Consider the following 56,856-nt stretch of genomic DNA (forward strand, 5'->3'; position numbering starts at 1 on the left):
GGATCATCACCACGGCCGCCACGAGGCCGCGAAGCGCGCCGAACACGATCTTCCCGATCGCCACCAGCGCGACCGGTGCCGGTGCCAGCAGCCGGTCGTCGATCTCCCTCGTCCAGGAGAAGTCGACGACCAGCGGGGACGCGGTGCCCTGGATCGCGGTCAGGAATCCCGAGAGCGCGACGATTCCCGGCAGCAGGACCTGGGCGAAGCCGGGCGCCACGAATCCCATGGCGGACAGCACGTGGCCGAAGATGAACAACATGAAGAACGGCTGGATGAGCACCTGCGCGGCGAAGGAGCCGAGCTGCCGTCCGGTGACGATGACGTCACGCAGAAGCATCATCGCGAAGGTGTGCAGCGCGCCCGTCACGACTTCGAGCCGTCCGATCGACACCGCCGGGAGGTCGGCCCGGGATCGCGCCGGGGCGAGTGTTCGTGTCATCGGAGATCCCGTCCGGTCATGCGGATGAAGACGTCTTCGAGGCTGACCTTGCCGATCCCGAACTCCTGGACCGCGCCGCCGGACCGGGCGATCACGTCCAGTGCGGGCGTCAAGAGTTCGCCGGACTCGCGATCGGCGAAAACCCGCAGCCGGACCAGGCCGGCCTTGCGCTCGGCGAGCTCGACCTCGCGCACCCCCGGCAGCGTGGCCAGCGCGGCCACCACCGGGTCGGTGTCGCCGCCGAACCGCACGGCCAGATCGAGGGTCCGGGTGACCGGCAGCGACCGGGTCAGTTCTTCCGGGGTGTCGATGGTGAGCATCCGGCCGTGGTCGACGATGCCGATCCGGTCGCAGAGCTTCGCGGCCTCGTCCATGTCGTGGGTGGTGAGCAGGACCGTCGTGCCCCGCGCCCGCAGTTCCCTGATCCGCTCGTGCACGAACAGCCTGGCCTGCGGATCGAGTCCGGTCGACGGCTCGTCGAGGAACAGCACCCTCGGGTGGTGCATCAGCGCACGGGCGATCATGATCCGCTGCGCCTGCCCGCCCGAGAGGTGGTCCAGCCGCTTGCCCGCCACCCCGGTCAGCCCCATCACGTCCAGCAGTTCGACGGCGCGCCGGTTGCGTTCCGCGCGTGGCACCCGGTGGTACCTGGCGTGGAACAGCAGGTTCTGCCGCACCGTCAGCGACCGGTCGAGGGTGTTGCGCTGCGACACCGCAGCGAACAGCCGGCACGCCGAACTCGGCGACCGGACGACGTCGACGCCGTGGAGCAGTACCGTCCCCGCGGTCGGGCGGATCCGGGTGGTCAGCACCCCGATCGTGGTGGTCTTGCCCGCCCCGTTGGGGCCGAGCAGACCGAAGACCTCGCCCGGCGGTACGCGGAAATCGAGTCCGTCCACCGCGGGAGCCGGATCGCTTCGGCGGTAGCGTTTGACCAGTCCGGTGACGGCCAGCGCGGCGTGTTCAGGCGCGTCCACTGACATGGCGTTCCCTTCCGTCCGTCAAGGCGGCCGCGATCAGATGGGCGACATAGGCCTCGTCCACGGTGTGCACGCCGAGGCGGTTGTTCGTCATGTGCAGGTACGACCACAGCAGGGAGACGGAACCGCCGGCGCGCTCGCGCAGCTCACGGCAGTGCTCCGACCACTCTGTCCACTGTGGACCTGATCGGACCAGGCGGCGGAGCTGCTCGGCCGAGTGAGCGTAGGTGGCGTCGTACATTTCGTGCAGGCGTTCCCGTGACGACGGTGGCTCCCACGAATCCCGGTACCGGACCAAGAATTCGGCCAGCTCCGTGGTGTCGCTCAGGAACGCGGTGCACAGGATCGCGCTCATCCGCACCGAAAGTCCGAGCCTGGCCGACTTCGCCGGGTGCCGGTCGAGCACTTCGAGCACCGCGTCACTGGATCGCTCGAAGTGCCATTCCGCCAGTTCCACGCCGTCCACACCGCCGTAGCGGTCGTACTCCGGGACGTATTCCGCCGGATAGCAGCGGTTCGTGGCGCGCTCCGGCATCCCGGCCGCACCGTAGGCGAGCTCCCAGGCGGCCTCGCCGTATTCGGCGACGAACATCGCCCGCCTGGCTTCCTGGCTCGGCAGCTCGGCGGAAAGGCCTTTCACGGACGGGTTCCGGCCGAGGTATCGGCTCAACCAGCGAGTGCTCAGCCGCCGTACCGTCTCGGTGTCCCCGGCGGCGGGCCGCAACCGGAGGCGGACGTGACTGCCCTCCACCCAATACCGGATGAAGAACCAGCCGACGATGAGCCGTCGTAGCCGTAGCCTCCGCACCAGTGGGGCCACGGCTTCCCGCAGCAGCGCGTCGGGACTGCCCGGGTGGTGCAGGTGCAGGGCGAGCCAGGGATCAGCGGTATTCGGCGTTGGCACGGTTCTCCCTCCCGAGCAGGAAACAGACCAACGCGCGCTCGCCGGTGCCGGTGAAGCCCAGCGCCTCGTCGACCACCAGGTGATCGAGGCTGAGGATGGCGCCGCAGCCCAGCCTGACCGCGGCGGCGGCCAGGTAACACGACTGCACGACCTGGCCGGCCGCGGCGTTGAGGATCCGGTGTCCACGCGGGCCGAACCGGTCGACGAGGTCGTCCAGGTCGCCGGAGACCACCAGCACCGCCGCGGCCTGCTGCAGGCTGTAGTTCGGCGTCCGCCTGGTGATCGCGGCGAGGGTTTCCCGCCACCGCTCCGCCGACGGGGCCGGCCCGGCCGCACGCAGGCCGCCGCCGGGCCCGTCGTACCGGTATCCGCCGGGCGCCAGCCCGTCGACGTGGGTGACCAGCACAGAAAGGTTCGTCCACCCGCCCGCGCCCTCGGCACGGAGGTCGTCGGCGTGCAGCCGGGTGCGGTGCACGAGGTCGAGCACCTCGTCCAGTTCGGGCCGTCGCACCGGCTGCTCGGTGGTCAGCCCGCCGAAACTGGACCGGCGACGGTCCATCAGCACGTCCGCCGAGTCGCCGGAAGACCGTCCGGGCGTGTCCGGTGCCGACTCGGGCAGGGCCGGACCGGGGCGTGGCTGTCCGGAGAGCAGCGTGGTGCGGTGTACTGCCTGAGTCCAGGAAAAGCGTTGCACGGTGCGGGAGATCTCCACCGGTTCGGCGGGTGGCAGCGAGGGGACCGGGTCCGGTGCCTTCCCGCTACCGGACCGCCATGGCAGCGGGATCACGGCCAGTACTGCCTCGTCCTCGACGTCCAGTCCCAGTACGGAACCGATCGCCTCGTCGTCGAACCACAGCAGATGCCTCAGCGGCACGTCGATCCCGTCCGCCAGCGCGCCGATCGTGCCGAGCAGGACCCCGACGTCGAGGGTGCCGACCTGGTAGGCGAAGTTGGCGTATTTGAAGGCGTTGTTCCAGAACCGCAGCGTGATCACCAGGAACTGGTCGGTGCGGTCCGCGTCCGGATGCCGGACCGCGGCACGGATCGCCTCGGTCCGGTCGCCGGTCCTGATGTGGTCGAAGGCGTGCTGCGCGGTCGAATAGTGGTGTACCCCCGGCGCCACCGCGCCGTTCGGACCCGCCACCAGGTAGAGCCGCAGGGGATAGAGGCCACCGCCGCCTGCCGCGCCGCGGTGCCAGTTCGCCAGCGGATAGCGGCTGAAGCCGGCGTTGGACTGGGCGGAGTCGAACCGCAGACGACGTCCTCGCGGACCGTAGGAGGCGCGAAGCAGCCAGGCCAGCGTGTCCAGGTCGAGCGCCCGGGTCCCGGCCCCGCGCTCACCGAACGGCCGTGCGACGGGCGGTGGCGATTCGGGCAGTGGCCGCAGCAGGCCGCCGGTGAAGGACGGGAACAGCGCCGGACGGTCGGACCACCGCACCACCCGGTCGGTCGGCGGGAGCGGGTCGGCGATCACGGCGTGGACGGCGGCCGCGTACTCCCGGACGGTCGTTCCCCGCCGGTCGGGCACGGTCTGGAAATCCGGCGGCCCCGGGGTGGCCGGGATCGAAGACGGCCGCTTCGCGTCCGGGCGGCAGGTGGGACAACCGGCGGCGACCGGGTGAGTGACGGCGCGGAGCGTGCGCAGGTGCTGCACGATGGCGACGTTTTCATCGTCCGAGATTCCGGTGAGCAGCCGGAACGCCTCGAACGCCAGTGTCGCGCCGAGGGACCGCGCCAGCACGGGCGTGTACCCGGCGGCCGCCGGGGCGTCGGTGGGCCCGACGGCCGCCCACGCGCAGCACAGGCTGAGCGCTTCTCCTGCTCGTACGGCGGGCCCGAGGACCACCCAATCGCCGCGGGCGGCGAGCGACAGCATGGCGCCCGTGCGGGGTCCGGCGGGCAGCGGTCCTCGGTCACCGCATGCCAGCACCAGGTCGTAGCCGTCGTCGGGACGGGCCCGCGGATCCCACCGCACCACGGAATCGGCCTCGGCGCGGACGAGATCGAACTCCGGGCCGTCTTCGGCCGCGATCAGCACCGAGCCCGCGCCGTTGCGCACCAGCCCGAGCGCGGCGGCGGCCAGTGCGGGACCGGAGCCGGTGAGCAGGATCCGCGCGGCCCGGAACCTCCCGAACGCGCGGGCCGGCTCTTCGGTCAGATGCGCGAGGTAACGGATCTGGTCGAGGAACCGCGCCAGGACGTCGGGCTCCAGTTCCCCCGGGTCCAGGTCGAGGAGAAAGCCGCACTCGAGAAGTTCGGCGAACAGAGCGCAGATCCGGTCGCGGGCGGCGACGGTCAGCCCGGCGCAGATCTCCGCCGTCGTCCGGGTGCCGTCCAGGTGACCGCGGAGCCGGTTGAGGAGACGGTAGGCGTCGTCGCCGTCGAGATGGGCCTTCTCGGGTTCGCTGGTCAGCAGCACACCCCTGGCATCACGGAGCAGCACCGTGTCCGCGCGCAGCAAGGGATGGACACCGAGCAAGGCGGACCGGCTGTCGACGAGGGTCATACGGGACTCCGGGTCAGTTGAAGGGATGCGGGTGCCGGGGCAGCTCCGCGAGGGTGAGGACGGCCGGTGCCCGGCCGAGCAGAGGCGGCACGGTCAGCAGGCGGGGAGTGTTCGCGGTGGCGCGGTGCAGGTGCCCGAAAGTCAGCCGGAGCGTTCCCGGCACCACGACCTTCACCGCGTGCAAGCCCAGTCCGCGGCTCCAGTCGTCCGTCTGATCCACCACCACGGTGTCCAGGCCGTGCGCGGCGAGCCGGTCCACCAGCCCGGTCAGCACCCGGGTCAGATCCGTCTCCGGTTCCGGTGGTTCCGGCAGGACTTCCCGGTAGGGCAGCGGATTCGACACCGTCGGATCCGCGAGCAGGAACTCGTGGAGCTTGCGTGCCGACGGCAGGCCGTGCAGGTCGATGTGATCGTCCAGCCGCCGGACCCGTGCCGGATCTTCGAGCATCCGCTCCAGCCGGTGCCGTTCCTCGGCGTCCGGGGCGGGCCGATCGGCGCGGCGGAACGCGCCGACCGCCGTTTCGACGATCGCCGACCTGAGCGCGACGAGCGGATCCGGATGGGCCGCGGCGGAGAAGTAGACCTGGGGCAGCGGGGAACCTACGGAGCACTGCCGGGCCAGTGACAGCACGACCGGGATCCCGAACTCGGTGGTCGCGTCGAAGAGCAGGAGTTCGTAACCGATGCGGGCGAGCGCGTCGGTGAGATGGCCGGCGAGGTCGTCCCCCTCGGGCGGCGCGATCCGGCGCAGCGGCGCGTTGGCGTACCACGCCATCAGGAAGGCGTCCCGCTCGACGACTTCGAGCAGCCCCGCCAGCGCGGCCTCTTCGAGACTGTTGCCCAGTCCGTTGCCGTTGCTGTTGCCGACGAGGATCCGTGGTGTCTCCGGCCGGGCGGGGACGCCGTAGTAGGCGAAGTGCTCAGGAACCGCGAGTGGCCGCTTCCCCGTCATGGACCAGCCGTGGACCCAGGTGATCGGGAGATCCGGCCGGTACGGCACGCAGGCGTCCGAAAGGCCGGTGAACTCCGGATCCGGCAGGCCCAGCGACACCGGGTCCACCGCCCTGTCCGGGCCGAGGTCGGCGAATGACGCCCGCAGTACGGTGCGGCGGCCGTGCGGGCGCAATGCGAGCCTGCGCTCCAGAGCCTCGAACACGGCCACCCGCTCGGCATCGGCCACGGTGGCCGACCTGCCGAAACTCCATTCCCGCACCTTGCCGACCACGGTGGCGGCGGAGACCAGCGGCATCGGCGACCGGTCCGTGCGGCCCAGCGCCGTCACCGGCCCGAAGAAGGGATCAGAGGCCGCCTCCACGAAGGAAGGGCCCGCGGTGAGCCGGTTTTCCTGTCGGAAGACCCCGCGGGGGACCGGTCTCGGCGAGGGAGTGAAGCGGGCCGATCCCGGTTCGTCGGCGGGCAGCGGGGCGCATTCGGGACAACCCGGCCGGATCGGGACGGTGCGTGGGGTGAGCGTGCCGTCCCGGTTGTCGAGCTGCCACAGCCGGGAGGTCTCGGGGTGCGCGGCCAGGTGCCGGACAAGCGCGGCCAGCGCGGGAAACGACGCGGGCGGAAGCACGCCGCCCGAGGTCGTGTCGGGAGCGGCGGGCAGATCCAGCGCGTGGGAGCGGCCGAGTTCCGCGCACCGGACACAGCCGGCCAGACCTGGTCCGGTGACCGGTCCGATGACGGTGAAGACCCCGTCGGCTCGCACGGGCAGGAACCGCGCGCCCGCCGCCGTGACGCCGGCGGCCAGCTCTTCGAGACCTGACCGGGTCCACTCGTCCAGCGTTACCACGATGAGGGCGCCGGGGACGGGCTCCGCCGCGAGTCCGATCCGGACGGCCGGATCGGACTGCGCGCCGCGCAGCCACTCCGAGCACGACCCGGCTTCCCGGAGATCAGGTGTCATGGCGTGCTCCCCGGATCGAGCGCGACGAACCCGGCCGCCCGCAGTGCGGCGGCCAATCCGGGTGCATCCGCTCCTTCGGTGGGCCGCGGCGGCCGGACGTCCGGCAGTGCCCGGCGCAGGCAGCGCTGGAACTCCGGCTCGTGGTCCCTCGACGGCGACCACAGTTCCGGCCGGGGCCCGGCCACCGGCAGCGTCGCCCCGCACGAAGGGAAGGGTTCCGCCGGGGGAGTCAGCCCGGACCGGCGGGCCTGTTCGGCGCCTGCCGCGCCCAGCCAGGCGTGCGCCGCCGCGTCCGCCCCCGTTCCCTCCACCGCCCGGGACAGCACTCCGGCCGCATCGGTGACGACGGCGACGAAGACCCCGTCCGCGGGGCGCGCGACCCGGCACCGGGCATCGAGTCCGAATCGGACGGTCACTGTGGACAGCCAGCGGGCCGCGGCGGTGTCCGGGTCCGGCCGGTACTCGTCGCCGTCGAGAGGCGTTGTCCTGCCGAGCATCGCGCGACGCCAGACGATCCCGGTGGCGTGGAGTTCGTCGCCACCGACCGCGGTGCCCCTGGCGCCGTCCGGATCGAGCCGGCGTTCGGCGGCGGCCAGCCCGGCCGCGAGCCGGGCCGCGTCTATGGTCGTTCCCCAGGCGGGTATCCCGTCGGCGACGGCCATGCCCAGCGGAACCTGCCGCAAGGTGGTGAACTCCGGCGCGGCCAGCGAGCCGAGTTCGGGGTCGCACAGCGCGTCGAGAGCGGTCATCGCAGTGGTGAGGTCCGTGGGTGACGTCGCGATCCCGGCCTGCCAAGGATGGGTTGTGGCGCGCAGCGGATCCGGCCGCACGACGAGGACCCGGGGCCAAGGGCCGGGCGGATCCGCGACCTGCCGCAGCAACCGTTGTACGACAAGGGAACCCACCAGTTCGGCGACCGAGCTTTCCGGCGCGGACGTCCCGAGCCCGAGCCGGTCGGCGATCGCGCCACCGTCGTCTGTCTCGGCCTGACCGGCGAACCCGAGCCGACGGTCCGCGCCCGCGAAAGCCTGGAATCCGTCGGCCCGTACCAAGGCGAGCCTCGGATCCTCCCCGGCGCGACGGTGGTTCGGTATTCCGCTCAAGGCCAGTGCGGAGGCGGCCGTTTCGGCGACCGGGCCGGTGCCGAAGACGGTGAATCGGCTGGTGACACACCGGTTCCAGGCCTCGGCCGGATCGACCGTCACCTGTTCGAGCCAAGCCGCGAAGTCCGGCGTGGGACTCGGGATCGCGTGCTCCACCCATCCGGCGGGCGACGTCAGCAGCATGCCGTGCTCGTCGAGACTGTCGAGCAGTCCGCGCACGATCCGGCCCGCCTTGCCGGTCGAGCAGGCGGATTCGACGGCGTCGGCGCTGAGCCCTCCGGCCAGGGCCGGGGAAATCCGGTGCCAGAGAACCGGGAGGTCCGGGCCGCCGCTCGCGGTGAAAGTGCCCAGCGGACCACGGAACAGCAGGCCCTCGGCCGTGGGCGTCGTCCTGACCCCCGGCCGCAACCGGCGCACCGACTCCCGTACGGCGGTCATCGGGGACCCGCCGCGAGTTGCTTGCGCCGCGCCCGCTCGATGCGTGCCCGCCAGTCCAGGCCGGTGATCGATTCGACCGCCCGGCAGACCAAGGCCGCCGCGAGATAGCGTTCGGCGGGCCGGACGTCACAGACGGCCAGCAGCAGATACAGGATGTTCATGACGAACCGCTCGATCTCGAATTCCCGGCGATCGTCGGTGTCCGGGCTCCAGACCTCACCCAGCAGCCGATGGAACTCGCTGACGTCCTCGCGCAGGTAGGTCCGGGCCGTGATCGGATCACCGAAGGCGGCCGCCCTGGCCTGCGTCTCCCGCCCGTCCGCGGACCGGAGCTCGCCGCGGTCGTACGCCGCCGCGGCGACGGCTCTCGCCGCGTCGCCCCAGGAACGCCAGGCGGCCACGAGCGGCTCGCCGGGGTCGGCGGCGTGCCGGACGATCAGGCGGGCCCGGTCCGCGTGTGTCTCCCACAGCGTGTCGTGCCGGGCACGGATCCGGCCGTCCTCGTCGGTGACGTGCAGATGCGCTTCGAGGTGGGACTGGTAGGAGAAGTAGCGCTTGTTTAGCCCGCCGGGACTCGCCTCGGCGTGCGCGCTCAACACGGTCATCACCGCCCGCACCCGCGCACCCGCCCGGTCCGCGTGCTCGCCCGCGTCGGCGACGGTCGCCGCCACGGCGGGAACGCCCAGTGCCAGCAGGTGGTCACGGACCGCCGCCGTGGCGGGCCCGCCGGGGAATCTGGCCAGCGTGGCGGGGTCGGGATCCTCGATGTGCACGCTGTTGTCCGGACGGAACGGTCCATAAGGCGGCGGTACGAGTTCGGCTCGCCCTGCCGCGGTCGCGAGCGCTTGAAGGTCCACTTCGGACAGTGCGGCGTGAGAAGGACGTTCTCGTAGATACCGCTCCAGCGCGGTGGCCAGCCGCTCGGCCGACCCGGCCGGACCGGACAGCCTGATCCGCAGATGGGGGCCGTGCAGCCAGCCGCGTTCCAGGTGCGCGGTCACCTCGGGCGAGGTGGCGAGCGCGGGAAGCACCGCCTCGCGCAGCAACGGGGCTTGCAGGGGATCGTGGTAGTGGCAGACCACGTCCCGGACGGTTCCGGCCATCTCGGTCACATCCCTCTCCGATGGGTTTCGACCACCAGCTCGGTCGTCCGACCGAGGCCGGGCACCGGCAGCGCCTCCTCGACCTGGACCGGCCCGTCGTGCTGGTGCAGTAGTCTGGCCAGGCACTGCAGGTGCAGCGCGTTCCCGAAGTCCACGAACTGGGGTTTCGGCGGCACCCCGTACCGGTGCGGTCTCTCCGGTGTCGCACCGGCCGGCCGTCGGACGCCCGACACGAACACGGCGTCCGGTAGGCCGAGCTCCGCACGCCGGCGCGCCATCGCCGCCGCGGTGGGGCCGGTTTTGAGGGTGCGTAACCATTCCGCGGTCGCTTCGGCGTCGAAGTCCCAGGTGCGCCTGGCGAGCACGAGATCCCGGAACCGGAGACGGGCGCGGCTCTGGACGGAGCGGCGCCCCGTTGTCGCCGTTTCGACCGGTGCGATCCTGGAGAAGACGGCCCGGTCGGCGGTGAGGTCGAGGTAGTACGGGGCGACCCTGTCCGGCAACGCGAGCTGGACCAGGAAACCGATGTACAGCACGTTGAGCGCTGCGCCGGTGGCGACGACACACAGCCGGACGGTGTCGGTCGCCGGATCGTGCACGACCTCGAGGTCCTGGTCCATGAGGGTCGACCACGCCGGGTCCTCACCCACTTCGTCGGCGAAGAGCAGCGGGTGCAGGTTGGCGTTGAACCCGTTCACCGGCCGGAACTGCGCGGTCCGTTCACCGTCGAGCGTCCGGTTCAGCCTGACGGCGACAGCGTCACGCAGGCCAGGCCCGAACACGTCGAGGAACCGGGTGGTGAACCGGCCCCAGCCGCTGTTGACCGAGTTCAGGCACCAGCCGCGCCTGCCGTTTTCGCCGAACGGCTGCACGAAGTGCGAGTACGACGCGGGCCGTCGCAAGAGCCACCTCGGGAGGCATTCGGCCACGTGTCCGATGAGATCGTCGGACAGCCACACCTCTTTCCCGCCGCCGGATCCCGCGGTCGCGGTGACTTCCCGCCGCAGCGCGGCGAGATCGGCGACCTCGTCGGGCAGGGCCTCGCCCGGCGGGAGGCGGACCATCCCGTCCGTACCCACCGCCATGGCGGTGTCCCACAGCTGGGCGGCGTCGGCCACGAGGTCGGCGACCCGGCAGCGTCCGCCGGGGCCGAACCGGGTCAGCAGCCGGTGCCGCACCAGTGCGCGCAGTACCGCGCCCTCGTTGAGCAGTTCGGTCAGCGGGGCGAGCCGGGTCAGGTCTTCGCGGATGTCCGCGCCGACCTCGGCGCCCAGCCGGAACCTGGCGGGCAGCAGCACGTCTTCCCGGAGCGGCATCGTCGCCGGGCGGGGAGCGCCGAGGTCGGCGAACACCGCCGTCCATTCGGCGTCGAGGTCGCGGATGGCCTCGGGACGGCTCGCGGCCGGAAGACACGCGACGTCGAGCCCGGCGCGGTGGATCCGGCGCAGGCGGGCGGCTTGGCCGTCCCGGCCGGCCGCCCTCAGCCAGCCGGCCAGTGCGGGCAGCGGATCGGGCAGCTGGGGATCGACGGGGGAGATCGGGATCAGCACCTGTTCGTCGGCGAGCCGGTCGAGGTAGGCGCGGACCGGTGCTCCGGAAGCGGCGGGCGGCAGCAGCTCGCCGAGCGCCGTGGCCAGCTCCGGAAGGGTGCGGCCCCGTGCACCGGCGGCTCGGACGTCGGCCAGCACCAGGTCGAGCGTGGCGTTGCGAGGAAGCCGGACACGCTGTTCGCGAGCGGCGACGTAGTTGCTCTTCACCTCGAAGTCGTCGCGCAGGCAGCTGAAGCGTTCCGCGTCCAGCTGTACCGCGGGAGCGAGGCGGTGTGGCAACGACCAGCGGAGACCCGGCTCGGCGAGCAGCGCGCGAAGCAGGGTGCTGACCAGTGTCTGATTGGGGAGGACGTGGGCGACCAGGTCGAGTTCGCCGGTGATGTCGCCACCAGGCTCGTCCCAGGTTCCCCAGCCGACGGCGGTGAACCACGACCATGGACTGGTCTTCGTGGCGGCGCGCAGCACATACCGCAGCACCTTCGCCTCGGCCTTCCTGGCTTTGGCGCCGTAGCGCGGATCGGCGACGTCGGCGAGGCCGTGCAGCAGGTCGACACTCGACAAGGCCACAGCCCGTCGTAAGTTCTCGTCTGCCGCACGCAGGCTCAGCCGGCTCCGCTCGGCGGCCAGCGCTTCGGCCTGTGCCGGTCCGAGTTCGGCGCGCAGGCGCTCGCGCGTGTCGATCAGGGTCAACCAGTCGGCGAGCGGGGGCAGACGACCGATCAGCTCACCGGCGGCCGCGCGCAGTCTTGGCCGAGGTGCCCGGCCGTTGTGCAGGTCTCGCCGTAACGGGATCGCCACCTGCCGGTGAAGTGCGCCAGGTAGCCAGGATCCGGCATCGTGCAATTGCTGTCCTAAAGGTCCCGAAGCGAAGGAGATCAGCCGTCTTTCACAGGCGGCGAACTCATGTGACAGCCGTCGGAAACGGGTGTTCTCGACGCTTTCCGGCCATAATCCGGAAAGCGTCGTGCGAACGAGGGCATAAGGAGCGATCTCTGTTCGATCGGTCACCGATTCGGTGACCGACAAGTGAGGCTGCCGCATGACTCGCTCCTTCGTGCCGTTTTTTCACCGAGGGGAGGTGTCACCCCGGCGGTCGTCGCCGGGGTGACACCTGTTCGTCAGGATCCCGGTGAGATCACGCGGGGTCGGTGCACGAACCGGTGTTGGTGCCCGAACCGTTGTTGCTGGAGGAGGCCGCGGTTTCCGGCAGCGCGACGGTGTCGCGCAGCGACGTGACGTCGAGCTCGTCCAGGTTCAGGTCGTCCAGATTGAGGTTCATTTCTTCTCCCTTTTCGCGGAAACCGAGTGAACTTTCCGGAAGTTTTCATCCGGTGAAACAAATCTATCCTCGGGTCGCCGTCGGCACATGGGTAATTTCTGCCTATATTGGTTTCGTGAATGGTTGGCCTGCCCGCTCAGCGGCCGGTGCCGCCCACCGAAAACTCCGGAAGAATGCCGAGGTCGATCGCGGCGGACACGGCGGCGCGCCGGGAACCCACGGCCAGTTTGGTCAAGATGGCGGCGACGTGGTGATCCACCGTGCGGACCGAAAGATGCATGCGTTCGGCGATGCCCGCGTTGCTCAGCCCGGACGCGACACAGGTCAGCACCTGGGCCTGGCGGCGGGTCAGTCCCGCCGGATTCGCCGCCGTCGCCGGACGGGGCCCGCGCGGGATCCGGCGGACACCGTTGCGCCGCAGGTATTGCCGCACCCGCCGCGCGGCACCGCCGGCACCGATCCCGTCGAACATCTCGAGTGCGTGCAACGCACCTTGCTCGCCGCTCATCGCCAGACTGTCGGCGCTCTCGTAGGCGCAGCCGAGTTCGGTCCAGGCGTCCGACGCTTGCCGCCACTGTCCGGCGGCCAGTAACCGGTACGGTTCGGCGAACCAGTCGAGGGCGGGCGTCACTTCCCCCGCCCGCCGCAACCACAGCGCCAGCTCCCCGGCGTACCAAGGATGTCTTGCCCGCAGAGCCAGCCGGAACACCTGCCGCAGCTCGTCCGCTTCGAGACCTCGATCACCGCTGAGCCACGCGGACTCGGCCCGCGCGACGGCGAGCAGCACGCGATCGCGCAGAAGTTCGGGATCCGTGCTCGCCGCGAGCGACATCGGGGTGCCCCGGCGGGCATTCAACCGCGCGAGCACACAACGAGCGGGCAGGAGTTCCCCGGCGGCGACCGCGTCCTCCTCCGCGCGCGCCCAGTCACCCGAAGCGAAGCGCGACCAGGACCGAACCGAGAGCAGCTGACACGTGGCGAGCCGATGTCCGGTCGCGAGGGCGAACGCGCGCACCAGGTCGCGGTCACACAGATCGAGTTCGCGCCGTCCGGCTTCGTCCGAGCACAGCTGGGTCAGGATGCGGACGGCGTCGGCGACCCGGCCGTGGTCTTGAAGCCGGCGAACCGCGTTCAGCAGATCTGGTCTGGCCGAAGGGTTCTTGCCGTACTCGACCAGGGAACGCATCGATTCGGCTTGGGCGATACCGAGCGGATGCGCCAGTTTCGCCGCCAGGTCGACCGTGTGCCGGACGGCGATCTCCGCCTCGGCGTACCTGCCTGCCAGGACGTCCGACTCGGCGCGCGCACAGCGGGCCGCGACCAGCTGGGCACTCGCCCCTCGGGCGGCGGCGGCCGATTCGGCGTCGGAGGCGGCCGCTCTGGCCTCGGTCACCCGGCCCAGATCCCGGTAGAATCCGGCCAGCGCGACGAGATCTCCGCAGGCACGTGCGTGCCGAATCAGCCGGCCGGTATCAGGAGAGTCCGTTGTGGACAGTTCTGCCAGCAGCCGCCGATGGAGCGCGCGCCTGCGATGGTCCGGCAGAGAGCGCTCGACCACCAGTCGCAGCAGCTCGTGCCGGAAGAAGAGCCGATCTTCCCGCTGCTCCAGCAAACCGGTGTCCAGCAGGTCCTCGCGGCCCGCGAGAAGACCTGCCTCGACCCCGTCGGGACTCACGGAGACCTGGTTGACCAGGTCGATCGCCGCCGGATCCGCGACGGCGAGCCGGGAAGCGACCAGTGCCCGCAGCCTGATCGACTCGGCGGCCGCTTCCCCGTGCCGGGCGATTTCACCGATCAGCAACGGGTTCCCGCCGGTCTGCCGTCGCAGTTCGCCGACGGTCGTCGACAGTTCGGCCGCCAAGGCTTCGATGGTCGTCTCCGCCAAGGCGGGCAAGGGAAAGTGGCGGATACGGTCCGACGGTATCCCGGCGAGGACCGCGTGCAGCCCGTGCGTCCCGCTGATCTCCTCATCGCGGTAGGTCACCACGACGGAGGCGTCGACCTCGTCCAGTCTGCGCGCGACGAACGACAGCAGGTCGAGCGTCGCGTCGTCCGCCCAGTGCACGTCCTCCAGCGCGAGGATCGCCGGCCTGGTACGACCGCGCAGGGCGGTCAGGAATCCGTCGAACAGTTCGGCGCGGCCCCCGGCGGGCGCGGTCAGCGCCACGCCACCGGAGCGGGCCAGGTCGAACAGCGGTGCCAGCGGCCGTGCGGCGCTGAACGGGTCGCAGCGGCCGTACAGCACGTCGGCACCGTCCGCGGCCTTGTCCAGGAAAGCGCGCAGCAGGGTCGATTTCCCGCTGCCCGCCTCCCCGGTCACCACGGCGATCCGCACCGGAGCGGCCCCGTGTGCCATGGCGATCAACTCGGCCAGGACACCGTGGCGCTCGCTGAACACACCGCCATCGTGCGCTGTCATCGTTCCCCCCTCAGGACGACGAACCCTCGCGAGAGAAACCGCGGTGGGATCAGCTGTTGTTCGATGGGGGAGGACAAGGCGTGGCGGAGCGGACACCCCCGCAGTCCCACATGAAACCCGTGCCCGGCGGGTCCGTCGGATTCGGGACGTCGTCGGCGAGCGCGGGTGCCGCCGCGCCCACCGAGAGCACCAACGCGAGCAGGGCACCGGTAGCGATTCTTCGGAGCTGTGCGATCCTCATTTTTCCACCCCTCGTTCTCGACTGCGTTGAGCAGACTTTGTCAGGTGAGGGGGATGCCCGGAAGTCTTCCGCTGGTCAGCAAGAGGACACCTGCTGGCAGCAAGGTGACTGTAATGAGGTCAGATCCAGCCGCGGCGCGCCGCTTCGACACCCGCCTCGAACCGGCTGCCGGCGCCCAGTTCCATCATCAGCCGCGCCACCCGGCGGCGGAGATGGCGGACGGATACGCCGATCACGCGCGCGGCGACCTCGTCGGTGCTGCCCTCCGCCAGTAACGCCAGTACCTTGCGGTCCTCGCCGCTGGGGCCGCCCGCGTCGGTCTTCGGCGGTGGGTACACGGAGGCCTCGTTCCACAACCGGTGGAACAGCCTCAGGAAACCCACGATGAGGCCGGGCTGGCGGACGATCAGCGCTCCTTGACCGCTGTTCTGCGGATCGATCGGCAGCACGGCCACGACGTCGTCCATGATGACCATCCGCTCGATCGGATCGTCCGTGACCCTGATCTCCGCGCCGGCCGCGGTCACCTCCTGTACGTAGTCGAGGAATACCTCGTCGTCGAGCGCGCCGGTGTTGTAGATGGTGCGGACAGCGATGCCGCGGCGCAGACCCCGCAGGTCCAGGGGCTTGCTCGCCTCGATCGCCGAGCGGCTGATGGACGCACCGGGTTGCACGGACCAGACACTGCGCCGGGTGAAGAACGCCAGTTCCGAGAGCCGCTGGCGGACCTGGTCGAGATCCTCGATCCGCTCCAGCCCGGTCGCGGGGTCGACCGACCAAGGACGGGCGGAATACCGTTCGGTCAGCTTGGCGACTTCGGCCCGGGTGTCGCCCACCTTCCGCTGCATGTTCAGCAGCTCGTCCTCGCGACGCTCGATCAACTCGCCGAGTGCGGACGCCGGATACTTCAGCGTCACCCCGGCAGGCGCCCCGTCATCCGGGGTCGCCACCTCGAGTTCGGCGAGCGCCGTCAGCGCGGCGGCGAGCTCGCCGGCTTCGCAAGCGAGAGCGGACGACAAAGCGGCGACGTCCAGCTCCGGGTTGTCCAGAAGCGCGCGGTAGACACGTTCCGCGAGCGGTGTGAAGCCGAGATCGGTCAGAGCCACCGAGTACCTCTGCGTGACCGGTTGCTGACACGCCTGGCAACTACCTGACCACTCTCGGCACACCATCGAACGGCGGAACGCGTCATGATGGGCGACGACGGAAGGAACGACGGAGGCGTGGCCGAGATATCCCTTCGCCAGGTCAGTCCTGGCGCCAGCGATCCGGCGATAGTCGCCGCGCGCCTTTGCCTCGAGCTGGGACTGGCCTGCTGTGTCACCATCAGTCCTGACCTCCACCACGTGCGGGTGCATACCGCCGTGGGTTGCCCGGAGGCGGCCGACACCATCTCGATGCTGCTTACGGAGCCACGATTCCACGGCTGGCGACTGGACACGGAGACCGTGCGCCGAGAGACCGGACGATGGGATCATACCGCCGATTCGTGATGGTCTCCCGTACTCGGCGGGCAGCGGGAGTGTCCGGTCGCTGCCCTGATTCCGGGGCATGCCGGCGGTGACGACCTTGCCGACCTGAACGTAGCGCTCGGGTACGTAACGGACGCCGAGCGAACCCCTAGGTCACCAGCTCGCAGGCCAGTGTCGGACCGTGGTCGTCCTCGATCAGCGCGGGAAAAGTCGCGGCGAGCAACTCGCCGTATCCCCAATGCGTGGTGATCCGCCGGTCGTCGAGCAATCCGGCGGCCGCCAGCACGAACGTGCCCGTGCACACCGAGGCGATCCGCCTGCTTCGTCCGGCCAGCCGCCGGGCACCGGCGAGCATGATCCCCGACGAACTCAGCGTCGTCCGCCCGTCGACCGTGGCCAGCTCGACGACATAGGGCGGGGCGGTCATGGTGGTGCCAGCGCTACCACGAGTCTTCCCTCACGCGGGATCGTTCCGGGCCCTTCACGACCGTAGGTTCTGTGGAGAGAGATCACCACCGCTTAAGGGGAAATGATGAACGCAGGGGGCACGTGCGCCTTGGAACTGGAATCCGTGAGCAAGGTCTACGGTTCTGGTGACGGCGCGGTCACGGCTTTGAACGGGGTGACCGTCGGCGTGCGCAGAGGCACGTTCACCGCGGTGATGGGCCCGTCGGGCTCGGGCAAGAGCACCTTCCTGCACTGCGCGGCCGGACTGGACCGGCCGACTTCGGGACGGGTGCTGCTGGGGGACACGGAACTGAGCAAGATGCGGGAGAAAGCGCTCACCGAGCTGCGGAGGAGCCGGATCGGGTTCATCTTCCAGGCCTACAACCTGTTGCCGTCGTTGAACGTGCTGCAGAACATCACGCTCCCGATGCGGCTGGCGGGGCGGAAGCCCGACCCGCAGTGGCTGCGACAGATCGTCGAGAGCGTCGGGATCGCGAAGCGGCTCGAACACCGTCCGTCGGAACTGTCCGGCGGCCAGCAGCAGCGGGTCGCGATCGCCCGCGCGCTGATCACCCGGCCGGAGGTCGTCCTCGCCGACGAGCCGACGGGGGCGCTGGACACCCGCACCGCGCGCCAGGTCCTCGACCTGCTCCGCTCCATTGTGGACGGTATGGGGCAGACCGTGCTGATGGTCACCCACGACCCGGTCGCGGCGTCGGCCGCCCACGGCGTGCTGTTCCTGGCCGATGGCAAGCTTGCCGGTCACCTTCAGCAGCCCACGCCGGAACGCGTCGCCGAGCGCATGACCCATCTCGGGGAGTGGTGACGTCATGTGGGACTTGGCATGGCAGACGATGAAAACCCGCTTGAGCGGGTTCGTCGGCGCGTTCGTCGCGATCCTCTGCGGGACCGCGCTGGTCGCCGGATGCGGCGTGCTGATGGAATCGGGCCTCCGGGCGGGGGTTCCGACGCAGCGCTACGCCGACGCGGCGGTCGTCGTGGGCGGTCAGCAGACGGTCGACCCGCCGGGTGCGGGTGCGCTCGAAACCCAGCAGGTCGCCGAGCAGGCCTCGGTGCCGGTCTCGCTCGCCGGGGCGATCACCGGGGTGCCTGGGGTTCGCGGCGTGGTCGCGGAGCAGAGCTTCCCGGCCAACGTGGTCACGGCCGACGGCCGGGCGCTGACCGGGCCGGACGGTGGCCAGTCGCTCGGACACAACTGGGAAGCCGCCGCACTGGCGCCGTTCTCGCTTCGTGACGGCCAGGCGCCGACCGGTACCGACGACGTCGTCCTCGACGCGGACCTGGCGTCCCGGAGCGGGGTGACCGTCGGTCAGCGGGTGAGGATCGCGGTCCGCTCGGCTCCGGTGGAATTCCGGGTCGCCGGGATCGCCGCCCCGAAATCGGGGAACGGACTCACCCGGCAGTCCGCGGTGTTCTTTTCCCAGGAGAAGGCCGCCGAACTCGCCGGTACCCCCGGGCAAGCCCACGCGATCGGCGTGCTCGCGGATCCGGGCGTCTCACCGGGCGACCTGGCGGAGAAGATCCGCGACGCGGTGGGCACCGACAAGGTGACCGTGGCGACCGGGGTCGAGCGCAGCACGGTCGAATTCCTCGACGTCAGCCAGACCCGGATGTTGTTGATGGCGCTGGCGGGCTCGTTCGGCGGCTTCGCGCTCCTCATCGCGGTGTTCGTCGTCGCCAGCACGCTGGCACTGGTCATCAACCAGCGCCGCCGGGAGTTCGCGCTGCTGCGGGCGATCGCGGCGACCCCTCAGCAGATCCGCAAGCTCATCGGCGCCGAGACGATGCTGGTCGCGGTGATCGCGGGAGTGCTGGGCAGTGGTCTTGGCGTCGCGGTGGGTTACGGACTGCGGAACGCCTTCGGTGCCATCGGGGTGATCCCGCCGGACTTCGAGCTGGCGATCAGCCCCCTCCCGCTCATCGCCGCGCTGGCGCTCGGGCTGGGCACGGCCCGGCTGGCCGCGTGGTCGGCGTCGCGGCGCCCGTCGTCGATCCGTCCCGTCGAAGCACTCGGCGAAGCCGCGGTGGAACGCCGTGAACTCGGCCGCGTACGCACCGCCATCGGCGCCGCGCTGGTGGTAGCAGGCCTCGTTGGCGCGCTGATCCCGATCTTCCTGCGTGGTGAACCGGCTCTGGCGGCCTCGTCGAGTTCGGCGTTGATCATCGTGATCGGGCTGGCCGTTCTCGGTCCGAAGGTGGTCGCGTTCATGACGCGGCTGATCGCCCCGGTGCTGGTCCGGACCTCCCGGATCAGCGGGTACCTGGCCGCCGCCAACAGCCAGGCGAACGCACGGCGGCTGGCCGCCGCGGTCACCCCGGTGATGCTGGCGGTCTCGTTCGCGCTGACGATGTTCTACAGCCAGACCACGGCCGCGGCCGCCCGGCAGGAGCAGACCGTGGAGTCGACCACCGCCGACCACGTCCTCTCCAGCGCCACCGGCGGTCTCTCCCCGGAAGTCGCCGAAGCGGCGCGGCGGATTCCCGGTGTGGCCGCGGCGACCCCGGTCGTGCGGACCGAGGTGGTGAACACCGTCCAGGAGCAGGACAGCGTGCGGGTCGAGCGGTACGCGGCACAGGGTCTGGATGGCGGCCAGGTGCGCGGCAACCTTGACCTTGGCCTGGTGTCGGGCCGGATAACCGACCTCACCGGGAACACCGTCGCGATGAGCGAGCCGGAAGCCGACTGGTACGAGAAGAAGATCGGCGACGAGGTCGAGTTCTACTTCGGTGACGGCACTCCGGCGAAACTGCGGCTGGTCGCCACCTACACCCGAGATCAGGCGTTCGGCCGCTACCTGCTGCCCGCAGACCTGGCCAGGGCACACACCGGGGACCGGATGGACGACTCGGTCCTGGTGCGGGACGAGCCCGGCGCCGACCCCGCGACCGTCGACGCCGCCCTGCGCGACCTGGCGGCCCGCTATCCGGGACTGGCCGTGGCTCCGGGATCGTCGGTCGCCGCGCCCGGCGGAGGCCAGGAGCAGGCCCAGTTCTACGTCAACCTGGTCGCGGTCGGCGTGATCCTCGGCTACGTCGTGATCTCGGTGGCCAACACGCTGGTGATGAGCACGGCGCAGCGCTCGCGGGAGTTCGCGCTGTTGCGGCTGATCGGTACCACGAAGCGCCAGGTGGTGCGGATGATGCGCTTCGAAGCGCTGGCGACCGTGGGTGTCGCGGCCGTGCTCGGCACGGTGGTGGCGGGGATCCCCCTCGTCGTGCTGAACCTCGGCCTGCGAGGGACCCCGTTGCCGTCCGGACCGATCGCCGTCTTCGGCGGGGTCATCGCCGGGGCGATCCTGCTCGGCCTGGTCTCGCTCGGCCTGGCCACGCGGGTGGCGCTGCGGTCCAAGCCGATCGAGGCGATCGGTCTCCGCGAGTAGCGCTCTCCCCGTCGTCCGGTCAGCCCTTCGCGGCGGGCCGGACGGCGGGGATTTCGCCGCCACGGAAGGCGTCCACGAACAACCGGTGGTCCTCACGGGACTGCGCGGCGTAGGCCATCCCGAAGTCGGTCAGCTCGCGGACGAACTCGTCCTCGCGGTCGCCGATCACTTCGGCGATGGCCGCTTCGCTCTGGAAATCGACCAGAGTCTGCTCGGAGTCCGAATCGGACACACAATGCATCTTCGCGGTGGCCCGGCCGAGATAATCGAGCACCGGCCGCATCTCGGCAGGTTCGGTCAGATCCGACCAGTCGAGATCGTCGACATAGGGCGACAACTCCGACACGACGAAGCCGGTCCCGCCGATTTCCGTGTGACCGAGCCACGGATCCGCGTGCGCCTGCAGGGCACGCTGCGAGACTGCGGTGCGGTGCCCCTCGTCGGTGAAGTAGTCGCGGATGCTCTGTTCGGCCACGATCCGGCTCGGCGCGGCGACGTTGCCCTGCTTCATCGACAGGACGACGTCGTTCTCCAGCGCCTGTGTCCGCCCTTCGACGAGGATGTTGTACGCGGGAAGCCCGGCCGAGCCGATGCCGAACCCGGTCCGGCCGACGATGTCCTTGACCCGATAGGTGATGCTGCCGAACCGCTTGCTCTCCGGAATGGTGTCCAAATAGGACTCGAAAGCGCTGACCGCGGTCTCGCGTTCGGCGTCTTCGAGCACCCGGACGCCCGGGCCGTGCCGGAACCGGCGGTCGTAATTCTCCACAACGGTCAGTTCGTCCAGCAGGTCGATCCGGGTCTTCAACCGGGCCCGCAGCAGCACGTCGTGCAGAACGCCCTCGGTGCTGTCCAGCTGGAGCCGGACGAGTTCGTCACCGGGACGCTCGGCGTACTGCCGTACCTGTTTCACGTAGGCGCGCAGGTAGGTACCGATCAGCGTCGCGATGTCGTCGTCGGAGATCGCCTTGCTCCAGGCCAGCAACGCGACGCTGGCGGCCAGCCGTTTGAGGTCCCACGTGAAGCAGCCGAGGTAAGCCTCGTCGAAGTCGTTGACGTCGAACACGAGCGTCCCGGACGAATCCATGTAGCTGCCGAAGTTCTCGGCGTGCAGGTCGCCCTGGATCCACACCCGGCTGGTCTGGTCGTTCGCCCAAGGGTCGTCCTCGTCCGCCATGTCCGCGTAGAACAGGCATGCCGAGCCGCGATAGAACGCGAACGGCGCGGCGGCCATCTTGCGGAATTTCCGGCGGAACGCGTCCGCGTCGGCGCGCATGAGGTCATCGAAGGCCTCCACCAGCACCTCTACGATGCGTGCCCGCCGACCGTCCTCGCCCTGCTCGCGGATCCGTTCGACCACACCTGCCATCACGACCTCCTGAGGGGTTCACCGTGCCACAGGTCGGCGGGCCGGGCAGATCAGATCTTGCGGAACCGCGCGTCCAGCAGCGCGAACGCGCCGAACGCGGCGATCCCGGCCGCGAGCGCGAGAAGCAGGGGACCACCGTAGGGCTGGGCGACGAGCGTCTTCAACGCGGCGTCGAGACCGCCGGCCTTCGCGGGGTCGAAGGTGACCGCGGAGATGACCGTCAGGACGCCGATGGTTCCGTACGCGGCGGAGAGGGCGATCCAGCCGACCTGGCCGAGCCGGATGGTCGTGGTCCGGGTCTTCGCGGGGGCGTCGCCGAAATCGAGCTCCCGGACGAACGTCTTACGGAGTCCACGCTGCGCGAGGAACACCGCCACCGCGACGACGACGACTCCGACGACGGTCACCAGCCCCGGGCCGTAGGACTCCGCCAGGATCCGCGCGACCAGCGAAGCCTGCCCGTCGTCGGCACCCGCGACGGCGACCTTCACCGCACTGTAGGAGACCAAGCCGTAGAGCACGACTTCGATCCCGCTGACGATCCGGCGCACCGTGCGCCGCCGGGCCTTCACGTGCCGGTGCCCCGTGATGGCCTCGCTCGACTGCCACAGCGCCAGTACGGCGAGACCCACCGCGATCAGCCAGAGCAGCCAAGCGCCGCCGTTCGCGACCACCACCTGCAACGCGCCCGCCTTGTCGGCCTTGGCCCGGTCGCCGAGCGCGACCTGCGCCGCGAGCCACGCGACGAGCAGATGGACGACGGAGTAACAGACGAGCCCGCCGCGGGCGATCAGGTCGAACAGCTTGCCGTCGCGCATCGGGCGATCCTCGCCGACCCGTCACCGGACCACCAGGGCCAGTGGGAGCAATTTGTCCGGTTACGGAAACTGACCACGGCGCCGGACGAGCGCGCGGATCCCGAACGCCACGAGCAGGCCGAGGGCCGCGAGCCCGAACGGCCGGAGGGTGATCGCCCACGGCCAGGCCGAACCGCTGAGCGTCAGATGTCCGGTCGGATACTCCAGTGTCCTCGCCGTCCAGCGTGTCGTCGCGGTGTCCGTGACGCGCACGAGGTCTTGGAGTACGGCGTCGAACGGGAAGCCCGGTTTTTCGTGCAGGTACACCGGTGAGAGCGCGGAGTACCGATCGGCGACGTGCCCGGCGGCGGCGCCGGCCCCGGGCACGATCAGCCGGTCGAGATCGTCCGCGACCGGAGTGCCCCGCGGAACAAAGGTGAGCCCGTGCCGTGACTGGATCGGAGCGCCGTCCAGGCCGACGGCCATCGTGCGCACGGCCAGCGATTCGCCGTAGGTGTCGAAAGCCGCGGTCAGTTCCAGCTCCCGGATGTCGGTGGTCAGCAGGACTCCCAGAACCGGCTTGTCCCAGCGGAACGCGGTGTTGAACCCGACGACGGTGTCCGCGGCCTCGAAGGTGTTCTGCGCCATCGAGGCGGCGACACCGGGGGAGTAGTGGGCCCAGCCCACCGCGTCGGCGGTCCGGCGGGCGACGTCCGGGCCGGCGATCCGCTCGGTAACGTGGAGCGCGCCGTCGATCCCGGACAGGATCCCCGCCGTGGTCACGATGCTGCCGTCGTCGACGTACCGCGTGCCGCGAATCCAGTCCACGGCGGGGAATTCGTCGTCGAAGCTGTCGATACGGATCCAGTGCGCGGTAGCGCGGCGGCCGTCGAGAAGCCCGGCCGAGGCGAGAACGCCCGAACCGTTGCAGACGCTCATGAGCAGCGCACCCTTCGAGGACTGCCGCCGCAGCCACTCGGTCACCGGGCGGGTGGTCGGCTCGCCGAGATCGGGCAGGGCGGGCACGACGACGACGTCCGGGGCGGCGTCGTCGAGCAGCCGGTCGAGATCGGCGAAACTGAGGTCCGGGACGAGATCCAGCCCACCGGTGAGGGTCACCGGCCGGACTTCGGTAGCGACCGTGTAGACGTTGAACGCGCCGCTCGCCGCCAGGACCTCGTACGGGGCGAGCGCGTCCGAGACGACGGCGCCCTTGTTCCCCACGACGACTACCGCGGTGGGCTTGGCGGGATCGTGCGCCCGGCGGACCGGTTGCGGCGAGATCCCGTCGGTTCTCGGGGTGTAGCGGTCTTCGAAACTGGCGCTCAGCGTGACACCGCCGAGGGTGAGCGGCAGGGCCAATGCGGCGAGCACGAACGCGAGCACAGTCAGCGTGCCGCGGAGGAAGCCACGCATGGTCAGGCTCCGTACTCGGCGCGACGGCGGAGCATGGCCACGAGCATCGACGGCACCATCAGCACGTGCCCGGCCGTCATCAGGGTGGATCCGGAGACCAGGCCGGTCCAGAAGAACGGCAGGAAGATCACGTACGGCACGTACATCGCGGCCGACATCTCCGCGATCGACGCCCAGCCATGCCGCCGGATCCGCATCCACAGCGCCATACCGAGCGACATGTTCGTCGCCATCACCAACGCGCTCGCGGTCACGTTCTTCGCGAGGTCGGGCCAAGCGAACGACCAGACAGGTTCGAGGAGGATCATCCCGGCGATCATCGCCACCAGCATTTCGACGGCGTGGCGGGTGAAGTGCAGGACGGCTCGGTTCCGGGTCTTCGGTTCTGTCGTGTGGTTCATCGTGGGCTCCCTCGCGGTTCGGTGCGACGGGAGCAATGTTCGGGCGCTAGGGGGCATTTCGGCAGGTGCCGGAAGTCATGTGCGGGGTCACGTGACTCGTGAGTGGCGATTCGGGTTATTGAGGGGTAAGGCAAACATGGCGTGATCGCCTCGCTGATGTGAAGGTCTCCTTCCCTGCCCTGAAGGTAGCGAAGGAGGCCTTCGCGGACTGGTCGCAATCAAGGACTCCCCCTGAGACAGTGGTGCCTCCTTGACTGTCCACAGGGGACACCATTGGACGCCTTCATGTCTGATTAATGCCCTGTATGTACGGTTTCGAAGGGGGTCGTGAGTGTTAATGAGGGTTATTGAGGGGTAAGGCAAAGGTGGCGTGGTGGGTGGTAAGTCCGTGAAGGCCTCCTTGAGGGACTCTGGGTCCCTCAAGGAGGCCTTCACGGACTTCAAGACGGGACGTTGATGTCACAGCCGTCCCACTGTCACCAGGGATCACGCCTGACGGTAGTGAAGGGCTCCTTCACTACCGTCAGCGTAGGCAAGGAAGCCTTCACCACCAGGGAAACGCGTAGGCAGCAGCGACCACAGCCCGCGACACGACACGTTTGACTTTCCCCTCAATAGAACCCTACTTCGCACTCACGACCCCCTCGCGAAACCACGCATACCGCCCAAGTTGGACACTTACCCGTGCAAATAGGGTCCTTTGTGGACAGGCCAGTCGCCGTCCCCGCTCCCGTCAGCCGGTCCGGACCCACGCCGGGGCTCGCCACGTTTGGGTGACCTCTCAATAGAACACGAATCGCCACTCACGACCAACCCGGCCCACCACGCCTCAGAACAGGCCGAGTTCCCTGGCGCGCAGGGCGGCTTGGGTCCGATCCCGCACCTGAAGCTTGGACAGCACACTCGTCACCAGGTTCTTCACCGTTCCCTCGGCGAGGAACAGCTTGTTCGCGATCTCCCGGTTGCTGTGGCCGCCCGCGAGCAGCCGGACCACTTCCAGTTCCCGCTCGGAAAGCGGTGTGACCAGCGGCTGGGGGCGTGGTTCGGCGGGCAACTGGGCCACCCTGGCCACGAGTTTGGCCGCCACCGACGGCTGAAGCACCGACTCGCCTCGTTGGGCCGCGACAAGTGCTTCGACCAGCCGCGTCGACGAGACGTCCTTGAGCAGATAGCCGACGGCACCCGCCCGCAGCGCGGCGAAGACGTCCTCGTCGTCGTCGAACGTGGTCAGCGCGAGCACCCGGACTCCCGGTTGCTCGGCGCGCAGCCGGGTGGTGGCCGCGATTCCGTCAAGAACCGGCATCCGCAGGTCCATCAGCGCGACGTCGGGGCGGAGTTCGGCGCAGAGCCGGATGGCCTGTTCCCCGTCGGCCGCCTCGCCGACGACCTCGATCTCGGGCTGGACCTCCAGCAGGGTCGCCAGAGCTTCGCGGAACAGCGCCTGGTCGTCCACGATCAGCACGCGAACACTCATCCCGGCACCTCCACGGTCAGCGTCAGGCCGTGCCCTTGGGCCGAGTCCACGGCGACCCGCCCGCCGAGCCCTGTCACCCGTTCCCGGAGACCGACGAGGCCGAATCCGTTGCCGTGCGGGGAATCCCCGTCCAGGCCGAGGCCGTCGTCGCGGACTTCGAGCCGGACCAGATCCGTGGCGGCGTAGTCGAGCACCACGGTCGCGGTTTTGGCGCGCGCGTGTTTGCGCACGTTGGTCAGTCCCTCCTGGGCCGCCCGGAACAGCGACTCCTCCACCTCGACGCGGGCGTCCCGCGCCGTGCCTTTGACCTCGAACCTGGTCGGCACTCCGGCCGCGGACGCCTCGTCGGCCAAGGCCCGCAAGGTGTCCGTGAGCGGTTCGGAGCGCGGTTCCCGCAACGCCGACACCGAACGGCGGACCTCTGCGAGCGCCTCCCTGGCTTGGTCCTGCGCTTTGGCGAGCATCGTGTCGACGCGGTCCGTGTCCGCGGTGCCGATCACCGCCCTGGCGGCCTGCAGCATCATCTGCACGACGGTCAGATGGTGACCGAGCCCGTCGTGGATGTCGCGTGCGAGCCGGTTGCGCTCCTGTGTGGTCGCCAGTTGTTCGGCCTGCGCCGCGTAGTCGCGCAGCCGTTCATGCGCCTCGGCCAGTTCCTCCCGCGCCCGCTTCTCCCGCTGGACCAACTCGGTCACCACGGCGGCGAAGACCATGACCGCCAGCGTCCCCAACCCTTCCCGCAGCCCGTCCAGCGGATCCATTCCGAGGTGGATCAGCGGGATCACCACCGCGACGCCGAACGCCGCCGGCAGAGGCAACAGCAGGACGGTCTGGGAGATCAGGACGACGAGCAGCAGGATCGCGCCGACGGCGGCGCCCGAAAGCGAGAACAGCGTGAAGCCGAGAGGTAACTGCACGCAGACGTACGCGATGGCGAACGCGCGGCCGCGTTTCTGGACCCACGGGAAGCCGGCGATCGCGATCCCGGCGTAGACGAGCCCGACAAGGAGTGTCGGCAGCACGAGCGTCTCGTACCTGGCCGAGCCGAGTGGCAACGTCACGTACGCGACGACGGTCAGCACGGCCAGGGCCCGGTTCACGGACACACAATGCTCGACCCCGCGACACCAGCGCAAGCGATCCGCCGCGCGTAACCCCCGCGTTTCGTCCTCTGGATGCGGTCCTTGCACGCGCAACTACCGCATTCAGAGGACTAAACGCGGGTCAGGCGATGGTGCTGTGCCGGATCTCCAGCGAGAAGGGCGTCTGGACGTCCTCGGGTGCGAGGTCGCTTCCGCCCGCGATGCGACGGCGCAGGAGGTCGACCGCGGCCCGCGCGATCGCCGCCTTGTCCGGGGCGATCGTCGTCAGCGAGGGCAGGCTGTAGGCGCTCTCCTCGTTGTTGTCGAAGCCCACGATCGCCATGTCCGAAGGCACCTGGACGCCGCGCTCGGCCGCGGCGCGAAGGGCGCCGATGGCGAGAAGGTCGTTGAAGCAGAACACCGCGTCGGGCGGTTCCGGCAGCGCGAGCAGATGCGCCATCGCCTCGGCGCCGTTGGCACGGTGGTAGCGCAGCGCGGGCAGGACCAGTTCCGGAATGGGCGCGAGCCCGGCCTCTTCGAGCGCGGAGTGGTAGCCCTCGAGCCGTTGTGCGGCGGTGTGTCGCTGCGGATGCGCACCGATCGCCGCGATTCGGCGACGCCCCAAGGAGATCAGGTGCCGGACCGCGATCCGGGCGGCCTGGACGTTGTCGATCCCGACGTGGTCTATCGGGACGTCGATGACGTGCTCGCCGAGCATCACCAGCGGTACGCCTGGCGCCAGGTCCTCGAAGTCGTTGGTGTGCAACGCTTCCGGACTGATGATCGCACCGTCGATCAGATGCGGCCCCAGCGTGGACAGCGCGTTGCGCTCGCGCTCCCTGGTGCCGAGGGTCTGTTCGATGAGGACGTTCCACTCGTGCTCTTGCGCCGCCTGCAGCACCAGGCCGGCCAGTTCGCCGAAGTACGGGATGCTCAGTTCGGGCAGCATCAGCCCGAGGAACCCGGTCCGGCCGCGGCGGAGGTTGCGGGCACCGAGATTGGGCCGGTAGCCGGTCGACGCCAGCGCCTCCTCGACCCGGCGGCGGTTCTCCGGTTTGACGAAGTCGTAGCCGTTGACCACGTTCGACACGGTCTTGACCGAGACGCCCGCAAGCTTGGCGACGTCCTTGAGCGTGGCCACCCTCGCTCCCCTCTCCACGGATCCCTGGCACAGATCCGGCACAGCCTAGCCGCGCGAACGGCGGATTTACAACGTTGTACCAACGATGTAAATCTGGCATCGTCCTGATGAGTGACATGGGTCACCGCCGATCCATGTGCTCGACTTCCCCGAGGAGCGATCGATGTCCCTGCCCATCCGCCGCACCCTGCTCCTGGCGACCGGCCTCGCGCTCGCGCTGACGGCCTGCACCAGCCGCGAGAACCAGCAAACCGCCCCGTCGGGGGCGGGACCGGCCGCTTCGGCGGCGCCGAGCCAGGCCGCTGGGCCGGGATGCGCCCGCGAGAAGATCGGCTATCCGCAGGTGGACGTGAAGAACGCGGTCATCGGCTTCTCCCAGTCGGAGAAGGAGGCGAACCCGTTCCGGATCGCCGAAACCCAGTCCATCAAGGACGAAGCCGCCAAACTCGGTATCCCGGGGGACAAACTCCTGGTCACCAACGCGCAGAGCGATCTCAACAAGCAGGTCAGCGACATCAAGTCGTTGCTGGACCGGGGTGCGCAGCTGCTCATCGTGGCACCGCTGAACTCCGACGGCCTGCAGCCCGCCCTCGGCGCGGCGAAGGCCAAGAAGGTCCCGGTCATCACGATCGACCGCAAGGTCACGTCGCAGCCTTGCGGCGACTACCTGACCTTCATCGGCTCGAACTTCGTCGAACAGGGCAAGCGTGCGGCGAAGGAGATGGTGAAGGCGACCGGTGGCACCGGCAAGGTCGCGATCCTGCTCGGCGCGTCCGGTAACAACGTGACCACCGACCGCACCAAGGGTTTCAAGGACGAGATCGCCTCGACGCCGGGGATCTCGATCGTCGCCGAGCAGACCGGTGAATTCGACCGCTCCAAGGGCCAGGCGGTCATGGAGCAGCTCATCCAGAGCAACCCCGAGATCACCGCCGTCTACGCCGAGAACGACGAGATGGGCATCGGCGCGGTCACCGCGCTCAAGGCCGCGGGCAAGACGCCGGGCAAGGACGTCAAGATCGTTTCGATCGACGGCACCCGCAACGCCGTCCAGCTGATCGCCGACGGCAGCTACAACGCGGTGATCGAGTCCAACCCGCGCTTCGGCCCGCTCGCCTTCTCCACGCTGCAGGATTTCGCCGCCGGCAAGGAGATCCCGCCGACCGTGGTGATCTCCGACGACCAGTACGACTCGGCGAACGCGGCGCAGAAGCTCGGGAACGCGTACTGACGATGGAACCGGTTCTCGAGGTCGAAGGCGTGACGAAGACCTTCGCCGGGGTACGCGCGCTCGACGACGTGTCGTTCGCACTGCGGCCGGGCGAGGTGCACGCGCTGGTGGGGGAGAACGGCGCCGGCAAATCGACGCTGATCAAGGTGCTCACCGGTGTGCACCGGCCGGATTCCGGCACGATCCACGCGCGGGGCGCGATCTCCACGATCTACCAGGAGGTCAATCTCATCCCGCTGATGAGCGTGGCGAGCAACGTGTACCTCGGCCGCGAGCCGAGGAAGCGGTTCGGTCTGGTGGACTGGGCGCGGATGAACGCCGACGCGGCGGCGCTGCTGAAGGACTACGGCATCGACACCGACGTCCGCCGTCCACTCGGGACACTCGGGGTGGGCGCGCAGCAGATGGTCGCGCTGGCGCGCGCGGTGTCGGTCGACGCCGACGTCGTGATCATGGACGAGCCGACGTCCTCTTTGGAACCGCGTGAGGTCGAGACGTTGTTCGAGGTCATCGGCAGGCTGCACGAACGCGGGATCGCGATCGTGTACGTCAGTCACCGCATGGACGAGCTGTACCGGATCTGCGACCGCGTGACGGTGCTGCGGGACGGCAAGCGGGTCCACACCGGACCGCTCGCGGAGCTGCCGCGGCTGGAACTGGTGTCGATGATGCTCGGCCGCAGCGTCGGCGACATCCGCACCCACGGTGCGACGGCCTTCGAGGGAGACCACGAGGCGGGACGGGAACCCGTGCTGCGCGCGGAGAACCTGACCAGCGGCAATCGGCTGGCGGACGTTTCGGTGTCGATCAGGCCCGGCGAGATCGTCGGGCTGGCCGGGCTGCTCGGCTCCGGCCGCACCGAGACCGCACGGGCCATCGTCGGCGACCTGCCGTTGTCCGGCGGCACCGTCCTCGTCGGTGGAAGGCCGGTCGCGCGAGGGAATGTGGCGGCGGCGATGCGGGCGGGAGTGAGCATGCTCGCCGAAGACCGCAAGACCGAGGGCATCATCCCGCATCTTTCGGTGCGGGAGAACATCGTCCTCGCCGCGTTGCCGAAGCTGTCCCGCTTCGGACTGGTCAGCCGTGCCCGGCAGGACCGGATCGTCGACACCTTCGTGAAACGCCTGCGCATCAAGGTGTCCAGTCCCGAACAGAAGGTCGCCGAACTCTCCGGCGGCAACCAGCAGAAAGTGCTGCTCGCCCGGTGGCTGTGCACCGAACCCAGGGTGCTGCTGCTCGACGAGCCGACGCGGGGTATCGACGTCGGAGCCAAGGCGGAGGTGCAGGCACTGATCGACGAACTGGCCCGCGAGGGGCTGGCCGTCCTGCTGATCTCCTCGGAGATGGAGGAACTCCTCGACGGCGCCGACCGCCTGGTCGTGCTGAAAGACGGCGCGGTGGTCGGGCAACTCGCGGGGGAGCAGCTGACCCAGGACCACGTGCTGGCCGCGATCGCTTCGGGCGGGGACACGGATGACTAGCACCCAGCGAAGAACAGAGGATCCGGGAATCACCATGACGGACACGGGGAAGACGGTGGACCGGACCCGGGTGGCGCGCTGGCTGCAGGAGTACGGCGTGTACGTCGCCGTCGTCGCGCTGGTGCTGTTCAACATCGCGTTCACGGCGAACTTCCTGACCGTCGGCAACTTCCGCACCCAGCTCATCCAGGCCGCGCCGGTGCTGGTGGTCGCGCTCGGGATGGCGCTGGTGATCGGCACCGAGGGCGTCGACCTGTCGGTGGGCGCGGTGATGGCGTTGTCGGCCGCGCTCGTCCCGCTCTACCTCGGGTACGGGACGTTGCCCGCGGTAGCCATCGCCCTCGCGGCGGGGCTGGCGGCGGGAGCGTTCAACGGTGTGCTCGTGGCCAAAGTCGGGATCCAGCCGATCGTGGCGACACTCGCCCTACTGGTCGGCGGGCGCGGCCTCGCGCTGGTGCTCGCCGACGGCCAGCTCATCCAGCTGCACGACGAGGTATTCCTCGCGCTCGGCACAGGCGAGGTGCTCGGGATCCCGGTGAGCGTGCTCATCGCGGCGATCCTGGCGGTGCTGGTGGCGGCACTGGTCGGAAAGACGGCGTTCGGCAGGCGGCTGGTCGCGATCGGCGGCAACCGGCGGGCCAGCGTGCTCGCCGGCCTGCCGGTCAACCGCGTCCTCATCGGCGTCTACGCGATCTGCGGGCTGCTCGCGGCGCTGGCCGGGGTCCTTTCGACGGCGCGGCTCGGCGCCGGTGACCCCGCCGACGCCGGACTGCTGATGGAACTGTCCGCGATCACCGCGGTCGTCGTCGGCGGCACCCCGTTGACCGGCGGGCGGGTCCGCATCCTCGGGACGGTGATGGGCGTGCTGCTCATGCAGCTCGTCCGCGCCACGCTCATCAAGCACAACCTGCCGGATTCGACCGCGCAGATGGTCCAGGCCGCGATCATCGTCGGCGCGGTCTACGTCGCACGGGAACGGAGCAGCCGATGACCGCGGCGCCCACGATGGCCGCTCAGGACTCCACCCGGCGCGAGCTGATGGCCGGAGTGCTGCAGAAACAAGGCGCGGCGATCGCACTGGTGCTCATGGTCGCCGTCGCGTGGCTGCTGTTCCCGCGGTTCGGCAGCTTGGACAACCTGCGTGACATCGCGTTGCAGAGCTCGTTCCTCGCGATCATCGCGCTCGGGATGACCTTCGTGATCATCACCGGCGGGATCGACCTGTCGGTGGGTTCGGTCTACGCGCTCGGCGGGGTCCTCGCCGCCTACGGGTCGCAGTGGGGTTTCCTCGTGGCGCTGCTGCTGCCGCTGGCGGTGTGCGGGCTCATCGGATTGATCAACGGGCTCCTGGTCGCGAAAACCGGGATGGCGCCGTTCATCGTCACGCTGGCGTCCCTGCTGTTCGCCCGAGGGCTGCTGCTCGCGATCACCAGCGAAGGCGCGACGACCTACAAGATCCCGGAGGGCGAGGCGTTCGTCGAACTCGGCCGTGGCACGCTCTTCGGCTTCGGCTACCCGGTGTTCATCGCGGCGGCGTTGTGCCTGCTCGGCGGGCTGGTATTGCGGCGGACCCGGTTCGGGCAGTCGGTATTCGCGACCGGCGGCTCGGAGCAGTCCGCGAAGCTGATGGGGCTGCCGGTGGCGCGCACCAAGGTCACCGTCTACGTGATGAGCGGCGTCCTCTCCGGCCTCGCGGGCGCGCTCACCGCGGCCTACCTGCAATCCGGCGTCACGGTGATCGGGGTCGGTCTCGAACTGGACGCCATCTCCGTCGTCGTCATCGGCGGCACCCTGCTGACCGGCGGGATGGGCACGATTCTCGGAACGGTCATCGGTGTGGGCATCCGAACGGTCATCCAGAACGTCATCAACCAGATAGGAACTCTCGACAGCAACTACCAATCGGTGGTCAGCGGTGCGTTCCTGCTGGTGGTCGTTGTCCTGCAGCGGTCGCTGGCGCGCACGACCGCCCGGAGATAGGGGAGATCGCATGCACCGAAGAACGGCGCGCGTCCTGAGTGTCGTGGCGGGCCTGCTGGCCGCCGCCACGACGCTCGTTCCCGTCGCCCAAGCCGCTCCCGTCCCGCTCCCCACCCCGTGGACGGACCAGGTCTCACCGTCGAACGCGCTGCCGGAGTACCCGCGTCCGCAGCTGGTGCGGTCGGAATGGCTCAACCTCAACGGGACCTGGGGCTTCACCGGAGCGCCGAACCTGAACTCGCCACCGATCGGCAGACCGCTGAGCGAGAACGTTCTCGTGCCTTACCCGATCGAGTCGATGCTGTCGGGGATCAAACGGCATGAGGACAACATGTTCTACCGCCGTACCTTCACCGTTCCGTCCACATGGGACGGACGACGGGTGAAGCTCAACTTCGGCGCGGTCACCTGGGAGACCAGGGTCTGGGTCAACGGGACGTCGATCGGGAGCCACACCGGCGGCTTCGACGCGTTCTCGTTCGACATCACCCCGGCGCTGAAGGCGGGGGAGAACGAGATCGTCGTCGGCGTCTCGTCGCCGGTCGACGGCAGCCGGTACCCGGTCGGGAAGCAGCGGAAGATCCCCGAAAGCATCTTCTACACGGCGGCGTCGGGCATCTGGCAGACCGTCTGGCTGGAACCGGTCCGGGCCGAGCACGTCACCCGGCTCGACACCACCCCCGACGTCCCCGGCGGCGCGCTCGATCTTGTCGTGCAAGGCACTCCCGGGCAGCAGGCGACCGCCGAAGTCCTCTCGGGCGGTCAAGTGGTCGGCACCGCGAGCGGAACGGTGGGCTCGCATATCCGGGTCCCCGTGCCGAACGCGCGGCTGTGGTCACCGGACGACCCGTTCCTCTACGACCTGCGCGTGCGGTTGCCCGGTGGCGACGTCGTCACGGGCTACTTCGGGATGCGCTCGCTGGGCAAGGCGATGGTGGGCGGCGTGATGCGCCCGCTGCTCAACGGAAAGTTCGTGTTCCAGCTGGGGACGCTGGACCAGGGCTACTGGCCGGACGGCATCTACACCGCGCCGACCGACGAGGCACTGCGGTTCGACCTCGAACGCCAGAAGGCGCTGGGCTTCAACATGGTCCGCAAGCACATCAAGGTCGAGCCCGCGCGGTGGTTCTACCACGCCGACCGGCTGGGGCTGATGGTCTGGCAGGACATGCCCGCACTGGACTCGATCGACGAAGTCCCGAACGGGCACGCGAACTACGAGTCCGAGCTACGGCGGATGATCGAGCAGCACAAGGGCATCACGTCGATCGTGCAGTGGGTCCCGTTCAACGAAGGCTGGGGAGAGTACGAGGCCGGGCGCATCGTGGACCTGGTCCGCTCGATCGACGGCACCCGGTTGATCAACCACAACTCCGGCTCGAATTGCTGCGTGTCCGATCCGGATCCGGGCAACGGTGACGTGATCGACGACCACGCGTATCAGGTCTCCACCGGGACGAGACCGCCGGACGCGCGGCGGGTCGCGGTGCTGGGCGAGTACGGCGGCCTCGGCAGACGCGTGACCGGGCACGAATGGGAGCCAGGCAAGGGCTTCGCGTACGGCGCGCTGTACCCGGACGAGACGTCGCTGACGAACCGGTACGTGGAGATCACCAAACAGGTCGGGCGGTTCGTGCACGGACGCGGGCTTTCCGCGTCGGTCTACACCGAGCCGTACGACGTCGAGAACGAGGTCAACGGTTTCTACACCTACGACCGCCGCGTGCTGAAAATGACCGAGGCGCGGGTACGCGAGATCAACCAGAAGGTGCTCGCCATCGCCAAGGGCACGGAGGTGGGCCGGGGCGAACTCGTGTCGCTGCGGGTCACCAGCGCCGGGTACACCGACCGGTACCTGCGGCACCAGGACGACTTCGTCAGGACCGACGTTCTGGGTGAGGGCAGCGCGGACGTCGGCAAGAAGGACGCGACGTTCTGGGCCCGCCAGGGTCTCGCGGACGCGTCGTGCCTGTCGTTCGAATCGCGGAACTATCCCGGGCACTTCCTGCGGCACGCGTCGTCACGGATCCGGAAGGACGCGAACGACGGTTCGGCCCTGTTCGCCGCGGACGCCACGTTCTGCGCGCGGGAGGGCGCGGGCGGTACGGCGCTGGAGTCGTTCAACCAGCCCGGCGCGTACATCCGCCACTACGCCGAGACCGTTTATCTCGCGCGCAGCGGCGGGGCGAACCCGTGGGACACCCCGGTGAGTTTCGCGGCGGACACGACGTGGGCGTCCTCGGTCCCGCTGTGGCGCAGCGGCGCCGACCTGCCGCTGGACCAGACGCGCTCGTTCCGGGTGACCACGCCGGGCTACACCGACCGCTACCTGCGGCACCGTGACGGCCTCGCGCGGACGGACGTGGTGAACGCGTCGAGCGCGGCGTTGCTGAAGGCGGACGCGACGTTCGTCGTGCGGCGCGGGCTCGCGGACCCGTCGTGCTACTCGCTGGAGGCGCGGAACTATCCGGGCCAGTTCCTGCGGCACGCGGACTTCCGGGTCCGCCTCGCCCGGAACGACAACACCGACCTGTTCCGGAAGGACGCGACGTTCTGCGCCCAGCCAGGAGCCGGTGGAGTACGGCTGGCGTCGGTCAACGAACTGGGCACGAACATGCGGCACTACGCCGAGGAGGTCTTCGTCGCCACCAGCGGCGGTGGCCACCCGTTCGACAACCCGGTCTCGTACGACCAGGACGTGACCTGGGCGGTCTCGGCGGCCTGGGCTCCGTAACCGCCTCATGCGTGGAGTGTGGTGCCCGCGTCCATGAAGGAATTGGGACGTTGAGTTGAGTGTCCCGATTCCTTCATGGACGAACCGGGGTCGACCCGTGTCGTCAGGGTCGTCGCCACGAATTGGCGACGTACGGGTGAAGGACTCCTTGAGGGACTCAGAGTCCCTCAAGGAGTCCTTCACGGCCTGGCCGTTACCGGGTTCACCCGCCGTGGGCAGGTCATCAGCCGCAGCTCACCACGGCGTAGGCACCGGAGCTGCTGTTCTCGGCGACGGTGGTGCCGTCGCCCCGGCTGATCCGACAGGTGATGGTGCCGCCACCTGCGTTCTGTGCGTTCATGTTGATTCCGACAGCCGAATCTTCGGACTCGATGGTCTTGGACCATTTCTTGCCTTTGATGTTCGTCTCCTGGGAAATGTTGAAGCCGGGCTTCAGGTAGGTGACGGACGAGATGCCTGATCCGGTGGTGCTCACGCTATAGGTGATCTTGCGTGCTTTGCTCGCCTCTTCGTCGTCCGCTTTCCGCTGGGCGATCGCGGCTTCGGACGACTTCCGCTCCGCCTCCGATGAGCGGCTGGACGACTCGGCGAACGATCGCGAAACGGACTGTTGGGCGGCTTCGGCCGCAGAGCTCACCGAGGCAGCGACAGCGGGATCTGTAGTGGTCACGGCGGGCGCGCTGGTCAAGGCCGATCCGCTGGCCACTGTGCGCCCAGGGTTATCGGTCTTGCCGCCGTTGGCCACCGCGGCGATCAGCAGGACCGCGACGACGGCGCCGGTGACCCAAGGCCATTTCTTCCGCTTCTTCGAAGGTTCCGGAGCAGGTGGCATCGTGGGCGGAAAGCTCATCTGAGTCGCTCGTTTCGTTTTCAGCGCCCCCCGCGGACGCCTTCCACCACGAGTCGAGCCGTTCGCGAACCCTGTTACCCGGACTGCCGAAAACAGGCCGAAAGACCTAAGGGATGCGTGGAAATGAGGGATCCCGAGCGCCGCGAAGACCGTCACCACCGGCCCCGGAGGCCGCCGCCGATACTCCCGGTAACCTTGCCCCCATGACCGGCCCGGACGTACCTCTCTCCTTCAAGCTCGCGTACGTCCCCGGCGTGACGCCCTCGAAGTGGGTCCGGATCTGGAACGAGCGGTCGCCTGACGTGCCGCTCGAACTCGTCCAGACGACCGCCGCCGAGGCCGCCGCGCTGGTCCGGGACCGCGAGGTGGACGCCGTCCTGCTGAGGCTCCCGATCGATCGCACCGGCCTGCACGCGATCCCGCTCTACACCGAGACCACGGTGGTCGTCGTTCCCAAGGATCACCTGGTCGCGGCCGCGGACGAGGTTTCCGTCGACGACATCGCCGACGACGTCGTGCTGCACCCGCTCGACGACACACTGGACTGGGAGCGGCCGCCGGGGAAACCCGCGCTGGATCGCCCGGCCACGACGGCGGACGCCATCGAACTGGTCGCCGCCGGGGTCGGGCTCCTCGTCGTCCCGCAGTCCCTCGCGCGGCTTCATCACCGTCGCGACCTGACCTATCGCCCGATCTCCGGCACGCCCGAATCCGGCGTCGCGTTGTCCTGGCCGGAGGACGAGACCACCGACCTGATGGAACAGTTCATCGGGATCGTCCGTGGCCGGACGGTCAACAGCACCCGGGGGCGGCAGCAGACCCCGGAAAAGCAGACTCAGGAAAAGCAGAAGCAGGCTCCGGCGAAGAGCAAGCGCCCCCAGACCGCCGGCCGGAAGCCGCAGCCTGGGAAGCGCGGGGCCCCCAAAGGCGGGAAGCGGCGCCGCCGCGGCTAGTTCTCGCTACGGGCGGCCTTGACGCGCGCCTCTTCCTTGCGGACCTCGGCGTGGGTCTCGCGCTCCCGCTTCAGCCAATCCGGGGCGGCGGTCTTGATCTCTTCGATCTGCTCGGTGGTGAGGGCCTCGGTGATCCCGCCTCGTGCCAGGCCACTGATGGAAATGCCCAGCTTCGCCGCGATGACCGGACGCGGATGCGGCCCGTTGCGGCGCAGCTCGCGCAGCCACTCGGGCGGCTCGGCCTGCAACGCGTTCAGTTCGTCGCGGGAGACGACACCCTCCTGGAACTCCGCCGGGGTGGCCTCCAGGTAAACACCCAGCTTCTTCGCCGCTGTCGCGGGCTTCATCGTTTGAGGGGTCTTGTGCGACGTCATTGCCTCAGGGTAACGCCCTGTGATCAGGCGCCCTTCTCGGGCAGCGTGACGATGCCGAGCCCGGTGAGCACACCGAGCACGGCGACCGCGGCGAGTACCACCCAGGCGATCGGATGCCCGAGGTTGAGCGTCCAGTACGTGCCGACCCGCCGGTGCACCAGCAGCGCCGGATCGTTCCGGTTCAGATAGACCATTCCGGCCGCGTGCCAGTAGCGGTCGTCGTCGCGCTGTTCGTACCGGGTTTCCGGTGCGTCGCCCGCCGGGGACAGCCGGTGCCCGGCGTCGCCGGTCCGGATGGCGAAGACGATCCACGCGAGAAACGCGGCGGCCAGCGGCAGATAGCCGACGATCGTGATCGCCACGGTCTCCTCGAAGACGCCCCAGCGCCGCAGAGAAACGACGAGCAGGGTCGTGGCGACGCAGCCGGCGGAGATCAGCACCAGGCTGAGGACGCCATGAAGGTATTCGCGGTACCGGACGGCCGACCGTGCCGGCCCGGCCGCGTCGATTTCGGGCCGGGCACGGGAGATCGCGACGGCCAGCAGCGCGACCAGCGCCACGATCAGGAATTGCGCGAAGACGGTGGAGTGGTCCTCCGCGCCCACGACCGGGCCGATGACCGCGGTGATCGCCGAGATTCCGGCGGCGGGCGCCAGGAGAATCCACTGTGGACGCACCGGGTCGGCGCGCAGCGACGTGTCGGCGACGACCGCTTGCCGCGTCCCGGCGTACCATCCGCCATCCCGTTTCGCGGCGACGATCGCCCGGTGTGCCCGGCTTCCGAGCAGTGAGCAGACCACGAGGAACGCGATCAGGACGACGTCGATTCGCGGTGTCCAGCCGAAAACCGGCAGGAGCATCACGGCGACGATGGCGAGAGCGACGGCGGCCATGAGGTCTCGGTTGTACCGGCGCCGGACCTGGGCCACGACGGAATCTTCGGTGCGCCCGGCCGGAATCCGGACGCCGAACGGAAGGGTCGGCCGGGCCAGTGCGGGAGCCGAGCCGAAGGCCGCCCCGACGAACGCGATCAGGGCGAGGTTCAGCCAGATCGGCGTGGTCATGGCCGGGCCCCGCCTTTGACGGCGAACGCGTCCAGCACGGTCTCGCACCGGCCGGTCACCTCACGCGGTGTCAGGCCGAGCGCGACGCCCTCGGCGAGCAACGTGCGGAGCCGCTCCTGCCACTCGTCCGCGTAACCGTCCTCGGCCGGACCGGTGGCCGCGTCCCGCCGGACGACGGCGCCGGTCTTGCGGTTGATCCGGATGAACCCCTGCGTCCGCAGCAGATCGTAGGCCTTGTTGACGGTGTGGAAGTTGATCCCGAGGTCGGCGCCGAGCTGCCGGGTGGAGGGCAGGGTGCTGCCCTCGGTCAGCACGCCGTCGGCTATCGCTTCGACGATCCGGTCGCGGATCTGCTGGTAGATCGGCACCTCGCTGTCGAGGTCAAGTGTCAGCAGCACAAGATCAGGATATCTGCTATACACTTGCTATAACAACTACAACAGCTAGAAATAGACAGAAGGTGGTCGGGATGGCGACGATGGACATCGCCGGTGGCGGGTTGCGCGTGAGGTTCACGGCATGGGAACGGTTGGCCGTGTTCCGTGATGAGGTGGTGGTTCCGCCGTCGGCGATCAAGGCCGTCGAGCGGGTCGAAGCGCCGTTGAGGCGGACGCGCGGAGGGCGCGCCGGATTCCTGGTCAGCGGCGTGGTGAAGGTGGGCCACTGGGGCCTGGGGACAGGATCGCGGCAGCTGGTTTCGGTTCGCGGGAGGGTGCCGGCGTTGCGGGTCGAGATCGACCGCTCCGCCGCTGGGCTGAACTTCGACGAGTTGCTGATCAGTGCGCCGAACGCGGCCGAGGTCGCCGACGCGCTTTCGCCGGTCGACGCCTAGAGGTAGTCGAAGAACCGGTCCCACCACGACGGCGGCCGGTCCGGGGGATAGAGGGTGTCGAAACCGCTGATGCCGGTGTACTTCGTCCACAGCGGATGTTCGGAGACGGGCAGGTAGCCGAGTGCTTCCAGTTCGTCTTCGATCCGTCTTCGTTCCGCCGCGGGGAAGAAGTGTCGTTCCTCGTCCTCGTCGTAACTGCCGGGATTTCCCAGTGTCACCGCGACGAGGCCGCCGAAGTTGCTGACCGTGACGGTCAGATGGTCCGGTGCCGAGGTCGCGCTCGCCGGGATCACGATCCTGCCGAGGTGGCTGGCGTCCTGGACGTGCCGGTCGACTTCGCAGACGCAGTCGAAGCGTCGGCCGAGCCGTTGGGCCAGTCGCTCGAATCGAGCCCGTTCGGCGGGTCCGTCGAAGTCGTGTGGCACCTCCCAATGGCCGGGTTCATCGAGCTCGCGCAGCATCGCCCAGGTCTGCTGCTCGTCGAGGGGCATCGTCGCCTCCCGGCCTCAGGTGGTCTAGTCCACTTACCGAACTGAACCTTAACCAGCCGGATCCCGCGCGGACAATGGTGGGACGAATTCTGGACCGAAAAAGTTTTCCGGAAGCAGGGGTAGCGCCAGCGCTACCCGGAATCCGGTAGACCGCACTCCTGATCTTCGTGCCTGAATCGACCATCGTCGTCTGTGTGGATCCGGCCGACGAAGGAGTGCGAATGACGAGCAAGACCACCATGACGGTGCGCAGGGGAGTCGTGGTCCTGACGGTGGCGGGGCTGATGGGTACCGCGTGGACCACCGCGGCACAGGCGGGCCCGCCCCAGGGATCCGAGCTGCGGAAGAGCCTCGACGCGCTGGTGAGCCAGGAGAAGTTCCCGGCGGCGCTGGCGTCGGTGACCAACCGGGGCCGCACGACGTCGCTGGTCGCGGGTTCTTCGCGGATCGAGCGTCAGGTCCCGGTCCCGCGCGACGGTTCGGTCCGGGCCGGCAGCAACACCAAGACGTTCACCGCTGTCGCCGTCCTCCAGCTGGTGGCGGAAGGCAAGGTGGAACTGGACGCGCCGATCGAGAAGTACCTGCCGGGACTCGTGCGCGGCGAGGGCATCGACGCCACCAAGATCACCATCCGGCAGCTGCTTCAGCACACCAGCGGGCTCCCGAACTACACCGAGCACATCGGGGTGCAGGAGTTCGAGACGCTCCGGCACAGGTTCTTCCAGCCGCACGACCTGCTCGCCGCGGCACTGGCCCATCCGGCGAAATTCGCCCCCGGCACCAAATGGGAGTACAGCAACACGGGATACCTGCTGGCGGGCATGGTGATCGAGAAGGTGACCGGGCGCCCCGTGCAAGAACAGATCACCGAGCGCGTCATCAGGAAGGCCGGCCTGGAGCACACCTATTGGCCGCAGGTCGGCGACCAGACCATCCAAGGGCGTCATCCGCAGGGTTACGCGATCGGCAGCGCCGCCACCGGCGTGGTGGTCGACGCGACCGAGCTGGACCCTTCCTGGGGCGGTGCGGCCGGTCAGCTGATCTCGACGCCGAGCGACCTCGCGAAGTTCTTCCGCGTGCTGCTCGACGGCCGGTTGCTCCCGCGCGAGCAGCTGGCCGAGATGCGGAAGACGGTGGACGCCCCGCTGTTCCCGGGGAGTCGCTACGGCCTCGGCCTGGTGAGCAACCCGCTCAGCTGCGGTGGCGTGTACTGGGGCCACGGCGGGGACATCCACGGGTTCGAGACGCGCGGCGGGGCCACCGAAGACGGCCGGACGGTCGGGCTGGCGGTGACCGCGATGCCGGGAACCTTCGGTGACGCCGAGCGGGGCGCGACGGCCGTGATGGCGACGGTGGACACCGCGTTCTGCAAGTGAGCGAGTGAGCACTGCCGACAGTGCCCGGCACGGTCGTGAGTGGCGATTCGGGTTAGAACACGAATCGCTACTCACGACCCGCGCTCAGCCTTCCAGCTTCGCGATGGCCTCTTTGAACCCCGCCAAGGCCGCGCGATAGAAGCGGGGGCCGTAGGAAACCCGCGCCACGCCGAGGTCCCGGAGCGCGGCCAGGTCCAGTTCGTCTCCGACGTTCCCGTTCACCGGGCAGCCGAGTTCGGTGACCAGTGCGGCGAGGTCGTCCCGCCGTCGCACGCCGATCGGGTACACGCAGTCGGCACCGGCCTCCCGGTAGAGCCTGCCTCGCCGGACGGCCTCGGCGAGCCTGTCCTGCTCGGGAATCCCGCGGTCACCCAGGAACGTGTCGACCCGGGCGTTGACGACGATCGGGACGCCCGCGTCGGTCGCCGCGGCGCGGATGTCCGCGAGCCGCTGGGCGTGCTCGTCCGCGTCGGCCAGCCCACCCGAGGAGTGATCGGTGTCCTCGAGGTTGCAGCCGACGGCGCCGGTCTCCAGCAGCCGGTCCACGAATTCCCGCGGTGCCAGGCCGTATCCCGCTTCCGCGTCCACGGTGACCGGCAAGGAGACCGCGCGGGCGACCCGGCCCGCCGCCGCGAACATCTCTTGCCACGGCGCGCCTTCGCCGTCGGGGTAGCCGAGCATCGCCGACACGGCGGCACTGGCGGTGGCGATCGCGGGGAAGCCCGCCTCCGCCACGACCTCGGCGCTCGCCGCGTCCCAGACATTAGGCAACACGAGCATTTCCCCGCTGTGCAGGCCGCGGAGCGTCTCGGCGCGAGCGTTCAGGTCGGTCATCGGTTTCCTCCTCGATCGGTACCGGCCAGGGCGGGTGCCCGCGGTGTTTCGGCCGGTCGCCTTCCCGGCATGCCCAAGGCGACCAGCATGCCGGTGAAGGCGAAGGCGACGACAGCGCCCATCGCCGCCGAGAACCCGCCGCCGAATTCCTCTGGTGACACGTGGCTGCCGGCACCGGTGAAGACGGCGACCGCCACCGCCACGCCGAACACCCCGCCGAAGATCCGCAACATCATGAACGCGCCGGACGCCTGCCCGATTTCGGGCGGCCGCACGGCACCGACGACCGAACGTTGCGCGGCCGGCATGGCCGAGGTGATGCCGACACCGCTGACGATCAGTCCGGGCAGCAGGGTGGCGTAGCTCGTGCCGGGCCCGGCGACCAGGACGATCCAGCCCATGCCGATGGTCTGGAGCAGCAGTCCCGCGGCCACGAACGTGCGCGCGCTGTACTTGTCGGCCAGTTTGCCCGCGAAAGGCGCACAGATCATCAGGGTCGCGGTCCACGGCATGAGCCGCAGTCCCGCTTCGAACGGCCCGAAACCCTGTGCGGTCTGGAAATACTGCGGCAGGAAGAACAATGTGCCGTACAGCGAGGCGAAGACGCAGAAGTTCGCCGCGTTGGCCGTGGAGAAGGCCCGCAGCCGGAAGAACCGCATCGGCAGCATCGGGGCTTCGCTGTGGCGTTCCCAGAACACGAAGGCGATGACCAGTACGACGCCGAGTATCAGCGCGCCAAGGACCTCGGCGCTGCCCCAGCCCGCGAGGTTCCCCCGGACCAGACCCCACACGATGCCGAGTGATCCAAGCGTCATCAGGACGACGCCGCCCTGGTCCAACCGGTTGTTCGGGCCGGCGCTCTCGTCGACGCGGCGAAGCGTCAGCAGGACGGCGGCGACGCCGATCGGCAGGTTGAGCCAGAAGATCCACTGCCAGGCCAGTCCCTCGGCGATGACGCCGCCGATGAACGGGCCGCTGAACGTCGCCAGCCCGGTGAGCCCCAGGTAGAGCCCCATCGCCTTACCGCGCTGTTCAGGCGGGAAGATCGCGCTGATCAGGGTGAGTGACAGCGGCAGCACCATCGCGGCGCCGACGCCCTGCACGGTGCGCGCGACGATCAGCGTGCCGATGTCCGTCGACATCGCGCAGCCCACCGAGGCGAGCGTGAACACCGTGAGGCCGGTGACGAACATGCGGCGGCGGCCGAACCGGTCACCGAGTGCCGCCCCGGTCAGCAGCAGGACCGCGAAACTCAGGTTGTAGGCGTTGACGGTCCATTCGAGTTGTTCGATCGAGGCCGAGAGATCCCGGCGGATGGTGGTCAGCGCCGTCGTCACGACCTGGCTGTCGAGCGCCATCATGAACGACGCCAGTGAGGCGAGTGCCAGCACCCACGCCTGTTTGGGGGTCAAGATTTCTCCTTGGTTTTCGGGCATGACGGGGCGCACGCCCGTCGGGGCGTGGCCAAGGGGGCGGGAAAGGTCAGTCGCGCAGCGAGCGGGGAAGCCCGAACACCGCGAGCAGCGAGTTGTCGAGGAACCGGGTCACCGCGGTGATCCGGTCGCCCGCGAGTTCCAGCACGAGAACGCCGTGCGCGTGGCAGATCGGCGTCCTCGGGTCGCGGACGTAGCAGCCGAAGGCGGGCTGGCCGTTCGCGCGGGTCGGGATCAGCGAGTACCGGCGGTTGTCGCGAAGCGCGACGGTCGCCAGGAAGTGCCCGACCGCGTCCGGGCCTTGGTACTCCAGGGGGAGCGGCGGCATCGTCAGCCAGGCGTCGTCGGTCAGCAGCGCCACGATGGCCTCGACGTCACCGATCTCGAAGGCGCGGGCGAACTCGTCGACGATCCGGCGTTCTCGCGGCGAATCCGGTAGGGGAGCGGTCTCCCGTCCGCCGTCCGGCATCTCCTTGGCCAGCGCCGTGCGCGCCCGGTTCAGCGCGCTGGTCACGGCGTTCTCGGTGGTGTCGAGCATCCCCGCCACCTCGGCGGCGCGGAACCCGAGGACATCCCGCAGCACGAGTACCGCCCGCTGTTTGGGCGGTAGCTGCTGGAGCGCCGCCAGGAACGCGAGCGAGATCGACTCCCTGGCCTCGTAGCGCGCCTCCGGCCCGGGCACCTGATCGGCGATCTCGTCGAGCAAGAGGTCGGGGTAGGGCTCCAGCCAGCTCGGTTCCGGGCGGCGGCGCGACGGCTCTGGCAACGGGACCTCCGGTCGGTAGGCCGCGTAGTCGTGCGGGCGGCGATCGACGGCCCGCAGCGCGTTGAGACAGCGGTTGGTCGCGATCCGGTACAGCCAGGTCCGCACCGACGCGCGTTGTTCGTACGCGTCGATCCCGCGCCACGCGGCCAGGAGTGTCTCCTGCAGCAGGTCCTCCGCGTCCTGGACGGAGCCCAGGATGCGGTAGCAGTGCACCTGCAGCTCACGGCGGTACGGCGCGACGAGGTCGCGGAACGCCGCGCCGTCACCGGTCTTCGCCAGGGTCAGCAGTTCGTCCGCCCGCATGCCCGGCTCCTTCCTCCTGATGGTGTCTCTCGAAGGGATGGACACCGCCGCCGCCGGAAACTGGTCGGTCCTCGCCCAGTTTCCTCCGAACCCGCGGAAAACCCGTAGGCGATCCACTTCTCCGGTGGCTATATTCGGCACGAATCATCCCGGCGAGGAAGGACAGGACCGTGCGTCATCACAACGCCGTCGTCGTCCCCTCGGCTCGGTACGAGGTGATCCTCGTGTCTCCGCGCGTCCGGTGCCTGCCGCGCGGCTAGCACCGGCCCCTTGGTGAACGCCTGACTTTTTCGCGCCTTCTCCCCGTTGCCCCGCAACGGCGAGGGCGCCTGTCCGCGTTCGCCGGAATCGCGCCGTCGGAGTTTCCGGAGACCACCTCGAAAGGCCTGCGCCATGCGCACCGACCCGCACCGTGTCCCCCTGTCCGCCGTCCGGAACCTGGGCATCCTCGCCCATGTCGACGCGGGCAAGACCACCCTCACCGAACGGATCCTGTACGTCACCGGCACCACCTACAAAAGGGGTGAGGTCCACGACGGTACGACCGTGACCGACTTCGATTCCCAGGAGCGAGACCGTGGCATCACCATTTTCGCCGCCGCCGTCAGCTGTTCGTGGGACGGTCATCGCGTCAACCTGATCGACACCCCCGGCCACGTCGACTTCTCCGACGAGGTCGAACGGTCGCTCCGGGTGCTCGACGGCGCGATCGCGGTGTTCGACGGCGTCGCCGGGGTCGAACCGCAGAGCGAATCGGTGTGGCGCCAGGCCGACCGGCACGGCGTACCGCGGATCGCGTTCGTCAACAAACTCGATCGCGCGGGTGCCGACCTGGACGCGGCCGTCGAGTCCATCCGGGAGCGGCTGCATCCGCGTCCGCTGGTGGTCCAGTTGCCGATCGGCGCCGAAGACGGTTTCGTCGGCGTCGTCGACCTGCTGCGGATGCGGTCGCTCGTCTGGGCCGACGGTGCCGAGACGGCCGAGGAAGGCCCGGTTCCGGAGTCCCTTGTGGACGAAGCGAATCGGCGTCGTCGTCAGCTCGACGAGAGTGTCGCGGAGCTCCATCCTGCCGCGCTGCAGGAGTTCTGCGACTCGTCGACGGTTTCGACGGAGACGCTGGTCTCGGCGCTGCGTGAGCTGACCCGCACCGGGGACGGCCTCGTGGTGCTGTGCGGTTCGGCCTACCGCAACCGCGGGGTGGAGCCGTTGCTGGAAGCCGTGGTGGCGTACCTGCCGGCGCCGACGGATGTCCCGCCGGTCCGAGGTGAGTACGAAGGCACGGCACAGGAACGGCCTGCCGATCCGTCGGCGCCGTTCGCGGCGCTGGTCTTCAAGGTGACCTCGACCGCCACCGGGCGGTTGACGTACCTGCGGGTGTATTCGGGCACGATCCGGACTTCGGAGGCGGTGATGGACGTGGGCAGCGGGCGCGGTGAACGCGTCGGCCGCATCCTGCGGGTACAGGCGGACCGGCACACTCGGGTGGACAGTGCCGTCGCGGGCGACATCGTCGCGGTGGTCGGGCTGAAGGCGGCCCGTGCCGGCGCGACGCTGTGCGCGCCGTCGGATCCACTCCTGCTCGAGCCGCCCGTCGCCGCCGATCCGGTCGTCTCGGTCGCCGTCGAGGCACGGACGGGAACCGACACGGAACGGCTGATGTCGGCGCTGGCGCGGCTGGTCGAGGAGGACCCGTCGCTGGTCATCCGGGCCGAGCGCGAGACCGGCCAGACCCTGCTGTCGGGCATGGGAGAACTGCACCTGGAGGTGGCGGTGGAGAAGATCCGGCGCGACCACGGGCTGGATGTCGCCGTCGGACGGCCTCGGGTCGCCTACCGTGAGACGGTCGCTCGCGGCGTGTCCGGTTTCGTCTACCGGCACGTCAAACAGGACGGTGGCGCCGGGCAGTTCGCCCACGTCGTCATCGACACGGAACCGCTGGCGGAAGGGGAATTCGAGTTCCGGTCCACTGTGGTCGGTGGCCGGGTGCCGCGCGAATACGTCCGCGCGGTCGAAGCGGGTTGCCGGGACGCGCTGGCGGAAGGCCCGCTCGGCGGGCATCCGGTGACGGGTGTCCGAGTCACGCTGACCGACGGGGCCACCCACTCGAAGGACTCGTCGGAGATGGCGTTCCGGACGGCCGGGCGGTTCGCGCTCCGGGCGGCTTTGGCCGCCGGCACGATGACACTGCTGGAGCCGGTCGTCGAAGTGACCGTCACCGTGCCCGAAAGCGCCGTCGGCGTGGTGCTCGGCGACCTGGCCGCCCGCCGCGGCCGGGTGCTGGGTTCGACGTCGCGCGCGGGGACGACCGTGGTCACCGCGACCGTGCCGCTGGCCGAACTGTTCGGCTACGCGACGCGGCTGCGCAGCCGGACCCAGGGCCGGGGCACGTTCACCGCCCGGCCGATCGGTCACGCTCCCGCACCCGAGGGGCAGCAGGTCCGCTGAGTCGACGATGGCCCGTCCACGACATTGTGGGCGGGCCATCGCCCGAACCGCTGTCACCCGGTGATCGGGCACCGGGTGACAGCCGTCTTCAGCCGGTCACGCCGTAGGCCACGGCGGACGGCAGTTCTGCCGCGGCAACGCGTGCGAACCGTTGGTGTACACGCCGTCCGCGATCGTGTCCTCCATGATCGAGCGGTGATCCGTGAGGCGGGCCCACTGGTAACACTGGTGCTGGGCGAAATACCCGCCCGGCGCTTCGATGGTGTCGAAGTGGCAGACACCGTCGGTCTCGATGCAGTAGCGGATGAACGGGATACCGCCGAACTCGGTGCGGCCGGGCCCGAACGACACGTAGCCGCCGAACGGCGACGGCGCCCCTGCCCCCGGCGGGAGTACCGCGCTGATCCCGCGTCCCGGCGGACCGACGGGCTGCATCGGATCCGCGAAGATCTTCGCGCTGAACCGCGACTTGTCCACGCCCAGGTTGCCGTCGGCGATGTCGTTCAGCACCAGGTTCGCGACCAGGGCGCCCTGTGAGTAGCCGACGACGGTGAACTCCGCACCCGGGTTCTCGTCGAAGGAGCTCTGGACCACGCGACGGGCTTCTTCGTGCCCGCGCGCGACGCTCTGGTCCATCGGCGTCTGGTCGCAGTTGGGCAGTCCGGCGGCCCCGGCCGGGTAATGGACGACCTTCCGGATCCCGCCCCGCAGCCAGGCGTCGTTGTACACGGTCGCGGCACCGTCGCAGGTGCCGCCGATGAGGATGTAGTAATGCGCCTGGTCTGCCTGGGCTGACGACGCGGTGACGCCGATCAGCCCGGCGGCCAGCGCGGCCGCCGCCAGGACCCCCCTGAGTTTCTTCATGCATCGTCCCTTCGTTCGATTACGGTGCGTGTTCGAACGTTAGGGACGCGTCATGAAATTCTGATGAAACGACTTCAGCGATGGGCCAGCACGTTGATCACGTGGCCGTCGGGGTCACGCATGAAGAACCGCCGCACACCCCACGGTTCGTCAGTCAGTTCGTGCACGATTTCGGCACCGGACGCCTTCGCCTCCTCGTACGCCGCGTCGACGTCGTCGACCTGGATCGAAGCGGCCGGGACGACGGGTGCCGTCTCGTCATGGGTCATCAGGCTCAGCTGGACCTCGGGCCGGTCCGGGTCGGCCAGTGTCACGATCCAGCCGTGATCCATCACCACTTCGAAGCCGAGCACTCGCTCATAGAAGGCTTTCGTCTGCTCCAGCGACTTGCTCTCCAGATTGGGAACCACCCTCTTGATCGTCATGCGCCGATACTGGCACGAGGGTCCGACGATTTCGGGGGAGCAGGAGCGGCGTCGCGAGCATGAGCAGTCCGGCGATCCCGACCGCGGCGCGCGGGCCGGTGAAAGCGGCCAGCAGTCCCCACAGCGCGGTCAGGGCCGCGGTGGTGAGCTTGCCGGCGATCGACCAGGCCGACAGCGTGCGCGCCGCGCGGTCGAGGGGCACCTGTTCGAGCCTGGTGGTGGCGAGCACCGGGTTGAACACGCCGATACAGGTGATCAGGCAGAGTTCGACGACGATGACCAGGATCAGTCCGGGAACCCCTGGTTGGATGAAGACCAGCCCGACGGGCCAGCAGACGCGCAGCCAACCGGCGACGAAGAGGACACGGTCCCGGCCGTGCCGGGCGACCACGATCCGGGAAAGTCTCGCCCCGATCAGCCCGCCGAGACAGGGCACGGCGAAGGCGACCGCGTACTCCCAGGGAGCGAACCCGAGTTGCCCGAGCATCAGGACGGCCATCAGCGGAGCGGTCGCCATGATCAAGCCGTTGACCACGATCGTGTTGACGAACAAGGGCCGCAGCAACGGATGGGTGAGGATGAACCGCCACCCTTCCCGCAGGTCGCGGCCGGTCAACCGGGGGCCTTCCCGCCTCGCGGGTGGCGGTTCCGAACCGCCGACCGCGCGGATCCCGAGCGCCGACAACAGATAGCTGACCGCGTCGGCGGCGATCGTGATCACCGGCCCGAACAACCCGACGGCGAAGCCGCCGAGCGGCGGGCCGAGCACGGTCGCGGTCCAGGTCGTCGATTCGAAGCGGGCGTTCGCGACGAGCAGGTCCTCGGACGGCAGCAGCGTTTTCAGGAAAGCGCCGCCGGCGGCCAGGAACGTGATGTCGGCCGCCGCGACGACGATCGAAACCGCGAGAAGCTGACCGAAGCCGAGCAATCCCAGCGCGTACGCCACCGGGACGGTCAGCAGCGCCGCGCAGCGGACCAGGTCCATCGCGATCATCACCGGCCGTTTGCGGCGGAACTCGACCCACGGGCCGAGCGGCAGCGCGACCATGGCGCCCGCGACGAGACCGGCGGCCGCCAGCAGCGAGACCTCGGTGGTGCCCGCGCCCAGCACCACGATGGCGATGAGGCTGAACGCGTCGAACGCGAATCTGGTGCCGAACGCGCTCGCCGCGTACGCCGCCCACAACCAGCCGAACCGTCGCCCCAGCGATCTCCCAGTCACCCGCGAGATCAAAGCAAGCCGGGACCGCGAAGTCGAACAACGGGTCGTTGCCGGGTCACAACCACGAGTTGTACGAGGCGCTCAGAGATCCCCGAGCGCGGTGACCGGCGACTCGACGCAGTCGGCGACGAACCGCAGGAAGCCACCGGCGGTGCCGCCATCGCACACCCGATGGTCGAACGCCAGTGTCAGCTCGCAGACCTTCCTCGCCACCAGCGTGCCGTCGACCACCCAGGCGCGGTCGATGACGCGGCCGATTCCGAGGATCGCCGCCTCCGGGTGATTGATGATCGCGGCCGAGCCGTCCACCCCGAACACCCCGTAGTTGTTGACCGTGAACGTGCCGCCCGCCGGGCTGGGTTTGCCTTCCCGCGCCTGGGTGGTCCGCTCGCGGATCGCCGCCGAAAGGTCCCTTGTGGACAGTGAACCGGCGGCACGGACGACCGGAACGACGAGACCGCGGTCGGTCTGCGCGGCGAAACCGAGGTTGATGTCGCGCAACTGCACGATTTCGTCGCCCTCGACGCGCGAGTTCAGCTCGGGGTACTTCCGCAGCCCCGCGACGGCGAACCGGGCGATGAGGCCGAGGAGGCTCACGGGACGGTCCGGCGCCGAGGCGTTGAGCGACTTCCGTGCCGCGACGAGTTCGGTCGCGTCGACGTCGACCCAGACCGTCGCCTCGGGGATCTGCCGCCGCGAGGTCGTCAGCTTGTCGGCGACCGCCTTGCGGACGCCGGTCAGCGGGATCCGTGTCTCGCCGTCCCTCTGCTCGGGGACGGCGGTGAGCACGGCCTCGACGTCGGCGCGCCGGATGATGCCGCCCGGACCGCTGCCGGTCAGCTTCGTCAGGTCGATCTTGTTGTCCGTGGCCATCTTGCGGACGAACGGCGAGATCACACCCGGCGCTTTCGACGGCTTCGCGGGAGCGGAGACGATGGTGCGCGTCCGGCGGCGCCTCGTCGTCGTGGTCGTGCCGTAGCCGATGAGGACGTTGCCGCTGCCTTCGCTCGCGGTCGTGACGCCGGGTTCGGTGAATCCGGGACCGATGGTGAGCAGGGCAGCACCGACCGGCAACGATTGACCTGGTTCGCCGTGGAGGCGGGTGACCACGCCGGCGAACGGCACCGGTACCTCGACCGCGGCCTTCGCGGTCTCGACCTCGACGACGGGCTGGTCGACGCCGACGGTGTCGCCCTCCGCGACCAGCCAGTTCACGATCGACGCCTCGGTCAGTCCTTCGCCGAGGTCCGGGAGCAGGAAGTCAGGCACCGGCCACCACCGGTTCGTCGTGCCACTGCAGCCGGGCCATGGTGTCCAGGATCCGGTCGACGTCCGGAAGCTGATGACGTTCCAGTTTCGGTGGGGGATAGGGGATGTCGAGCCCGGTGACGCGCAGGACGGGCGCGTGCAACTGGTGGAAGCACTGTTCGGTGACGCGGGCGACCACCTCGGCGCCGTAGCCGCCGAACCCGGCGGCCTCGTGGACCACGACCGCGCGCCCGGTGCGGCGCACCGAAGCGGTGACGGTCTCGTCGTCGAACGGGTTCAGCGACCGGAGATCGACCACCTCGACGTCCCAGCCTTCGGCCGTCGCCGCCTCCGCGGTCTCCAGTGCGGTGGCGACCATCGGGCCGTACGCGAGCAGCGTGACGTCCCTGCCCGTCCGGCGGACGACCGCGCGGTCCATCGGGGCGTTGCCGCGGGTGAACGACACGGATTCCTTCGCCCAGTAGCGGCATTTGGGTTCGAGGAAGATCACCGGGTCCGGGGAATCGATCGCGTCGCGCAGGAGGTCGTAGGCGTCCTGCGGCGTGCCGGGCGTGACGACACGCAGGCCGGGCGTGTGGGTGTAGTACGCCTCGCTCGAATCGCAGTGGTGCTCGACGCCGCCGATCCCGCCCGCGTAGGGGATCCGGATGACCATCGGCAGGGAGAGCGCGCCGCGGGTGCGGTTCCGCAACTTCGCCACATGCGACGTGATCTGTTCGAAGGCGGGGTAGGCGAAGGCGTCGAACTGCATTTCGACGACCGGGCGGAAGCCGCCCATGGCCATCCCGACCGCGAAACCGACGATGCCGGATTCGGCCAAGGGCGTGTCGAAGCAGCGTTCCTCGCCGAAGTCGGCGGTGATGCCGTCGGTCACCCGGAAGACGCCGCCGAGCGGGCCGACGTCCTCACCGAAGATCAGCACGCGGTCGTCGTCCTTGACGGCGTCACGCAGGGCGGCGTTGAGCGCCTGGGCCATCGAGATCTCGTTCATCAGGCCTCCACTGCTTCGAGTTCGGCGGCGACCTGGGCGCGCTGGGCGATCAGGTGGCGGGTCGGCTCGGCGTAAACGTGCTCGAACAACGACAACGGGTCGGGCTCGACGTCGGCGTTGAGCGTGTCGCGCACACCGGCGGCGAAGGTCTCCGCTTCGGCACGGAACCGTTCGATGTCCTTTTCGGACAGCAGGTCCTTGTTCGTCAGATAGGTCTCCAGGCGGCGGACCGGGTCGGCGGCACGCCACTTCTCGACCTCGGCCGCGTCGCGGTAGCGGGTGGCGTCGTCGGCGTTGGTGTGCGCGTCGATCCGGTAGGTGTGCGCCTCGACCAGGACCGGCCCGCGCCCGGAACGCGCGTGCGCGACGGCGTCGTCCAGCACCGAGAGCACCGCGAGGGCGTCGTTGCCGTCGACCTGCTCGGACCGGACGCCGTAGCCGACGCCCTTGTAGGCCAGCGCGGGCGCGGCGCTCTGCTTCTCGAAGGGCACCGAGATCGCGAAGCCGTTGTTCTGCACGAAGAAGACGACCGGTGCTTTGAACACGGCCGCGAAGTTGAGCGCTTCGTGGAAGTCGCCCTCGCTCGTGGCGCCGTCACCGATGAGCGCGAACGCGACGGCGTCCTCACCGCGCCGCCGCATCGCGTGCGCGAGCCCGGCCGCGTGCAGCGTCTGGGTGGCCAGCGGCGTGCACTGCGGCGCCACCCGGGTCACGGCGGGGTCGTAGCCGCAGTGCGCGTCACCGCGAAGCAGCGTCAGGACCTCGCCCGGGTCGAGCCCACGGGCGACCAACGCGACCGAGTCGCGGTAGGTGGGGAAGAGCCAGTCGGCGTCAGTGAGGGCGAGCGCGCTCGCGACCTGGCAGGCCTCTTGTCCGGCGCTCGACGGGTAGACGGCGAGGCGGCCCTGTTTGGTCAGCGCGGTCGCCTGGACGTCGAACCGGCGGCCGAGCACCATCAGCCGATAGGCCTCGACGAGCCGATCGGCGGGCGGCTCGGCGTAACCGCCGTGCTCGTCGACGCGCGTGCCGTCCTCGGCGAGGAACCGCACCGGGACTTCGGACGGCAGCAACGCGGCGGCAGGGGTCTCCCGCGACATGGCGCAACACCACCTTTCACAGACATATGATGCTGAGATGGTGGTTTCTGGCGTCCCGGTGTACAAGAGGCAGGCGAAATGAGCGACAAACTGTCCACAGAATCGGTTCAGTCGAGCCAGACGTCCACAAGTGGCGTGGCTCACGGGCCGGATCCGGGACGAACGGTCCTTGCCCTCGACGACATCGACCGCGCCATCCTCGCTGCACTGTCGGACGACGGCCGCCTCGCGGTCCGCGCGCTGGCGGAACGGCTGCACATCTCGCGCACCAACGCCTACGCGAGGCTGGACCGGCTGATCTCCGAAGGCGTGATCACCGGCTTCGGCGCGAAGATCGACCCGCGGCGCGCCGGGCTCGGAACGAGCGCGTACATCCTGATCACCGTCGAGCAGACGTCGTGGCGCACGATGTCGGCGGAGTTGCGGGAGATCCCGTACGTCGAGCACGTGTCGCTGGTCGGCGGCGACTTCGACATCCTGCTGCTGGTGCGGACGCCGGACAACGCGTCACTGCGGGACGTCGTCCTGGAACGGCTGCAGGCGCTGGACGGCGTGCGATCCACCCGGACCTGGCTGATCTTCGAAGAGCAGCCAGGCGTCGCGCCCCGCATTTAGTCCTCTGAATGCGTTTCCGGCGACGACGTCCGTGTAACGCTCCCCGCTCTGGCTCCGAATACAGGCGAGTTCGACGGTGGAGGCGGAGGAATGATGACGCGCGTGCTGCTTCTGCTGTCGGCGGTCGTGTTCTTCCTCGGAGCGACCGCCTGTGCCACGCCGGAGCCGTCGCGCCCGACCGTCACGGCCGAGACCAGCGCGGCGCCGACCAAGGCCGAGACCAGTGCGGCGCCGGCAACGACCACCTCGATCAGCGTGGTCGTCACCACCACGATCACCGCCGCGCCGACCAAGACCAAGGTGCTCGCGACGACGAAGGCCAAGGACACGCGATCATCGGCCGATCAGCGCCGGGCGGCGTGCCGCCAGAATGAGAACCAGTGTTTCGAACCCGGGACGAACATCAGGTGCCACACGGGCGGCTGCGTCAGCAGTGCGCGCGGTTTGACCCAGCGAGACGTCGAGACGGAGCGTGACACGTGGCTGCGAGAGCACCCCGGATGGTGCCCCGCGGGCGAAACCGGAGCGGTGGTCCCCTGTTGACCCACCCATCGTCACCGCGCCGCAACCGGCAGACCCATTCGGGTGATAACGGTTCGGCATTCGATGTATCCGGCGCACTGTCCATTGACACCTCCCTACGATCGCGGCGACTGGGTGGAGGAATGCGGTGACGGTGGAGAGCGCGGGTCAGGACTATCTGACGCGGCAGGTCGGGGCGTTGCTCGAAGCGATTCGCGAGGAGGGGCCGGTCGGCGAAGGCAGGCGCAGTTTCCGGCTAGCCGGGCATCTCGCCGCGGAGGGTGGGTTCCACCTCGGCGACATCCTCGCGGCGACGGCGCAGCTGCTGGCGGTCCACGCTTGGAACAACGGCTACCTCGCCGCGGCCGAGCTGCTGACGCGCCGGATGCGGGACTTCGGCACCGAGTCGGCCGAGCTGGTGCAGCACCTCGTACGGCTGGAAACGGGGTGCGAGCAGGGGTGGCTTCCGCGCGAAGATCGTGAAGCCCTCATCGCCTACGCCCGGCGGGCCAGGCGCCCCGACATCGAGCGGCGAGCGCAGGCGATCGAGCCATTGCTGCCGGGAATCACCGGGCCCGAGCGTCCTGACCGGATGGCCAGTGAGTCGTGAGATAGTGCTCGGGATCCGTGAGGATGCCGCGGATGACCGAGCCGGCCGCGCCGCGTACGGCGGCTCCCGTGCCGAGCGGCGAACGGACGACGCGCACCGGCGACCAGGCCGTACTGGGCACCCGGCGTTCCAGCTCTGCCAGGAGTGGTTCACGCAGCCAAGGCTCGAGCCGCGCGTAGGTTCCGCCTAGCACCACTGCCGGGACGTCCATCAGGTTGACCACAGTGGACAGTCCGATACCGAGGTGCCCCGCGGCGGTGGCCACGGCGGCGCAGGCCGCGTCGTCTCCGGACTCCAGCGCGGCGATCAGCTCGTCCACCGTCTTCGCGCCCGCCAGCCGCAGGATCTCCTCTTGTCCGGCCATCCGTTCCAGGCAGCCATTCGCGCCGCAGGAGCACGGCGGACCATCGGGTGCCACCGGGAGGTGGCCGATCTCGCCGCCCGCGCCGCGCACTCCCTCGAACAGAGCGCGATCGAGCACGATTCCCGCTCCGATGCCGATCTCCCCGGACACATGGACGAAATCGGGCAGCGCCGTGCCGTGCCAAAGTTCGGCGAGTGCGGCGAAGTTGGCTTCGTTGGCGACGGTGAAGGTCTCACCGAGCCGATCCGCGAGGTCGACGTCGCGCCAGCCCAGGTTGGGGGCGAGGCGCACGAGCCCGCAGGCGGATTCGACCACTCCCGGCACCGCGATGCCGACGCCTCCGACAGGTACCCCGAGCGCCTCCGCCTGCTTCCGTGCCTTGCGCAGGAACGCCGACACACGCTGGAAAACGCGCGGAGTCCGGTTGTCGGCGTACTGGACCTCCTCGGCCCGGACGGTGCCGTTCAAATCGACCAGGCAGGACGCCAGGTAGTCGACGCCGATCTCGATGCCGAGCCCGTGCGGCCCGGTGGGGGACAGGGAGACGACGGTGCCGCGCCGTCCTGGGCCGACGCGTCGTTCCGGTTCGCCTTCGGCCACGAGATCCGCGGCGATCAGGCGATCGACCACGCTGGAAACCGTTGCCTTCGTGAGTCCGGTAGTGGCGGAGAGGCCCGCCCGTGAGGTTCCCGGGCCGTCGGCGATCGCGCCGAGGACGAGGGCGGCGTTGTGCTGTCGCACAGTGTGCTGTCCCGCTGGGCGCGTGCCGATCATCACGCGATTGTATTCGTTCGATGCCTGAACGAAAGCCTTGACCCGCCGGGTGCGTGTCGATAAGTTCAGGCATCAAACTAATTCGTGGAGGCGATGATGGCTCAGGCACCGACGCGTGAGGACAAGTTCAGTTTCGGGCTGTGGACCGTGGGCTGGCAGGCGAACGACATGTTCGGTCCGGCCAGCCGTGGCCCGCTCGATCCGGTCGACGCGGTGCACCGCCTTTCCGACCTCGGTGCGTGGGGCATCACCTTCCACGATGACGACCTCGTCCCGTTCGGTTCGTCCGACGCGGAGCGCGCGCGGCATTTGAAGCGCTTCCAGGCCGCGCTCGCCGAGACCGGCCTCGTCGTCCCGATGGTGACCACGGACCTGTTCAGGCACCCCGTGTTCAAGGACGGCGGCCTGACCAGCAACGACCGCGACGTCCGCCGGTTCGCGCTGCGGAAGGTGCTGCGGAACCTCGACCTCGCCGCCGAATTCGGCGCGTCGACGTTCGTGCTCTGGGGCGGCCGCGAAGGCAGCGAGACCGATGCCGCGAAGGACGTCCGCGCGGCGATGGACCGCTACCGCGAGGGCATCGACTTCCTCGCACAGTACGTCATCGACCAGGGCTACGGGCTTCGGCTCGCGCTGGAGCCGAAGCCGAACGAGCCGCGCGGCGACATCCTGCTGCCGACCGTCGGCCACGCGCTCGCGTTCATCTCCACGCTGCAGAACCACGAGATCGTCGGCGTGAACCCGGAGGTCGGGCACGAGCAGATGGCCGGGCTCAACATCGTCCACGGCATCGGACAGGCGCTGTGGCAGGGCAAGCTGTTCCACATCGACCTCAACGGCCAGCGCGGCCCGCGGTTCGACCAGGACCTCGTGTTCGGCCACGGCGACGTCCTGTCGTCGTTCTTCCTCGTCGACCTGCTGGAGAACGGCGGCTACGACGGGCCTCGCCACTTCGACTACAAGCCGCTGCGCACGGAGAACATGGACGGCGTCTGGGCCAGCGCCGAGGCGAACATGGCCAGTTATCTGCTGTTCGCCGAACGTTCGCGCGCCTTCCGGGCCGACCCCGAGGTGCAGGCCGC

The 56,856-nt window shown here is 69.4% G+C and carries 49 protein-coding genes and 1 pseudogene (2 of these 50 cut by a window edge); 15 read left to right on the forward strand and 35 right to left on the reverse strand.

Translation table 11 applies throughout. The annotated features are described in order from the left end of the window. The 13 genes and pseudogenes from ACZ7KI_RS27970 to ACZ7KI_RS28030 all read right to left on the reverse strand — a co-directional run. A protein-coding gene (locus ACZ7KI_RS27970; protein WP_470276039.1) for an ABC transporter permease crosses the window boundary here: on the reverse strand, positions 1–442 show its 5' portion. Its footprint begins 407 nt before the window's first position; the window shows 442 of its 849 coding nt (coding positions 1–442); the start codon lies at positions 440–442; its stop codon lies off the left edge, out of view. Further along, the gene (locus tag ACZ7KI_RS27975) at positions 439–1,425 is read right to left on the reverse strand and encodes an ABC transporter ATP-binding protein (protein ID WP_470276040.1); all 987 of its coding nucleotides are present in this window, start codon (positions 1,423–1,425) and stop codon (positions 439–441) included. Before ACZ7KI_RS27975 ends, ACZ7KI_RS27970 begins: the two co-directional genes overlap by 4 nt. Further along, positions 1,406–2,326 (reverse strand): thiopeptide-type bacteriocin biosynthesis protein, encoded by a 921-nt coding sequence (locus tag ACZ7KI_RS27980; RefSeq protein WP_470276041.1) that lies wholly within the window; start codon positions 2,324–2,326, stop codon positions 1,406–1,408. Before ACZ7KI_RS27980 ends, ACZ7KI_RS27975 begins: the two co-directional genes overlap by 20 nt. After that, on the reverse strand, positions 2,304–4,832 hold the full coding sequence (locus tag ACZ7KI_RS27985; RefSeq protein WP_470276042.1) for a nitroreductase family protein: 2,529 nt from the start codon (positions 4,830–4,832) through the stop codon (positions 2,304–2,306). Before ACZ7KI_RS27985 ends, ACZ7KI_RS27980 begins: the two co-directional genes overlap by 23 nt. A gap of 13 nt (positions 4,833–4,845) precedes the next feature. Next, a complete protein-coding gene (locus tag ACZ7KI_RS27990) occupies positions 4,846–6,741 on the reverse strand; it encodes a TOMM precursor leader peptide-binding protein (RefSeq protein WP_470276043.1) in 1,896 nt (631 codons plus the stop codon). Further along, a complete protein-coding gene (locus tag ACZ7KI_RS27995) occupies positions 6,738–8,282 on the reverse strand; it encodes a hypothetical protein (protein WP_470276044.1) in 1,545 nt (514 codons plus the stop codon). Before ACZ7KI_RS27995 ends, ACZ7KI_RS27990 begins: the two co-directional genes overlap by 4 nt. Further along, positions 8,279–9,394: a lantibiotic dehydratase C-terminal domain-containing protein gene (locus ACZ7KI_RS28000; RefSeq protein WP_470276045.1), complete on the reverse strand. Its 1,116-nt coding sequence runs from the start codon at positions 9,392–9,394 to the stop codon at positions 8,279–8,281. Before ACZ7KI_RS28000 ends, ACZ7KI_RS27995 begins: the two co-directional genes overlap by 4 nt. Further along, complete coding sequence (locus ACZ7KI_RS28005; protein ID WP_470276046.1) at positions 9,391–11,733, reverse strand: lantibiotic dehydratase; 2,343 nt, start codon at positions 11,731–11,733, stop codon at positions 9,391–9,393. Before ACZ7KI_RS28005 ends, ACZ7KI_RS28000 begins: the two co-directional genes overlap by 4 nt. Before the next feature lie 337 nt (positions 11,734–12,070). After that, positions 12,071–12,214: a thiazolylpeptide-type bacteriocin gene (locus ACZ7KI_RS28010; protein ID WP_145926689.1), complete on the reverse strand. Its 144-nt coding sequence runs from the start codon at positions 12,212–12,214 to the stop codon at positions 12,071–12,073. A 136-nt stretch (positions 12,215–12,350) separates the two neighbouring features. Further along, on the reverse strand, positions 12,351–14,633 hold the full coding sequence (locus tag ACZ7KI_RS28015; RefSeq protein WP_470276047.1) for an AAA family ATPase: 2,283 nt from the start codon (positions 14,631–14,633) through the stop codon (positions 12,351–12,353). Positions 14,634–14,682: 49 nt separating this feature from the next. Continuing rightward, entirely contained in the window at positions 14,683–14,874 is a 192-nt protein-coding gene (locus tag ACZ7KI_RS28020; protein ID WP_470276048.1) for a hypothetical protein, read from the reverse strand. A 119-nt stretch (positions 14,875–14,993) separates the two neighbouring features. Next, positions 14,994–15,980: a hypothetical protein gene (locus ACZ7KI_RS28025; protein WP_470276049.1), complete on the reverse strand. Its 987-nt coding sequence runs from the start codon at positions 15,978–15,980 to the stop codon at positions 14,994–14,996. A gap of 523 nt (positions 15,981–16,503) precedes the next feature. Then, positions 16,504–16,764 (reverse strand): annotated as a pseudogene (locus ACZ7KI_RS28030) (DJ-1/PfpI family protein); the annotation flags it as partial. Positions 16,765–16,878: 114 nt separating this feature from the next. Here ACZ7KI_RS28030 and ACZ7KI_RS28035 point away from each other — a divergent pair. Beyond that, a complete protein-coding gene (locus ACZ7KI_RS28035) occupies positions 16,879–17,619 on the forward strand; it encodes an ABC transporter ATP-binding protein (protein ID WP_470276115.1) in 741 nt (246 codons plus the stop codon). A gap of 4 nt (positions 17,620–17,623) precedes the next feature. Beyond that, positions 17,624–20,194, forward strand: a complete 2,571-nt coding sequence (locus ACZ7KI_RS28040; protein ID WP_470276050.1) for an FtsX-like permease family protein — start codon at positions 17,624–17,626, stop codon at positions 20,192–20,194. Positions 20,195–20,213: 19 nt separating this feature from the next. Here ACZ7KI_RS28040 and ACZ7KI_RS28045 read toward each other — a convergent pair whose 3' ends face one another. From ACZ7KI_RS28045 to ACZ7KI_RS28075, 7 genes are all read right to left on the reverse strand, one after another. Then, a complete protein-coding gene (locus ACZ7KI_RS28045) occupies positions 20,214–21,563 on the reverse strand; it encodes a DUF2252 domain-containing protein (RefSeq protein ID WP_470276051.1) in 1,350 nt (449 codons plus the stop codon). Positions 21,564–21,613: 50 nt separating this feature from the next. Beyond that, complete coding sequence (locus ACZ7KI_RS28050) at positions 21,614–22,381, reverse strand: DUF1206 domain-containing protein (RefSeq protein ID WP_470276052.1); 768 nt, start codon at positions 22,379–22,381, stop codon at positions 21,614–21,616. Positions 22,382–22,441: 60 nt separating this feature from the next. Beyond that, on the reverse strand, positions 22,442–23,776 hold the full coding sequence (locus ACZ7KI_RS28055) for a DJ-1/PfpI family protein (RefSeq protein ID WP_470276053.1): 1,335 nt from the start codon (positions 23,774–23,776) through the stop codon (positions 22,442–22,444). Positions 23,777–23,778: 2 nt separating this feature from the next. After that, positions 23,779–24,177, reverse strand: coding sequence for a hypothetical protein (locus tag ACZ7KI_RS28060; RefSeq protein WP_470276054.1), 399 nt, complete (start codon positions 24,175–24,177; stop codon positions 23,779–23,781). Between the two features lie 829 nt (positions 24,178–25,006). Further along, a complete protein-coding gene (locus ACZ7KI_RS28065) occupies positions 25,007–25,651 on the reverse strand; it encodes a response regulator (protein ID WP_470276055.1) in 645 nt (214 codons plus the stop codon). Then, complete coding sequence (locus ACZ7KI_RS28070; RefSeq protein ID WP_470276056.1) at positions 25,648–26,751, reverse strand: sensor histidine kinase; 1,104 nt, start codon at positions 26,749–26,751, stop codon at positions 25,648–25,650. Before ACZ7KI_RS28070 ends, ACZ7KI_RS28065 begins: the two co-directional genes overlap by 4 nt. A gap of 124 nt (positions 26,752–26,875) precedes the next feature. Further along, positions 26,876–27,874 (reverse strand): LacI family DNA-binding transcriptional regulator, encoded by a 999-nt coding sequence (locus tag ACZ7KI_RS28075; RefSeq protein WP_470276057.1) that lies wholly within the window; start codon positions 27,872–27,874, stop codon positions 26,876–26,878. Positions 27,875–28,037: 163 nt separating this feature from the next. Here ACZ7KI_RS28075 and ACZ7KI_RS28080 point away from each other — a divergent pair, with 163 nt between their 5' ends. From ACZ7KI_RS28080 to ACZ7KI_RS28100, 5 genes are read left to right on the forward strand one after another with little or no spacing between them, the layout of a single operon-like run. Then, a complete protein-coding gene (locus tag ACZ7KI_RS28080; RefSeq protein WP_470276058.1) occupies positions 28,038–29,105 on the forward strand; it encodes an ABC transporter substrate-binding protein in 1,068 nt (355 codons plus the stop codon). 2 nt (positions 29,106–29,107) lie between these two features. After that, on the forward strand, positions 29,108–30,586 hold the full coding sequence (locus tag ACZ7KI_RS28085) for a sugar ABC transporter ATP-binding protein (RefSeq protein ID WP_470276059.1): 1,479 nt from the start codon (positions 29,108–29,110) through the stop codon (positions 30,584–30,586). Between the two features lie 34 nt (positions 30,587–30,620). Further along, positions 30,621–31,577, forward strand: coding sequence for an ABC transporter permease (locus tag ACZ7KI_RS28090; protein ID WP_470276060.1), 957 nt, complete (start codon positions 30,621–30,623; stop codon positions 31,575–31,577). After that, on the forward strand, positions 31,574–32,566 hold the full coding sequence (locus ACZ7KI_RS28095; RefSeq protein ID WP_470276061.1) for an ABC transporter permease: 993 nt from the start codon (positions 31,574–31,576) through the stop codon (positions 32,564–32,566). Before ACZ7KI_RS28090 ends, ACZ7KI_RS28095 begins: the two co-directional genes overlap by 4 nt. A gap of 10 nt (positions 32,567–32,576) precedes the next feature. Then, complete coding sequence (locus ACZ7KI_RS28100) at positions 32,577–35,300, forward strand: AbfB domain-containing protein (protein WP_470276062.1); 2,724 nt, start codon at positions 32,577–32,579, stop codon at positions 35,298–35,300. Between the two features lie 223 nt (positions 35,301–35,523). Here the strand turns inward: ACZ7KI_RS28100 and ACZ7KI_RS28105 are convergent, their stop codons facing one another. After that, the gene (locus ACZ7KI_RS28105) at positions 35,524–36,306 is read right to left on the reverse strand and encodes an MmpS family transport accessory protein (protein ID WP_470276063.1); all 783 of its coding nucleotides are present in this window, start codon (positions 36,304–36,306) and stop codon (positions 35,524–35,526) included. Positions 36,307–36,353: 47 nt separating this feature from the next. Between ACZ7KI_RS28105 and ACZ7KI_RS28110 the strand changes: the two genes are divergently transcribed. Further along, positions 36,354–37,103 carry a LysR family substrate-binding domain-containing protein gene (locus tag ACZ7KI_RS28110; protein ID WP_470276064.1) on the forward strand — a complete coding sequence of 250 codons (750 nt, stop codon included), beginning with the start codon at positions 36,354–36,356 and terminating at the stop codon, positions 37,101–37,103. Here ACZ7KI_RS28110 and ACZ7KI_RS28115 read toward each other — a convergent pair. Genes ACZ7KI_RS28115 through ACZ7KI_RS28125 form a run of 3 tightly spaced genes read right to left on the reverse strand, consistent with a single transcriptional unit; the run spans position 37,100 to position 38,939 of the window. Then, complete coding sequence (locus ACZ7KI_RS28115; protein WP_201769679.1) at positions 37,100–37,450, reverse strand: DUF5997 family protein; 351 nt, start codon at positions 37,448–37,450, stop codon at positions 37,100–37,102. The genes ACZ7KI_RS28110 and ACZ7KI_RS28115 overlap by 4 nt on opposite strands. A gap of 50 nt (positions 37,451–37,500) precedes the next feature. Beyond that, positions 37,501–38,541 carry a DUF1648 domain-containing protein gene (locus tag ACZ7KI_RS28120; protein WP_470276065.1) on the reverse strand — a complete coding sequence of 347 codons (1,041 nt, stop codon included), beginning with the start codon at positions 38,539–38,541 and terminating at the stop codon, positions 37,501–37,503. Further along, a complete protein-coding gene (locus ACZ7KI_RS28125) occupies positions 38,538–38,939 on the reverse strand; it encodes a GntR family transcriptional regulator (protein ID WP_470276066.1) in 402 nt (133 codons plus the stop codon). Before ACZ7KI_RS28125 ends, ACZ7KI_RS28120 begins: the two co-directional genes overlap by 4 nt. A gap of 71 nt (positions 38,940–39,010) precedes the next feature. Here ACZ7KI_RS28125 and ACZ7KI_RS28130 point away from each other — a divergent pair, with 71 nt between their 5' ends. Beyond that, a complete protein-coding gene (locus ACZ7KI_RS28130; RefSeq protein ID WP_470276067.1) occupies positions 39,011–39,373 on the forward strand; it encodes a hypothetical protein in 363 nt (120 codons plus the stop codon). Here the strand turns inward: ACZ7KI_RS28130 and ACZ7KI_RS28135 are convergent. Next, on the reverse strand, positions 39,370–39,864 hold the full coding sequence (locus ACZ7KI_RS28135) for a hypothetical protein (protein ID WP_470276068.1): 495 nt from the start codon (positions 39,862–39,864) through the stop codon (positions 39,370–39,372). The two genes, ACZ7KI_RS28130 and ACZ7KI_RS28135, sit on opposite strands and share 4 nt — an antisense overlap. Before the next feature lie 239 nt (positions 39,865–40,103). Here ACZ7KI_RS28135 and ACZ7KI_RS28140 point away from each other — a divergent pair, with 239 nt between their 5' ends. Next, positions 40,104–41,240 carry a serine hydrolase domain-containing protein gene (locus ACZ7KI_RS28140; protein ID WP_470276116.1) on the forward strand — a complete coding sequence of 379 codons (1,137 nt, stop codon included), beginning with the start codon at positions 40,104–40,106 and terminating at the stop codon, positions 41,238–41,240. Between the two features lie 84 nt (positions 41,241–41,324). Here ACZ7KI_RS28140 and ACZ7KI_RS28145 read toward each other — a convergent pair whose 3' ends face one another. The 3 genes from ACZ7KI_RS28145 to ACZ7KI_RS28155 form a co-directional block, all read right to left on the reverse strand. Then, positions 41,325–42,074: an isocitrate lyase/PEP mutase family protein gene (locus tag ACZ7KI_RS28145; protein WP_470276069.1), complete on the reverse strand. Its 750-nt coding sequence runs from the start codon at positions 42,072–42,074 to the stop codon at positions 41,325–41,327. Continuing rightward, positions 42,071–43,486, reverse strand: coding sequence for an MFS transporter (locus ACZ7KI_RS28150; protein ID WP_470276070.1), 1,416 nt, complete (start codon positions 43,484–43,486; stop codon positions 42,071–42,073). Before ACZ7KI_RS28150 ends, ACZ7KI_RS28145 begins: the two co-directional genes overlap by 4 nt. Positions 43,487–43,556: 70 nt before the next feature. Beyond that, complete coding sequence (locus tag ACZ7KI_RS28155; RefSeq protein ID WP_470276071.1) at positions 43,557–44,576, reverse strand: sigma-70 family RNA polymerase sigma factor; 1,020 nt, start codon at positions 44,574–44,576, stop codon at positions 43,557–43,559. Positions 44,577–44,969: 393 nt separating this feature from the next. Between ACZ7KI_RS28155 and fusA the strand changes: the two genes are divergently transcribed. Beyond that, entirely contained in the window at positions 44,970–47,021 is a 2,052-nt protein-coding gene (fusA, locus tag ACZ7KI_RS28160) for an elongation factor G (RefSeq protein ID WP_470276072.1), read from the forward strand. A 96-nt stretch (positions 47,022–47,117) separates the two neighbouring features. Here fusA and ACZ7KI_RS28165 read toward each other — a convergent pair whose 3' ends face one another. The 6 genes from ACZ7KI_RS28165 to pdhA all read right to left on the reverse strand — a co-directional run bounded on the left by ACZ7KI_RS28165 (position 47,118) and on the right by pdhA (position 52,889). After that, a complete protein-coding gene (locus ACZ7KI_RS28165) occupies positions 47,118–47,885 on the reverse strand; it encodes a PE-PPE domain-containing protein (RefSeq protein ID WP_470276073.1) in 768 nt (255 codons plus the stop codon). A 74-nt stretch (positions 47,886–47,959) separates the two neighbouring features. Beyond that, on the reverse strand, positions 47,960–48,310 hold the full coding sequence (locus ACZ7KI_RS28170; protein ID WP_470276074.1) for a VOC family protein: 351 nt from the start codon (positions 48,308–48,310) through the stop codon (positions 47,960–47,962). Further along, complete coding sequence (locus tag ACZ7KI_RS28175; RefSeq protein WP_470276075.1) at positions 48,243–49,532, reverse strand: MFS transporter; 1,290 nt, start codon at positions 49,530–49,532, stop codon at positions 48,243–48,245. Before ACZ7KI_RS28175 ends, ACZ7KI_RS28170 begins: the two co-directional genes overlap by 68 nt. An 81-nt stretch (positions 49,533–49,613) precedes the next feature. Further along, positions 49,614–50,801 carry a dihydrolipoamide acetyltransferase family protein gene (locus ACZ7KI_RS28180; RefSeq protein ID WP_470276076.1) on the reverse strand — a complete coding sequence of 396 codons (1,188 nt, stop codon included), beginning with the start codon at positions 50,799–50,801 and terminating at the stop codon, positions 49,614–49,616. After that, complete coding sequence (locus ACZ7KI_RS28185) at positions 50,794–51,792, reverse strand: alpha-ketoacid dehydrogenase subunit beta (protein ID WP_470276077.1); 999 nt, start codon at positions 51,790–51,792, stop codon at positions 50,794–50,796. The genes ACZ7KI_RS28180 and ACZ7KI_RS28185 overlap by 8 nt, the downstream gene beginning before the upstream one ends. Beyond that, positions 51,792–52,889, reverse strand: a complete 1,098-nt coding sequence (pdhA, locus tag ACZ7KI_RS28190; RefSeq protein WP_470276078.1) for a pyruvate dehydrogenase (acetyl-transferring) E1 component subunit alpha — start codon at positions 52,887–52,889, stop codon at positions 51,792–51,794. Before pdhA ends, ACZ7KI_RS28185 begins: the two co-directional genes overlap by 1 nt. Before the next feature lie 78 nt (positions 52,890–52,967). Between pdhA and ACZ7KI_RS28195 the strand changes: the two genes are divergently transcribed. The 3 genes from ACZ7KI_RS28195 to ACZ7KI_RS28205 all read left to right on the forward strand — a co-directional run bounded on the left by ACZ7KI_RS28195 (position 52,968) and on the right by ACZ7KI_RS28205 (position 54,636). Beyond that, on the forward strand, positions 52,968–53,504 hold the full coding sequence (locus ACZ7KI_RS28195; protein WP_470276079.1) for an Lrp/AsnC family transcriptional regulator: 537 nt from the start codon (positions 52,968–52,970) through the stop codon (positions 53,502–53,504). Between the two features lie 90 nt (positions 53,505–53,594). After that, positions 53,595–54,047 (forward strand): hypothetical protein, encoded by a 453-nt coding sequence (locus ACZ7KI_RS28200; RefSeq protein ID WP_470276080.1) that lies wholly within the window; start codon positions 53,595–53,597, stop codon positions 54,045–54,047. Positions 54,048–54,174: 127 nt separating this feature from the next. Next, positions 54,175–54,636 carry a hypothetical protein gene (locus tag ACZ7KI_RS28205; RefSeq protein WP_470276081.1) on the forward strand — a complete coding sequence of 154 codons (462 nt, stop codon included), beginning with the start codon at positions 54,175–54,177 and terminating at the stop codon, positions 54,634–54,636. On the opposite strand, the gene ACZ7KI_RS28210 is transcribed toward ACZ7KI_RS28205, so the two are convergent. Continuing rightward, positions 54,593–55,774 carry an ROK family transcriptional regulator gene (locus ACZ7KI_RS28210; protein WP_470276082.1) on the reverse strand — a complete coding sequence of 394 codons (1,182 nt, stop codon included), beginning with the start codon at positions 55,772–55,774 and terminating at the stop codon, positions 54,593–54,595. The two genes, ACZ7KI_RS28205 and ACZ7KI_RS28210, sit on opposite strands and share 44 nt — an antisense overlap. Positions 55,775–55,870: 96 nt before the next feature. On the opposite strand from ACZ7KI_RS28210, the gene xylA reads away from it, so the two are divergent. After that, a protein-coding gene (gene xylA, locus ACZ7KI_RS28215; RefSeq protein ID WP_470276083.1) for a xylose isomerase crosses the window boundary here: on the forward strand, positions 55,871–56,856 show its 5' portion. 184 nt of this gene lie beyond the right edge of the window; the window shows 986 of its 1,170 coding nt (coding positions 1–986); the start codon lies at positions 55,871–55,873; the stop codon falls past the right edge of the window.

This window comes from Amycolatopsis sp. NPDC039088 (assembly GCF_055598845.1).

Bases quoted from the DNA above. Each gene is read 5' to 3' on its own strand.
- ACZ7KI_RS27975 (WP_470276040.1), bottom strand. From the start codon at position 1,425: ATGTCAGTGGACGCGCCTGAACACGCCGCGCTGGCCGTCACCGGACTG.
- ACZ7KI_RS27985 (WP_470276042.1), bottom strand. From the start codon at position 4,832: ATGACCCTCGTCGACAGCCGGTCCGCCTTGCTCGGTGTCCATCCCTTG.
- ACZ7KI_RS27990 (WP_470276043.1), bottom strand. From the start codon at position 6,741: ATGACACCTGATCTCCGGGAAGCCGGGTCGTGCTCGGAGTGGCTGCGC.
- ACZ7KI_RS27995 (WP_470276044.1), bottom strand. From the start codon at position 8,282: ATGACCGCCGTACGGGAGTCGGTGCGCCGGTTGCGGCCGGGGGTCAGG.
- ACZ7KI_RS28010 (WP_145926689.1), bottom strand. From the start codon at position 12,214: ATGAACCTCAATCTGGACGACCTGAACCTGGACGAGCTCGACGTCACG.
- ACZ7KI_RS28015 (WP_470276047.1), bottom strand. From the start codon at position 14,633: ATGACAGCGCACGATGGCGGTGTGTTCAGCGAGCGCCACGGTGTCCTG.
- ACZ7KI_RS28020 (WP_470276048.1), bottom strand. From the start codon at position 14,874: ATGAGGATCGCACAGCTCCGAAGAATCGCTACCGGTGCCCTGCTCGCG.
- ACZ7KI_RS28035 (WP_470276115.1), top strand. From the start codon at position 16,879: ATGAACGCAGGGGGCACGTGCGCCTTGGAACTGGAATCCGTGAGCAAG.
- ACZ7KI_RS28040 (WP_470276050.1), top strand. From the start codon at position 17,624: ATGTGGGACTTGGCATGGCAGACGATGAAAACCCGCTTGAGCGGGTTC.
- ACZ7KI_RS28045 (WP_470276051.1), bottom strand. From the start codon at position 21,563: ATGGCAGGTGTGGTCGAACGGATCCGCGAGCAGGGCGAGGACGGTCGG.
- ACZ7KI_RS28050 (WP_470276052.1), bottom strand. From the start codon at position 22,381: ATGCGCGACGGCAAGCTGTTCGACCTGATCGCCCGCGGCGGGCTCGTC.
- ACZ7KI_RS28055 (WP_470276053.1), bottom strand. From the start codon at position 23,776: ATGCGTGGCTTCCTCCGCGGCACGCTGACTGTGCTCGCGTTCGTGCTC.
- ACZ7KI_RS28060 (WP_470276054.1), bottom strand. From the start codon at position 24,177: ATGAACCACACGACAGAACCGAAGACCCGGAACCGAGCCGTCCTGCAC.
- ACZ7KI_RS28065 (WP_470276055.1), bottom strand. From the start codon at position 25,651: ATGAGTGTTCGCGTGCTGATCGTGGACGACCAGGCGCTGTTCCGCGAA.
- ACZ7KI_RS28080 (WP_470276058.1), top strand. From the start codon at position 28,038: ATGTCCCTGCCCATCCGCCGCACCCTGCTCCTGGCGACCGGCCTCGCG.
- ACZ7KI_RS28085 (WP_470276059.1), top strand. From the start codon at position 29,108: ATGGAACCGGTTCTCGAGGTCGAAGGCGTGACGAAGACCTTCGCCGGG.
- ACZ7KI_RS28090 (WP_470276060.1), top strand. From the start codon at position 30,621: ATGACGGACACGGGGAAGACGGTGGACCGGACCCGGGTGGCGCGCTGG.
- ACZ7KI_RS28095 (WP_470276061.1), top strand. From the start codon at position 31,574: ATGACCGCGGCGCCCACGATGGCCGCTCAGGACTCCACCCGGCGCGAG.
- ACZ7KI_RS28100 (WP_470276062.1), top strand. From the start codon at position 32,577: ATGCACCGAAGAACGGCGCGCGTCCTGAGTGTCGTGGCGGGCCTGCTG.
- ACZ7KI_RS28110 (WP_470276064.1), top strand. From the start codon at position 36,354: ATGACCGGCCCGGACGTACCTCTCTCCTTCAAGCTCGCGTACGTCCCC.
- ACZ7KI_RS28115 (WP_201769679.1), bottom strand. From the start codon at position 37,450: ATGAAGCCCGCGACAGCGGCGAAGAAGCTGGGTGTTTACCTGGAGGCC.
- ACZ7KI_RS28120 (WP_470276065.1), bottom strand. From the start codon at position 38,541: ATGACCACGCCGATCTGGCTGAACCTCGCCCTGATCGCGTTCGTCGGG.
- ACZ7KI_RS28130 (WP_470276067.1), top strand. From the start codon at position 39,011: ATGGCGACGATGGACATCGCCGGTGGCGGGTTGCGCGTGAGGTTCACG.
- ACZ7KI_RS28135 (WP_470276068.1), bottom strand. From the start codon at position 39,864: ATGCCCCTCGACGAGCAGCAGACCTGGGCGATGCTGCGCGAGCTCGAT.
- ACZ7KI_RS28140 (WP_470276116.1), top strand. From the start codon at position 40,104: ATGACGGTGCGCAGGGGAGTCGTGGTCCTGACGGTGGCGGGGCTGATG.
- ACZ7KI_RS28145 (WP_470276069.1), bottom strand. From the start codon at position 42,074: ATGACCGACCTGAACGCTCGCGCCGAGACGCTCCGCGGCCTGCACAGC.
- ACZ7KI_RS28155 (WP_470276071.1), bottom strand. From the start codon at position 44,576: ATGCGGGCGGACGAACTGCTGACCCTGGCGAAGACCGGTGACGGCGCG.
- fusA (WP_470276072.1), top strand. From the start codon at position 44,970: ATGCGCACCGACCCGCACCGTGTCCCCCTGTCCGCCGTCCGGAACCTG.
- ACZ7KI_RS28165 (WP_470276073.1), bottom strand. From the start codon at position 47,885: ATGAAGAAACTCAGGGGGGTCCTGGCGGCGGCCGCGCTGGCCGCCGGG.
- ACZ7KI_RS28170 (WP_470276074.1), bottom strand. From the start codon at position 48,310: ATGACGATCAAGAGGGTGGTTCCCAATCTGGAGAGCAAGTCGCTGGAG.
- ACZ7KI_RS28185 (WP_470276077.1), bottom strand. From the start codon at position 51,792: ATGAACGAGATCTCGATGGCCCAGGCGCTCAACGCCGCCCTGCGTGAC.
- pdhA (WP_470276078.1), bottom strand. From the start codon at position 52,889: ATGTCGCGGGAGACCCCTGCCGCCGCGTTGCTGCCGTCCGAAGTCCCG.
- ACZ7KI_RS28195 (WP_470276079.1), top strand. From the start codon at position 52,968: ATGAGCGACAAACTGTCCACAGAATCGGTTCAGTCGAGCCAGACGTCC.
- ACZ7KI_RS28200 (WP_470276080.1), top strand. From the start codon at position 53,595: ATGATGACGCGCGTGCTGCTTCTGCTGTCGGCGGTCGTGTTCTTCCTC.
- ACZ7KI_RS28210 (WP_470276082.1), bottom strand. From the start codon at position 55,774: ATGATCGGCACGCGCCCAGCGGGACAGCACACTGTGCGACAGCACAAC.